The sequence below is a fragment of the Methylibium sp. genome (assembly GCF_013817345.1).
Taxonomy (GTDB): Bacteria; Pseudomonadota; Gammaproteobacteria; order Burkholderiales; family Burkholderiaceae_C; genus Methylibium.
Genome location: NZ_JACDCW010000024.1, coordinates 1 through 43,963 on the forward strand (window position 1 = coordinate 1; position 43,963 = coordinate 43,963).

The 43,963-nt window shown below is 64.0% G+C and carries 36 protein-coding genes; 20 read left to right on the forward strand and 16 right to left on the reverse strand.

Going from position 1 to position 43,963, the window contains the following annotated elements; translation table 11 throughout:
• A partial coding sequence (locus H0W40_RS06590) for a maltotransferase domain-containing protein (protein WP_292444504.1) occupies positions 1–979 on the reverse strand: 979 nt, incomplete at its 3' end.
• On the reverse strand, positions 966–2,837 hold the full coding sequence (glgB, locus tag H0W40_RS06595; protein WP_292444507.1) for a 1,4-alpha-glucan branching protein GlgB: 1,872 nt from the start codon (positions 2,835–2,837) through the stop codon (positions 966–968). The genes H0W40_RS06590 and glgB, both read right to left, overlap by 14 nt.
• Positions 2,838–2,989: 152 nt before the next feature.
• On the opposite strand from glgB, the gene H0W40_RS06600 reads away from it, so the two are divergent.
• From H0W40_RS06600 to H0W40_RS06620, 5 genes are all read left to right on the forward strand, one after another.
• Positions 2,990–3,976 (forward strand): tripartite tricarboxylate transporter substrate binding protein, encoded by a 987-nt coding sequence (locus H0W40_RS06600; RefSeq protein ID WP_292444510.1) that lies wholly within the window; start codon positions 2,990–2,992, stop codon positions 3,974–3,976.
• A gap of 124 nt (positions 3,977–4,100) precedes the next feature.
• Entirely contained in the window at positions 4,101–4,370 is a 270-nt protein-coding gene (locus H0W40_RS06605; protein WP_292444513.1) for a hypothetical protein, read from the forward strand.
• A gap of 192 nt (positions 4,371–4,562) precedes the next feature.
• Positions 4,563–5,855: a PQQ-dependent sugar dehydrogenase gene (locus H0W40_RS06610; RefSeq protein WP_292444516.1), complete on the forward strand. Its 1,293-nt coding sequence runs from the start codon at positions 4,563–4,565 to the stop codon at positions 5,853–5,855.
• Between the two features lie 321 nt (positions 5,856–6,176).
• The gene (locus tag H0W40_RS06615; protein ID WP_292444518.1) at positions 6,177–7,655 is read left to right on the forward strand and encodes a SulP family inorganic anion transporter; all 1,479 of its coding nucleotides are present in this window, start codon (positions 6,177–6,179) and stop codon (positions 7,653–7,655) included.
• A 12-nt stretch (positions 7,656–7,667) separates the two neighbouring features.
• Positions 7,668–8,525: a universal stress protein gene (locus H0W40_RS06620; RefSeq protein WP_292444520.1), complete on the forward strand. Its 858-nt coding sequence runs from the start codon at positions 7,668–7,670 to the stop codon at positions 8,523–8,525.
• Positions 8,526–8,620: 95 nt separating this feature from the next.
• Here H0W40_RS06620 and H0W40_RS06625 read toward each other — a convergent pair whose 3' ends face one another.
• The 3 genes from H0W40_RS06625 to H0W40_RS06635 all read right to left on the reverse strand — a co-directional run bounded on the left by H0W40_RS06625 (position 8,621) and on the right by H0W40_RS06635 (position 12,277).
• Complete coding sequence (locus H0W40_RS06625) at positions 8,621–10,222, reverse strand: gamma-glutamyltransferase family protein (protein ID WP_292444522.1); 1,602 nt, start codon at positions 10,220–10,222, stop codon at positions 8,621–8,623.
• Positions 10,223–10,262: 40 nt separating this feature from the next.
• Positions 10,263–11,315, reverse strand: a complete 1,053-nt coding sequence (locus tag H0W40_RS06630) for a tripartite tricarboxylate transporter substrate binding protein (RefSeq protein ID WP_292444524.1) — start codon at positions 11,313–11,315, stop codon at positions 10,263–10,265.
• Positions 11,316–11,497: 182 nt separating this feature from the next.
• Entirely contained in the window at positions 11,498–12,277 is a 780-nt protein-coding gene (locus tag H0W40_RS06635) for an IclR family transcriptional regulator (protein WP_292444527.1), read from the reverse strand.
• A 164-nt stretch (positions 12,278–12,441) separates the two neighbouring features.
• On the opposite strand from H0W40_RS06635, the gene H0W40_RS06640 reads away from it, so the two are divergent.
• The 4 genes from H0W40_RS06640 to H0W40_RS06655 all read left to right on the forward strand — a co-directional run bounded on the left by H0W40_RS06640 (position 12,442) and on the right by H0W40_RS06655 (position 17,253).
• On the forward strand, positions 12,442–14,064 hold the full coding sequence (locus H0W40_RS06640) for a choline dehydrogenase (RefSeq protein WP_292444529.1): 1,623 nt from the start codon (positions 12,442–12,444) through the stop codon (positions 14,062–14,064).
• 63 nt (positions 14,065–14,127) lie between these two features.
• Positions 14,128–15,261, forward strand: a complete 1,134-nt coding sequence (locus H0W40_RS06645; protein ID WP_292444531.1) for a TRAP transporter substrate-binding protein — start codon at positions 14,128–14,130, stop codon at positions 15,259–15,261.
• 83 nt (positions 15,262–15,344) lie between these two features.
• A complete protein-coding gene (locus H0W40_RS06650; protein ID WP_292444532.1) occupies positions 15,345–15,902 on the forward strand; it encodes a TRAP transporter small permease subunit in 558 nt (185 codons plus the stop codon).
• Between the two features lie 40 nt (positions 15,903–15,942).
• Positions 15,943–17,253 (forward strand): TRAP transporter large permease subunit, encoded by a 1,311-nt coding sequence (locus H0W40_RS06655; protein WP_292444533.1) that lies wholly within the window; start codon positions 15,943–15,945, stop codon positions 17,251–17,253.
• 28 nt (positions 17,254–17,281) lie between these two features.
• Here H0W40_RS06655 and H0W40_RS06660 read toward each other — a convergent pair whose 3' ends face one another.
• Both H0W40_RS06660 and H0W40_RS06665 read right to left on the reverse strand, forming a co-directional pair.
• The gene (locus H0W40_RS06660; RefSeq protein ID WP_292444535.1) at positions 17,282–18,058 is read right to left on the reverse strand and encodes a sulfite exporter TauE/SafE family protein; all 777 of its coding nucleotides are present in this window, start codon (positions 18,056–18,058) and stop codon (positions 17,282–17,284) included.
• Complete coding sequence (locus H0W40_RS06665) at positions 18,055–18,864, reverse strand: IclR family transcriptional regulator (protein ID WP_292444537.1); 810 nt, start codon at positions 18,862–18,864, stop codon at positions 18,055–18,057. The genes H0W40_RS06660 and H0W40_RS06665 overlap by 4 nt, the downstream gene beginning before the upstream one ends.
• A gap of 311 nt (positions 18,865–19,175) precedes the next feature.
• Between H0W40_RS06665 and H0W40_RS06670 the strand changes: the two genes are divergently transcribed.
• The gene (locus H0W40_RS06670) at positions 19,176–20,138 is read left to right on the forward strand and encodes an IS5 family transposase (RefSeq protein ID WP_292444540.1); all 963 of its coding nucleotides are present in this window, start codon (positions 19,176–19,178) and stop codon (positions 20,136–20,138) included.
• Between the two features lie 145 nt (positions 20,139–20,283).
• On the opposite strand, the gene H0W40_RS06675 is transcribed toward H0W40_RS06670, so the two are convergent.
• Positions 20,284–21,024, reverse strand: a complete 741-nt coding sequence (locus tag H0W40_RS06675) for a sulfite exporter TauE/SafE family protein (protein WP_292444541.1) — start codon at positions 21,022–21,024, stop codon at positions 20,284–20,286.
• A 407-nt stretch (positions 21,025–21,431) separates the two neighbouring features.
• Between H0W40_RS06675 and H0W40_RS06680 the strand changes: the two genes are divergently transcribed.
• The 3 genes from H0W40_RS06680 to H0W40_RS06690 all read left to right on the forward strand — a co-directional run bounded on the left by H0W40_RS06680 (position 21,432) and on the right by H0W40_RS06690 (position 25,712).
• Entirely contained in the window at positions 21,432–22,517 is a 1,086-nt protein-coding gene (locus H0W40_RS06680; protein WP_292444543.1) for a TAXI family TRAP transporter solute-binding subunit, read from the forward strand.
• A gap of 118 nt (positions 22,518–22,635) precedes the next feature.
• Positions 22,636–24,546: a TRAP transporter fused permease subunit gene (locus H0W40_RS06685; RefSeq protein WP_292444544.1), complete on the forward strand. Its 1,911-nt coding sequence runs from the start codon at positions 22,636–22,638 to the stop codon at positions 24,544–24,546.
• A gap of 98 nt (positions 24,547–24,644) precedes the next feature.
• Positions 24,645–25,712 carry a carbon-nitrogen hydrolase family protein gene (locus tag H0W40_RS06690; RefSeq protein ID WP_292444546.1) on the forward strand — a complete coding sequence of 356 codons (1,068 nt, stop codon included), beginning with the start codon at positions 24,645–24,647 and terminating at the stop codon, positions 25,710–25,712.
• 70 nt (positions 25,713–25,782) lie between these two features.
• Here H0W40_RS06690 and H0W40_RS06695 read toward each other — a convergent pair whose 3' ends face one another.
• The gene (locus H0W40_RS06695; protein WP_292444547.1) at positions 25,783–26,568 is read right to left on the reverse strand and encodes a Crp/Fnr family transcriptional regulator; all 786 of its coding nucleotides are present in this window, start codon (positions 26,566–26,568) and stop codon (positions 25,783–25,785) included.
• Positions 26,569–26,926: 358 nt separating this feature from the next.
• On the opposite strand from H0W40_RS06695, the gene H0W40_RS06700 reads away from it, so the two are divergent.
• From H0W40_RS06700 to H0W40_RS06715, 4 genes are all read left to right on the forward strand, one after another.
• Entirely contained in the window at positions 26,927–27,916 is a 990-nt protein-coding gene (locus H0W40_RS06700) for a hypothetical protein (protein ID WP_292444550.1), read from the forward strand.
• Positions 27,917–28,209: 293 nt separating this feature from the next.
• The gene (locus H0W40_RS06705; protein WP_292444551.1) at positions 28,210–28,920 is read left to right on the forward strand and encodes a haloacid dehalogenase type II; all 711 of its coding nucleotides are present in this window, start codon (positions 28,210–28,212) and stop codon (positions 28,918–28,920) included.
• A 291-nt stretch (positions 28,921–29,211) separates the two neighbouring features.
• A complete protein-coding gene (locus H0W40_RS06710) occupies positions 29,212–30,069 on the forward strand; it encodes an amidohydrolase family protein (RefSeq protein WP_292444553.1) in 858 nt (285 codons plus the stop codon).
• A gap of 114 nt (positions 30,070–30,183) precedes the next feature.
• Positions 30,184–30,429 (forward strand): hypothetical protein, encoded by a 246-nt coding sequence (locus tag H0W40_RS06715; protein ID WP_292444555.1) that lies wholly within the window; start codon positions 30,184–30,186, stop codon positions 30,427–30,429.
• Between the two features lie 150 nt (positions 30,430–30,579).
• Here the strand turns inward: H0W40_RS06715 and H0W40_RS06720 are convergent, their stop codons facing one another.
• From H0W40_RS06720 to H0W40_RS06745, 6 genes are all read right to left on the reverse strand, one after another.
• Entirely contained in the window at positions 30,580–31,809 is a 1,230-nt protein-coding gene (locus H0W40_RS06720) for a chromate transporter (RefSeq protein WP_292444556.1), read from the reverse strand.
• Between the two features lie 118 nt (positions 31,810–31,927).
• Positions 31,928–32,722 carry a sulfurtransferase/chromate resistance protein gene (locus H0W40_RS06725; protein WP_292444557.1) on the reverse strand — a complete coding sequence of 265 codons (795 nt, stop codon included), beginning with the start codon at positions 32,720–32,722 and terminating at the stop codon, positions 31,928–31,930.
• Positions 32,723–32,797: 75 nt separating this feature from the next.
• The gene (locus H0W40_RS06730) at positions 32,798–33,784 is read right to left on the reverse strand and encodes a chromate resistance protein ChrB domain-containing protein (protein WP_292444559.1); all 987 of its coding nucleotides are present in this window, start codon (positions 33,782–33,784) and stop codon (positions 32,798–32,800) included.
• A 101-nt stretch (positions 33,785–33,885) separates the two neighbouring features.
• A complete protein-coding gene (locus tag H0W40_RS06735; RefSeq protein WP_292444561.1) occupies positions 33,886–35,616 on the reverse strand; it encodes a cobalt chelatase in 1,731 nt (576 codons plus the stop codon).
• 456 nt (positions 35,617–36,072) lie between these two features.
• Complete coding sequence (locus H0W40_RS06740) at positions 36,073–37,056, reverse strand: AAA family ATPase (protein ID WP_292444562.1); 984 nt, start codon at positions 37,054–37,056, stop codon at positions 36,073–36,075.
• Positions 37,057–37,163: 107 nt separating this feature from the next.
• On the reverse strand, positions 37,164–38,015 hold the full coding sequence (locus H0W40_RS06745) for an IclR family transcriptional regulator (protein WP_292444564.1): 852 nt from the start codon (positions 38,013–38,015) through the stop codon (positions 37,164–37,166).
• 175 nt (positions 38,016–38,190) lie between these two features.
• On the opposite strand from H0W40_RS06745, the gene xsc reads away from it, so the two are divergent.
• The gene (xsc, locus tag H0W40_RS06750; protein ID WP_292444566.1) at positions 38,191–39,999 is read left to right on the forward strand and encodes a sulfoacetaldehyde acetyltransferase; all 1,809 of its coding nucleotides are present in this window, start codon (positions 38,191–38,193) and stop codon (positions 39,997–39,999) included.
• A 178-nt stretch (positions 40,000–40,177) separates the two neighbouring features.
• The gene (locus tag H0W40_RS06755; RefSeq protein WP_292444568.1) at positions 40,178–41,152 is read left to right on the forward strand and encodes a bifunctional enoyl-CoA hydratase/phosphate acetyltransferase; all 975 of its coding nucleotides are present in this window, start codon (positions 40,178–40,180) and stop codon (positions 41,150–41,152) included.
• Positions 41,153–41,276: 124 nt separating this feature from the next.
• Here H0W40_RS06755 and H0W40_RS06760 read toward each other — a convergent pair whose 3' ends face one another.
• A complete protein-coding gene (locus tag H0W40_RS06760; RefSeq protein ID WP_292444570.1) occupies positions 41,277–42,215 on the reverse strand; it encodes a LysR family transcriptional regulator in 939 nt (312 codons plus the stop codon).
• Between the two features lie 73 nt (positions 42,216–42,288).
• On the opposite strand from H0W40_RS06760, the gene H0W40_RS06765 reads away from it, so the two are divergent.
• Positions 42,289–43,963, forward strand: a 1,675-nt coding sequence (locus H0W40_RS06765; RefSeq protein WP_292444571.1) for a molybdopterin-dependent oxidoreductase, incomplete at its 3' end; no start/stop codon positions are given.

The following is a 43,963-nucleotide window of genomic DNA, read 5'->3' on the forward strand; positions in this document are numbered from 1 at the left end:
CGGGCGCGCACTGGAACGCGATGTCGAGCGCGATCTCGATGCCCAGTTCGCCCGCCTTCGCGACGAGGCGGCGGAAGTCCTCGGCCGTGCCCAGCTCGGGCAGGATCGCGGTGTGGCCGCCCTCGGCGGCGCCGATCGCCCACGGGCTGCCGACGTCGCCGTCGTCGGGCACCAGCGTGTTGTTCCTGCCCTTGCGCTTGACGCGGCCGATCGGATGGATCGGCGGGAAGTACAGGACGTCGAAGCCGAGTTCGGCCACGTAGGGCAGGCGGGCCTCGACGTCGCGCAGGGTGCCGTGACGCCCGGGTTCGGGCGAGGTCGAGCGCGGGAACAGCTCGTACCAGGTGCTGTGACGCGCACGTTCCCGGTCGGCCACTACCGGCAGCTCGAGTGCGAACACCGCCTGCAGGCTGCGATCGGGATGGCCGGCCGCAACAGTGGCCAGGGCCTCGTCCAGCGCCTGCGCCTTCAGCGACTCGGCGTCCTGCGCCGCATCGGCCGCACCCCGACGCAGCTTCACCGCCCAAGCGGCCAGTGCCTTGCGCTCGGCGCCGCGGGCGCGTGCGGCCGCGGCGTCGATCAGCCCGGCGCCGACCGCTGCCGCGAGGCGGATGTCTTCGGGGTCGACACGGCGCTGCAGCTCGTGGCGCCACGATTGGAAGTGATCGACCCACGCCGCCACGGTATAGACGTAGCGCCCGAGCGAAGCGAGCGGGAAGGCCGCGCGCCAGACGTCGTTGCCCTGCGGCGCCATCTCCACCTCGTTGAAGCGGACCTCGCCTTCGGCGCGCCAGCGCAGCATCACGCGCAGCGTGTCGTGGCCGTCGGCGAAGCAGTTCGCCTCGACCACCATCTCGTCGCCGATGACCCGCTTGACTGCGAAGCGCCCGCCATCGACCGAAGGCCGCACCGCCTCGACCACCGCGCGAACGCGGCCGTCGGCGCCGTCGCCGGGCTGCCGAGCGTCAGCGCGCTTCATGCCTGAGCACCAGAGTCGAGAGCGCCGGCAGCGTCAGCGACAGCGTGTGCGATCGCCCGCCCGCCGGCACCGGCGCCGACTGCACGCCGCCCAGGTTGCCCCAGCCCGAGCCGCCGTACAGCTTGGCGTCGCTGTTGAGGATCTCGCGCCAGATGCCGCTCTCGGGCGCGCCCACCACGTAGTTCGTGCGCGGCACCGGCGTGAAGTTGCAGGCCACGAGCAGCACGGCGCCGCCGGACGCCGGCCGGCGCAGGAAGACGAGGACGCTGTTGCCCGCGTCGTTGCCCTCGATCCACTCGAAACCGTCGGCTGAAAAATCCAACTGGTGCAGCGCCGGCTCGGTGCGGTACACGCGGTTGAGATCGGCGACGAAGCGCTGCACGCCTTCGTGCCCCGGCATGCCGGCCACTGCCCATTCGAGCTCGCCTTCGTGCGCCCATTCACGCCGCTGCGCGAACTCGCTGCCCATGAAGAGCAGCTTCTTGCCCGGGTGCCCCCACATCAGGCCGTACAGCGCGCGCAGGTTGGCGAACTGCTGCCAGTCGTCGCCCGGCATCTTGCCCATCAGCGAGCCCTTGCCGTACACCACCTCGTCGTGCGAGAGCGGCAGCACGAAGTTCTCGTTGAACGCATAGGCCAGCGAGAAGGTCAGCTGGTGGTGGTGGTGGCGGCGGTTGATCGGGTCCTGCCGCATGTAGGCCAGCGTGTCGTGCATCCAGCCCATGTTCCACTTCATGCCGAAGCCCAGGCCGCCCATCGAGGTGGGCCGCGAGACCATCGGCCAGGCGGTCGATTCCTCGGCAATCGTCAGCGTGTCGGGATGATCGCGATAGACGGCCTCGTTGAAGCGGCTCAGGAACTCGACCGCCTCCAGGTTCTCCCGGCCGCCATGGCGGTTGGGAATCCACTCGCCTTCGCCGCGACCGTAGTCGAGGTACAGCATCGACGCCACCGCATCGACGCGCAGGCCGTCGATGTGGTACTTGTCGAGCCAGAACAGCCCCGAAGACGCGAGGAAGCTGCGCACCTCGTGGCGGCCGTAGTTGAAGATGCTCGACTTCCACTCGGGGTGGAAGCCCTGGCGCGGATCGGCATGCTCGTACAGGTGCGTGCCGTCGAAGTACGACAGGCCGTGGCCGTCGGTCGGGAAGTGCGAGGGCACCCAGTCGAGGATCACGCCGATGCCGCGCTGGTGCAGGTGATCGACGAAGTACATGAAGTCCTGCGGCGTGCCGTAGCGCGCCGTTGGCGCGAAGTAGCCGGTGGTCTGGTAGCCCCACGATCCATAGAACGGATGCTCGGTGATCGGCATCAGCTCGACGTGCGTGAAACCGAGGTCACCGACGTAATCGGCCAGGGCGTGCGCGAGTTCGCGGTAGCCGAGGAAGCGCCCCTCGTGGCGGCGCCATGAACCCGCATGCACCTCGTATATCGACATCGGCGCGTCGAGCGCGTTCTTCGCGGCGCGCGTGGCCATCCACTGCGCGTCGCCCCAGTCGTAGTCGAGCGTCCAGGCGCGCGAGCCGGTGGCCGGCGGCAGCTCGGCGCAGAACGCGACCGGGTCGGCCTTGTCCGCGACGTGGGCGCCGTCCGGCGAGACGATGCGGTACTTGTACGCTTGGCCGCGTGTCACCCCGGCCACCTGGCCATGCCAGATGCCCGAGCCGTCTTCGCGCGGCTGCAGCGGCTGCGCGCGCGGGTCCCATCCGTTCCACTCGCCGATCACCGACACGGCGCCGGCGTTGGGCGCCCAGACCCCGAAGCGGGCGCCACCGTCGTTCAGGTGGCACCCCAGCTTGTCATGGATGCGAGAGTGCGAACCCTCGCGGAAAAGATAGACGTCGTGATCGCTCGGCATGTTGCTGGCCGCGAGGGCTCGTTTTGCGAAGACCGTAGCACAGCCCTCGGGCACGGACAACCGAGGTGCTCCGCGTTTTCCTGGGAACCCGTGCGCGTGCAGGTCGCGCACACTGTGTCGGGCCCCTCACTTCACACCCCTGGAAACCCTCGATGAACCGACTCCGATCGCTCCTGCCCTTGCTTTCTTGCGCCGCGGCCGCGGTCGCCGGCCTGACGCTCGCCTCGCCGGCGCTCGCGCAGGACTGGCCCAAACGGGAGCCGATCCGGCTGATCGCCGTCTTCCCGCCGGGTGGCTCGGTCGATCAGGTCGCGCGCATCCTGGCGCAGCCGTTGTCCAAGCAGCTCGGCCAAGACGTCATCGTGGAGAACCGCGGCGGCGCGTCGGGCTCGATCGGCACCGGTTCGGTGGCCACCGCGGCGCCGGACGGCTACACGTTCGCGGTGGTGTTCGACACGCACGGCGTCAACCCGAGCCTGAACCCGAACCTGCCGTTCGACACGGTCAAGGACTTGACCACCGTGTCGCTCCTGGGCACCGGCGCCATGGTGGTGACCACTCACGCCGACTCGCCCTACAAGACCTTCGCCGACGTGATGGCCGCAACCAAGGGCGGCAAGACCCTCAGCTACGGCAGCATCGGCTCGGGCAGCCTGGGCCACCTGGCAATCTCGCTGATGAGCAAGAGCGACTCGCTGGGCCTCGTGCACATCCCCTACCGCGGCGGCGGCCCGCTCATGAACGATGCCATCGCCGGCCATGTGCCGCTGGCCATCGGCTCGGTGTTCCTGTCCAAGCCGCACATCGACAGCAAGCGTTTGCGGGCCCTGGCCGTCACCACCAGCAAGCGCAGCGAGAACCTGCCCGACGTGCCCACGATCGCCGAGAGCGGCTTTGCCGGCTTCGACGCACCGGCCTGGTGGGCCGTGCTGGCCCCGGCGAAGACGCCGCAGAAGATCGTCAAGCGCATGAACGAGGAGATCAACAAGGCGCTGAAGTTGCCCGAGGTGGCGCAAAAGCTCGCGGCACAGGGCATCTCGGTGCGCACCGGCACGCCGCAGCAGGCACAGAGCTTCGTCGAGAACCAGATCGGCATCTGGTCCAAGGTGGTCAAGGACAACAACATCAAGGCCGAGTGAGGTGTCATCGGGCAACGCGGCGGCGGTGCTGACCGCAGCGGACCTTCGCGAACGCGTGCGCTCGACGGGCGGGGCGCCGCCCGACTGCGACTGCGCACGGCTGGTCTGCCCGGGGTGGGAGTCAGTGAGCAGCCCCGTAGGCGAGCCGTTGCTGGAGCGCCTGGGGTCGCTGCGAGCTCCAAGCGATGACGAGCCGACGCTGACCGAGCAGCACAGCGCGGGCAGCAGCTACTGGTCGCCGAACGCGCCGATCGCCACCGCGTTCTTCCCCTACAACCGATGCGAGGTCTGGCTGTGTCGGCGCTGCGCGCGCGGGTTCCTTCAGTACACGGAATACGGCGGCTACTACGTGGATCACCGGCTGCGCGAGATCGATCCTTCCCTGGTGGTTTGAAGCATTCCCGCCGCACGCATTGCCCGTGTCGTCTTGTCGGAGTGACAGGCCTGGCAGTCGCGCGCACCGGTCGCGCGGGCAGACTCGCGTCCTAACTCCTATAGTCGGCAAGCGTTCGCCATGAGCGATCGTTCGCGCGGTGTGCCGAGAGCCCACCGCATCGCACCAAAAGCAACATCGAGGAGACCCCGCATGAAAGAACCCGTCCGCTGGACGTTCACCAGCCTGGCCGCTGCAGCGCTGCTTGCCGCAGGCGTCGCTCAGGCACAGCCCAACAACATCGACAAGCTCAAGCAGTTCAAGGTTTCGGGCGTGGACCTGAACATCCCGCCGGTGCCGCAAGGCGGCAAGAACGCCGACGCCATCCGCAAGAACCTCGAGTTGATCAAACTGCCGCCGGGCTTCAAGATCGACCTGTTCGCGGTGGTGCCCGACGCGCGCCACATGGCGGTCGCGCCGAGCACGAACATGCTTTTCGTCGGCACCCGCAAGACCACCGTGTGGGCGGTGACCGACCGCAACTCCGACGGCGAGGCCGATGAGGTCAAGCCTTTCGCGCCCAGCCTGCAGTTCAAGGTGCCCAACGGCGTGTGCTGGACCAAAGACGGCTTCCTGATCGTCGCCGAGCACAACCGCATCCTCAACTTCCCCGCGGCCGAGTTCTTCTACGAAGGCCCCGACGTGGCGGTGATCGAGGTCGTGCCGCAGGGCAAGCTGATCCCGGTGGAGGAGGAATCGTTCAACCACGGCGCGCGGGTGTGCAAGGTGGGGCCGGACAACATGCTCTACGTCTCGCTCGGCCAGCCCTTCAACGTGCCGCCGCGCGACAAGCTCGACGTCTACAACGAGCACGGCATCGGTGGCATGGTGCGCATGAACGCCTTCGACGGCAGCAAGCGCGAGGTCTATGCCACCGGCATCCGCAACTCGGTGGGCCACGACTTCAATCCCAAGGACGGCACGCTCTGGTTCACCGACAACCAGACCGACGGCATGGGCGACGACATCCCGATGGGTGAGATCAACCGCATCACCAAGGCTGGACAGTTCTTCGGCTACCCGTGGATCCAGGGCAAGACGCGCATCACCGAGCACGGCTACGACAAGGACCCGCTGCCCGCCAACGTGACCGCCGCGCAGGTGCTCACCGAGGCGCATGCGGCCGACCTGGGCATGGCCTTCTACACCGGCAAGCAGTTCCCGGCGAAGTACCGGGGCGGTTTCTTCTCGGCGCAGCACGGCGCGTGGAATCGCACCAAGCCGAACGGCGGGCTCGTGCTGTTCACCTCGCTCAAGCCCGACGGCACCGCCGACAAGACCGAGGTGTTCGCCTCCGGCTGGCTCGACGGCGAGACCGGCCTGCTGCGCGGCCGCCCGGTCGACGTGGCGCCGATGAAGGACGGCTCGCTGCTGGTCTCGGACGACTACGCCGGCGCGATCTACCGCATCAGCTACGGTGGCGAAGCCAAGGCGGCGGCACGCTGAGTTCGCCTTGATTCACCGGCGCTGCTGCGCCACGGCCGGGGCCTTGCGCCCCGGCTTTTCTTTGTGCGAAATCCCCCGCCGCGTCGCGCTGCGAAGGCCACCTTCTAGAATGCTGCAGTGCAAAAACTCATTGCCCAGCGCTGCTGCCTCCCCGCGTCGTATCCGGGGTGCAGCCTGCCCCGCGGATTCTTCTGCAACGTGACGCCGCCCTAGGCGTTTACCGAGGCCCGCCCGGGCCTGCTGTCCTGCCGCGCCGATCGAGTGCGGCTTACTTCTCTCTCTTGAACTCGCGCCCGCGCCTCGCTGGGCGCTGCTGCATCCATGTCGACTTCCCATCTGCGCCGAGACTGGCTTTCCAACGTCCGCGGCGATCTGCTTGCCGGCCTGGTCGTGGCCCTGGCCCTCATCCCCGAGGCGATCGCCTTTTCCATCATCGCCGGCGTCGACCCCAAGGTCGGTCTCTACGCATCGTTCAGCATCGCCGTCATCATCGCCTTCACGGGCGGGCGTCCCGGCATGATCTCGGCGGCCACGGGCGCCATGGCGCTGCTCATGGTCACGCTCGTCAAGGAGCACGGCCTGCAGTACCTGCTGGCTGCCACCGTGCTTACCGGCGTGTTGCAGATGCTGGCCGGCGCGCTGCGAATGGGCTCGCTGATGCGCTTCGTCTCGCGCTCGGTGATCACCGGCTTCGTCAACGCGCTGGCGATCCTGATCTTCATGGCGCAATTGCCCGAGCTCACCGGCGTGAGCTGGGTCGTCTATGCAATGACGGCCGCGGGCCTTGCGCTCATCTACGGCATGCCCTACCTCACCCGGGCCGTACCGTCGCCGCTGGTCACGATCGTCGTGCTGACCGCCGTGGCCCTGGCGCTCGATCTCGACATCCGCACGGTCGGCGATATGGGCCAGTTGCCCGACAGCCTGCCCGTCTTCCTGCTGCCCGAGGTGCCGCTGAACTGGCAGACATTGCAGATCGTGCTGCCCTATTCGGTCACGCTGGCCGTGGTCGGCCTGCTCGAGTCGATGATGACGGCCTCCATCGTCGATGAGTTGACCGACACATCGAGCGACAAGAACCGCGAGTGCGTCGGCCAGGGCGTGGCGAACGTCGCCACCGGTTTCATCGGCGGCATGGCAGGCTGCGCCATGATCGGCCAGTCGGTCATCAACGTGAAGTCGGGCGGCCGCGGGCGCCTCTCGGCGTTGGCGGCGGGGGTCTTCCTGCTGGTGATGGTGGTCTTTCTCGGCGACTGGGTCGCGCGCATCCCGATGGCAGCGCTCGTGGCCGTGATGATCATGGTCGCGATCGGCACCTTCAACTGGGAGTCGATCCGCAAGCTGCGCGAGCACCCGCCGAGTTCTTCGGTCGTGATGATCGCCACCGTGATCGTGACCGTCTCGACGCACGATCTCGCCAAGGGCGTGTTCGTCGGCGTGCTGCTGTCGGGCCTGTTCTTCGCGCACAAGGTCGGCCACATCCTGCGCGTGGACCGCGGCATCAGCGAAGACGGCCGGCTGCGCACCTACGGCGTGGTGGGGCAGGTGTTCTTCGCTTCCTCCGAGCGGCTCATTGCCGCCTTCGACTTCAGGGAGGTGGTCGACCGCGTGCGCATCGACGTGAGCCGGGCGCACTTCTGGGACATCACCGCCGTCAGTGCGCTCGACAAGATCGTGCTCAAGTTCAAGCGCGAAGGCACCGAGGTGGAAGTCGTCGGACTAAACGAAGCGAGCGCCACGCTGATGGACCGCTTCGCGGTGCACGACAAGCCGGGCGCGGTCGAGCAACTGATGCATTGAGGAGTTCGACGAATGGACAAGGTCTACGGCTGCATCGACGGCCTCGCGAACACCGACGCCGTGATCCACTGGGCCGCCTGGTCGGCCTGCCGCCTGGAGGCGCCGCTGGAGTTCCTGCACGTGCTGGAGCGCCACCCCGAGCATGCCGAGGTCACCGACTTCAGCGGCGCGATCGGCCTGGGTGCGCAGGAGTCGTTGCTGCAGGCGCTGAGCGAGCAGGACGAACAGCGCAGCCGGCAGGCGCGTGAAGCCGGCCGGCGGCTTCTGGCGCACGCCCGCGAGCGGGCCGCCGCAGCGGGCGCGACCCGGCTCGATGCTCGCCTGCGGCACGGCGAGTTCGTTGAGACGGTGACGGAAATGCAGGGCGACGCCGGCCTCTTCGTGCTGGGCGAGCATTACCACGCCAGCGGCCCGGCCAGACTGCACGGCGAGCACCATGTGGAGCAGGTCATCCGTGCGGTACGCCGGCCGATCCTGGTCGCCACCGCCGAAGCCTTCGAGGCACCTCGAAGGGTGGTGGTCGCCTTCGACGGCAGCGTCATGGCGCGCCGGGCGGTGACGGCGCTCAGCAGGAACAAGCTCGCAGCCGGACTCCCCGTGCTGGTGGCAAGGGTTGGCGACGACACCGCCGCCGCGCGCCGGCAGCTCGAAGAGGCGCGCACGACGCTGAGCGCCGCCGGCCTTGTGGCCGAGACTGAACTGGTGCCCGGTGAACCTCAGCGGGTGCTGCCGACGCTCGTCAAGGCGCAGGGGCCGGCGCTGCTGGTCATGGGTGCCTACGGACACTCGCGGCTGCGCCAGCTTCTTCTGGGCAGCACCACCACCACGCTGCTGCGGCTGAGCGATGTGCCGGTGCTGATCTTGCGCTGACATCGGCTAGGGCGAGCGGTGCTTTGCGGGAAAGCGCCGCGTCGATCAAGCCGCCACCGAATCCGCGGAATCGGCGCGGAGGAGCAAGCCCTTCTTCAGCAGCCCACCGCCTGCCCGTCTCGCCGGTGGTCGGAGCCCGCCGCATAGGCGGCCTGCGGCCCACCCACGGTGTCGGCATCCAGCCGCACCACGAGCTGGGCACTGCCGAACTCCAGGTTATCCGGCGCCGCGATCTGCGGCGCATGGCCCATCGCGGTCAAGCCTTCGATCACGATGGCGTCCACGGTCGGCTCCAGCGTTAACGCCCCCACATCGTTGATCCGCCAGCGCGGCGCATCCGAGCAGGCCTGCGGATCGAGCCCTTCAGCCACCCGCCGCAGCACCATCTGCGTGTGCCCCTGCGCCTGCATGTTGCCGCCCATGACGCCGAAGGCCATGACCGGCGCGCCGTCCTTCGTCATGAAGGCCGGGATGATGCTGTGCAACGGCCGCTTGCCGCCATCGACCTCGTTGGGGTGGCCCGGCGTGGTGACGAAGCCCATGCCGCGGTTGTGCAGCGCAATGCCGGTGCCCGGGACCACCACGCCCGAGCCGAAGCCCTTGTAGTTGGACTGGATGAACGAGACCATGCGGCCCTCGGCGTCGGCCGTGCACAGGTACACCGTGCCGCCGCTCGGCGGCTGCCCCGGCGCGTAGCTGCCGCTGCGGCGCGGATCGATACCGCGCGCACGTTCGCGCAGGTAGGACGCATCGAGAAGTTGCGCTGCGCTCACGCGCATATGCGCGGGGTCGGCCACGTGCGCCTGGAGGTCGGCAAAGGCCATGCGCATGGCCTCGATCTCGAGGTGCATGCGTGCGGCCGAACCGGGCGCGGTGTCGGCATAGGGCAGGTGCTCGAGCAGGCCCAGCGCCATGAGCGCAGCGATGCCCTGCCCGTTGGGCGGGATCTCGTGGACGGTGTGGCCCTGGTAGTCGATGCCGATCGGCTCGACCCATTCACATCGGTGCGCGCGCAGATCATCGAAGCTCAGCGCCGCGCCATGCGAAGCCGCGAAGGCGGCAACTGCCTCCCCGAGCCGGCCTTCGTAGAACGCAGCACCGCGCGTGCGGGCGATTTCTTCCAGCGTGCGCGCCTGGTCGTCGAAGCGCCACATCTCGCCGACCCGCGGCGCACGGCCGCCCGGCATGAAAGCATCGAAGCCCGGCTGGCTGCCCAGGTCGACGACGGCCTGCGCCCACTGCCGGCCGATCACCGGGCTGACCCGAAAACCGTCGCGCGCGTGCCGCAAGGCATCCACGAACAAGTCTTCGAAAGGGAGTGCCCCGAAACGCTCGGACAGCGCCACCCAGCTCGAAACGACGCCCGGTACGGTGACGCTCTCCCAGCCGATCTTCGGCATCTCGGCCTGGCCCGCGAAACGCTGCGGATTCCAGGCCGCCGGCGCACGGCCGCAGGCGTTCAGGCCATGCAGCCCCTGCCCGTCCCACACCAGCGCGAAAGCATCGCCGCCGATGCCGTTCATGGTCGGCTCGACGACCGTCAGGGTGATGGCCGCGGCCAACGCCGCATCGATGGCGTTGCCGCCACGCGCGAACACCGCGGCACCAGCCTGCGCGGCCAGCGGCTGCGAAGTCGCCACGACGTTGCGCGCGAACACGGGCTGGCGCCCGCTGGTGGGAGGGAACTGACACTTCATGGGACGGGGCTTTCGGCTTGCCTGGGCGGGGCGTGATCGATCAACGGATGGTGACGTTGGCGGTCTTGATGACTTCGCCCCACTTGCTGCGCTCGGCCTTCGTCACGGCGGCCAGCTTGGCGGGATCGCCGTGCTGGATCGCATAGCCCTGCTGGACCAGCGCCTTGCCGAGCTCCGGGTCGGCCAGCACCTTGGTGAGGTCTGCGTTGAGCCGCTTGACGATGTCCGGCGGCGTGCCCTTGGGCACGAACAGGCCGAACCAGTTGTCCACGTCGTAGCCGGGCACACCGCCTTCGGCCACGGTGGGCAGGTCGGGGAAGGCCGGCACGCGCTGCGTGGCGGCCACGGCCAGCGCGCGCAGCTTGCCCGCCTTCACGTGCACCATCGAGGCGGCCACGCTGTCGAACATGAAGGACACGGTGCCCGCCAGCAGGTCGGGCAGCGCCTGCGAGCTGCCCTTGTACGGAATGTGCGTGAGCTTGAGGTTCAGGCGCTGCGCGAGGAGCTCGGTTTCCAGGTGCGACAGCGTGCCGTTGCCCTGCGAGGCGTAGGTCACCTTGCCGTCGTTGGCCTTGAGCCACTGGATGAATTCCGGCAGCGTCTTGGCCGGCACCGAGGGGTGCACGTTGAGCATGTGCGCGCCGTTGGCCAGAAGCGAGACCGGCTCGAAATCGCGCGTGATGTCGGAGGTCGCGTTCGGATAAAGATGGCCGGCGATGGCCTGGTTGGTGAGCGCGCACAGGAAAAGGTGGTAGCCGTCGGGCGCAGACTGCGCCGCGTTCTCCAGACCGATCATGCCGCCGGCGCCGGGCTTGTTTTCCACGACGACCTGCTGGCCGAGCGTATCGCCCAGTCGCTGCGCGACGGCGCGCGCCAGGATGTCGGTGGCGCCCGCTGGCGGAAAGGCGATGACCATGCGCACGGTCTTCGACGGATAGTCCTGCGCGCTGGCAAGCAATGGCCAGCCGGCAAGCACTCCCCCCGCCGACAAGGCGACACCGCCGGCCAGGCCCAACGCGCGGCGCCTCGAAAGCGCCGGTGCATCGTGGTCGCTCGGGCTGCTGATGTCGGAAGGGAAAGACTTGTCGTTCATGTCGGACCTTTGCTGGATGTGAGGTGGACGTCGGTCCTGGCGCGCAGGTAGTGCGGGCACAGAGTGCGACCCCTTGAAGCCGGCGCCGGTCGGCGCGAGCCACCCGGAAACTTACGCGACGCAGCCGCACCGGCAGTCCCGTTTTCCGCAAAAACGTTTTCAGCGGCCGCAGCCGGCGGCAGTCAAAGCAACGCGCTCATCTTCACGGCGGCTTCCCGCAACGCCGCCAGCTTCTTCAGCGCCGCATCGAGCGTCAACCGCGCCGAAGGCGCATGCACGGCAATGGCGGCGCGTGCGCGGCCTTGCGGGTCCAGCACCGGCACGGCCACGGCGATCAGGCCGAGGATGAACTCTTCGCGGTCGACCGAGCAGCCGCGCTCGGCAATCTGTTCGCATTCGGCGCGCAGGGCCTTGCGCGATGTCAGGGTGTTGGCGGTCAGGCGCTGCAGCGGCAGGTGCGCGAGCAAGGCCTCGCGCTGCTCGCGCGGCATCAGGGCGAGAAAGAGCTTGCCGCTGGCGGTGCAGTGCAGCGGCACGTGCACGCCCACGTCCAGCGTGAGGCGCCAGGGCCAGGGGGCTTCCACGCGATCGAGATAAAGCACGCTGGCGCCGTCGAGGGTCGTGAAGTTGCAGGTTTCGCCGATCTGCGCCACCAGCTCGGCCAGCACCACGTGGCGCAGGCCGCGCACGCTGTCGTGGTTGAGCGTGTCGAGCGCGAGCTGGCGCAGTGCGGGGCCGGCGACGAAGAAGCGCTCGTCGATCTCGCGGGCAAGGAACCCGCTTTCGAGTAGCTGCGCGCACAAGCGGTGCGCCGTGGCCTTGGGGAGCCCGAGATGCGTCGCCAGGTCGGCCAACGACAACGCACGGCCCGCACTCGCCAGCGCGGCCAGCAGGCGCAGGCTGCGCTCGGCAGAGGAGCCGGTGGCTGCCGTGGTTGGTCGGGTCTCTGGAGGTCGTTCCATGCGGGTAAACAGCTATCGCCGGAACATTGTGTTCCGTTTTCTTTGATCCTAGGATGGGGTTTATCGGAACCGGACGTTCCGATTTATCGGGCGAAGACCGCCCTCCCCGTCCAGCGATTCGGCCATCGCGCCGTGGTCGCCTGCTCGTTCGCGCGAAAGACGTGATGTCCGAAGACTTCGACTACATCGTGGTGGGTGCGGGCTCGGCGGGTTGCGTGCTGGCCGCGCGGCTGAGCGAAGACCCGGCCACGCGCGTGCTGTTGCTGGAAGCCGGACCGCGCGACCGCTCGCCGTGGATCCACCTGCCCATCGGCTATGGCAAGACCATGTGGAACGCCAAGTACAACTGGTGCTTCCACACCGATCCCGACCCCGGCATGAACGGGCGGCGCATCTACTGGCCGCGCGGCAAGACGCTCGGTGGCTCGAGCTCGATCAACGGCCTGATCTACATCCGCGGCCAGCGCGAGGACTACGACCACTGGGCCGCGCTCGGTAACACCGGCTGGGGCTTTGAGGACGTGCTGCCGTACTTCATCCGCTCCGAAGGCAACCAGCGCGGCGCCAGCAGCTACCACGGCGGCAGCGGCCCGTTGCGCGTGTCCGACATCGGCGCGAAGCACGAACTGATCGAGGCCTTCATCGGCGGCGCCAACGAGATCGGCGTGCCCCGGACTGACGACTTCAACGGCGCGAGCCAGGAAGGCGCCGGCTACTTCCAGCTCAACACCTGGAAGGGCTGGCGCTGCAGCACGGCCAAGGCCTATCTCGGCCCGGCCCGGCGCCGCCCGAACCTGCGCATCGCCACCGAAGCGCAGGCCACCAGCGTGGTGTTCGAGGGCCGGCGCGCGGTCGGCGTGCGCTACCGGCAAGGCGGCATGTCCCGGCAGGCGCGCGGCCGCGCCGAAGTGCTGCTGGCGGCCGGCGCGCTGCAGTCGCCGCAGCTCCTGCAGTTGTCGGGCGTCGGCCCGAGGCCGCTGCTCGAACGGCATGGCATCCCGGTCGTCCATGCCTTGCCCGGCGTCGGCGAGAACCTGCAGGACCACCTTCAGATCCGCCTGAACTACGAGTGCACGCGTCCGGTCACCACCAACGACCAGCTCAATTCATGGCTTGGGCAGATGCGCATCGGCCTGCAGTGGCTGCTCTTTCGCACCGGGCCGCTGGCGATCGGCATCAACCAGGCCGGCTGCTTCATGCATGCGCTGCACCGCGCCGACGGCACGCGCGAGGCCGCCACGCCCGACATCCAGTTCCACGTCGCCACGCTTTCGGCGGACATGGCCGGCGGCGCGGTGCACCCGTTCTCGGGCTTCACGCTGTCGGTGTGCCAGTTGCGGCCCGAAGCGCGCGGGCATGTGCGCCTGCGCAGCACCGACCCGTTCGAGCCGCCGGAGATGCAGCCCTACTACCTTTCGACCGAGCTCGATCGCCGCACCAACGTGGCCGCCGTGCGAGCCGCGCGGGCGATCGCCGCCGCGCCGGCGATGCGCCCGTACGTGAAACGCGAAGTCAAGCCGGGGCCCGAGGCCTCGACCGACGCAGAACTCCTGGAGTTCTGCCGCAACCACGGCGCCACGATCTTCCACCCGAGCGGCACCTGCAAGATGGGCAGCGATGCGCTCGCGGTCGTCGACGTGCGGCTGCGCGTGCACGGCCTGGCCGGCTTGCGCGTGATCGACTGTTCGGTGATGCCGACGCTCGTGTCCGGCAACACCAACGCGCCGGCCGTGATGCTGGCCGAGAAGGCGGTGGACATGATCCGCGAGGACGCCATGCACGGGTAGACAAGCGCAAGGGTGAAGGCCTGTTCGGGCCTTCGGTGTTCGGGTGACAACAGGAGAAATGAAATGGCTGGAGAGACGACGAGACTGACACGACGGCGGGCGCTCGGCGCCGGCGCGGCGGCACTGGCATCGGCCGGCGCGCTGGCGACCGGCCCGGCCAGGGCGCAAGGCGTCACAAGCATGAAGATCCAGACGGCGGTGCCGACGTCGAGCATCTATTTCGATCTGATGAAACGCTTCGGCGAGCGCTGCGACAAGATGTCCAACGGGCGCCTGAAGATGGAAATGCTGCCCGACGGCGCCGTGGTCAACGCCTTCGAGATGCTCGACGCCGTGGACAAGGGCGTGGTCGACGGCGGCTATTCCTGGGCCCACTACTGGTCGGGCAAGAACAGCGCCGCGGGGCTGTTCTCCAACCCGGCCGCCGGCGGAGGCACCGGCATGGACCAGCTCTCGCACGTGGCCTGGCTGATGCAGGGCGGCGGCAATGCGCTCTACAAGCGGTTCTACGCCGACGTGCTCAAGGTCAACGTCGAGCCCTTCATGCTGCAGCCCATGGGGCCCGACCCGCTCGGCTGGTTCAAGACGCCGATCTCGTCGCTCGAGGACATGAGGAAGCTCAAGTACCGCGCGCCACCGGGGCTGGTGGGCGAAATCTTCAAGGAGATGGGCATCAACGCGGTGGCCATGCCGGGCGGCGAAATCGTTCCCGCCGCGCAGCGCGGCGTGATCGACGCGGCCGAGTGGATCGGGCCGGCCGACGACGTGGCGCTGGGCTTTCACACCGTGTTCAAGCACTACTACCTGCAGGGCCTGCACCAGTCCACCGACGTGGGCGAAGTGCTGATCAACAAGGCGGTGTGGAACAAGCTGCCTGCCGACCTGAAAGCCGTGGTCGAGGGTTCGGCGATGGCCACGATGATGGAAACCTACAGCTACAACGTCCACCGCAACGCGCAGGCGCTGCAGCGGCTGAAGACGGAGTTCAAGATCACCGTGCACGACACGCCGAAGGACATCTTCCCCGCCTTCATCAAGGCGACCAACCTTGTCTACGACCGCGAGGCCGGCAAGAACCCGTTCTTCAAGGAAGTGCTCGAGTCGCAGCGCGCGTTCGCGAAGATCGTGGTGCCGTACTGGAACAAGATCAACGGCCTGTATTTCAACCTGGGCATGGAGTCGCCCAACGCCGTCTGAGCGTTGCGGCTTTCAGCGCAGCGATGTCCGTGCATCGCTGCGCGTTCTTTCTTTTCATTCCGGCCGATCCGTGAAAGCTGAACATGAACCACCGGGATAGCGGATTCGCGCGCACGGCGCGCCGCCTCGACCAGATTGCGCTGGCTTCCGGGCACATCACCGCCTGGCTCATCCTGCCGATGGTGCTGTCGCTGACCTACGAAGTGGTGTCGCGCTACGTGTTCAACGCACCCACCGAATGGGCCTACGACATGACCTTCATGCTGTACGGGAGCTTCTTCATGCTCGGCGCGGCCTACACGCTGCAGCGCAAAGGCCACGTGCGCACCGATCTGCTCTACACGGGGTGGTCGCCGCGCCGGCAGGCCGTGACCGATCTCGCCTGCTACCTCGTCATGTTCCTGCCCTTCGTCGGCGTCTTCGTGTTCACCGGCTGGGGCTACTTCGAGAAGGCCTGGACCAACAACGAAACCTTCGTCAGCAGTTCCTGGCGACCGATCACCTGGCCGTTCCGCCTGGCCATGCCGCTGGCCGGCGTGCTGCTGCTGATCCAGGGACTGAGCGAGTGCCTCAAGTGCATTCACACGCTGCGCGCCGGCGAATGGCCCGACCCGGCCCCCGTGCCCGAGGTGGACGCATGAACCGCCTGTCTGCAGTGAAGACCGAAGCCGGAGCCCCCCGATGAGCAATGAAATCCTGGGCATCGCGGCGCTCTGTGTGCTGTTCGGCGTCATCTTCATCGGCTTTCCGATTTCCTTCACCCTCGGCGCCGTCTCGCTGGCCACCGGCTTCATCGCGCTGGGGCCGGTGGTGTTCGACCTGGCCGTCCTGCAGACCTACTCGGTCATGCGCGACACGGTGCTCGCGTCGATCCCCTTCTTCCTGTTCATGGGCTTCCTGCTCGAACAGTCGGGGTTGGTCGAGCGCCTGTTCAAAGGCATCCAGCAGCTGCTGGCCGGCGTGCGCGGCTCGCTCTACATCGCCGTGCTCGTCACCGCCACCATCTTCGCGGCGGCGACCGGCATCGTCGGCTCCGCCGTCACGCTGCTCGGCGTGATGGCCGGGCCTTCGATGATCAAGAGCGGCTACGACGCGAAGATGAGCGCCGGCGCCATCGCCGCCGGCGGCACGCTGGGCATCCTGATCCCGCCCAGCGTGATGCTGATCGTGATGGGGCCGGTGGTGGGCGTGCCCGCCACCGACCTCTTCGCCGCGGCCGTGCTGCCCGGGCTGCTGCTCTCCACTTTGTTCACGCTGTGGTGCCTGGTGCGCTGCTGGATCAACCCGTCGCTCGGCCCGGCGCTGCCGATGGAGATGCGCGCCCCGTCGCTCGGGCCGGTGGTGATGGATCTGGTGCTGGGAGTGCTGCCGGTCGTCGTGGTCATCATGGCCACGCTCGGCGTGATCCTGTTCGGCATCGCCACGCCGACCGACGCAGGCGCCGTCGGTTGCTTCGCCACCTTCGTGCTCACGGTGGGCTCGGGCCGCATGACGTTCGCGAAGATCCGCAAGTCGGCCTACCAGACGCTCGAAGTCTCCAGCATGATCCTGCTGCTGGTGGCGGCGTCGAACCTGTTCGGCTCGGTGTTCTCTCGCCTGGGCAGCCCGCAGTACATGGCCGAATGGCTGCTCAGCCTGTCGCTGCCGCCGACGATGATGCTGGTGCTCATCCTCGCGCTGATCTTCGTGCTGGGCTGGCCGCTCGAATGGGTGCCGATCGTGCTGATCGTCATACCGGTCGTGCTGCCGATCGTGCAGGCGGCGGGCATCGACCTGATCTGGTTCTGCACGCTGGTCGCGGTGACGCTGCAGACGGCCTGGCTCTCACCGCCGGTCGCCTTGTCGGCGTATTTCCTGAAGGGCGTGGTGCCGCAGTGGGAGCTCAAGCAGATCTACGCCGGCATGGTGCAGTTCATGATCCTGCAGGTGATCGCGGTCGGGTTGCTGCTGCTGTTCCCGAAGCTCGCCACGTGGTTGCCGGGGGTCAACTGACGGCGCGGATCGATCCCCGCTCGCTCGATCAGTTGCCAGCGAGATCGAACGCCGCACGCGCCACGCCGAGACCGGAGATGAAGATCAGCAGGTTCAGCACGAAGCCGTGAAAGCGGGCCGGGTCCGCGCCTTCGAACAGGTGCCGGCCGATGCGGATGCCGGCCAGCATGCCGGTGCCGAGCACCAGGCCCCATAGCATTGTTTCAGAGCCCAGTAGCCCCGCCGCTGGCGCCGCCCCGGTCGATGCAACGGCGGCGCAAAGCAACGTGTAACCGGCTCCAAACACCAAAAATGTAATCATCGTGCCGCGTAGGGCCGCTGGCGGCATGCCGGAAGCAGTCATTAGCATCGCCGCAACGACGCCGCCACTCGCCGCTACGCCATTCAAGAGTCCGGATATCACGCCGGTCGCTATGAGCAACGTCCGGCTTCGCACGATGCGGTGTCGGGCGCTGATACGCAGCCCGGCCGCAGTCACCATCAGCACTATGCCAACCACCAAACGTAGCAGCGTGTCGGGAAGCACGGCCAGCAACGCCACACCCACCGGAACAAACAAGGCATGGCCCGCGACCAGCCATCGCAGCCAGTCGCGATCTGCGTGCTGAGCGGTGCTACGCAGAAGACTAATGCTCGCGAGCATTTCGAGAGCGAGAGCGGCAGGAACCACGGTCGATGGAGCAACGAACAGCGACATACCTGCGACGGTAAGTGCCGAGAAGCCGAAGCCTGCGAAGCCCCGAACGGCACCGGCCGCCGCTGCGACGAGCAGTCCGACCAGCAGCACGGTAGGCGCGATCGTCACCGTCGCTTCACGCTGGCAGCGGAATCTAGAGCGGGTGCCTGGCCAACGCTTCCGTAGCCCAGCGTGGCGCGCGCGTCCCGGGCGCAGGCCAGCAGTCGGTCGGCGAGCTGACGCACGCGCGGGCGTGCAAAGCGGATCGACGGCACGGTGACGCCGACGGCGGCAACCGGCTCGTTGAGTGCGTTGAATACCGGCGCGCCGAGCCCGCAGACGCCGACGCGCCACTCCTCGCGGTTCTCGGCATAGCCACGCGCTCGCGTGCGCTCGAGGTCAGCCCACAAGGCATCGAAGTCAGTCAGCGTGTTGGGCGTCTGCGGCCGCAGCACGCCCAGGCCCTCGCGCAATGATTCGCGTGCCAGGGCGCCGGCCGCAAGCAGTGCCTTGCCGGAGGCCACGCAGTAAGCCGGAGCCCGCCCTCCTACGCGGGAATACGCGATCACCGGCAACGGGCTGCCGAACTTGTCGAGATAGACGATCTCGGTGCCGTCTAGCGCGGCCAAGTGGATCGTCTCGCCTGTCTCGCGCGCCAGCAGGGCCAGATGCGAGCGCAGCAGCCATCGCACACCGGCGGCCGATTCAATCAGCGCGCCCAACTCAAAGACACGCAGGCTCGCCCGGTAAGCACTAGTTCTTTCGTCTTGCCGGGCCCAACCGCACTCCGCGAGCGTGTGCAATATCCGATGCGCGTTGCTGCGCGCCATACCGAACGCCAGCGCCACGTCGGCCACACGACAACCGCGCTGCTGCCGGATCAGCCAATCGAGCACCGCTAGTCCTTTCACAAGAGTCGAGTGCACATGCGACATGTTAAGTAGCCCACTATTTGGAACGTCGTCCAAAATAATGAAATGACTCTAAGGGTCGATATGGTGCATGTCAATGTCTCCTCTCTAAGGAACACCGAAGCGCGCCGCCATCAGAACGTCTACCCCGCGGCTATCGCGCGATGACCCTGTCGAACCGCCTCATCAGCAGCACGCCACGGACAGACTCACCTCTTTGCGCGCTCGTTGCTCTGTGCAGCGCCGGCCACGCTTGCCGTAGGCTGACCACCAGGCCCGTTTAAGGCAATGCTGATCAAGTCCGCTGCCGGCATGCCGCGTGCATTGACTTTCGCATGAAGCAACACACCCTTGCCATGGCAGCCGATCAGAACGCGCAGTACGAGCGGTACCGCAGGCCGACGAAGCGCGATGCGTTCCTTGCGACGATGGAGCAGATCGTGCCGTGGGAGCAGCTTTGCAGCGTGATCGAGCCGCATTACCCCAAGGCGGGCAACGGACGCCCGCCGGTGGGCTTGGAGCGCATGCTGCGGATGTACTTCGTGCAGCACTGGTTCAATCTGGCCGACGCGGCGTGTGAAGACGCGTTGCTCGATAGCACAGCGCTGCGCCGCTTCGTGGGCATCGACCTGGGGCGCGAGCGGGTGCCCGACGCGACCACGCTGTTGAAGTTTCGCCGCCTGCTGGAGAAGCACAAGCTGGGCGAGGCCTTGTTCGCCAAGGTGGGCGAAGTGCTGCAGGCCAGCGGCCTGAAGGTCGGCACCGGCACCATCGTGGACGCCACGATCATCGGTGCGCCCAGCTCGACGAAGAACGTGGACAAGCAGCGCGACCCTGAGATGCACCAAACCAGCAAGGGCCAGCAGTGGTTCTTCGGGATGAAGCTGCACATCGGCGTGGACAGCAAGACGGGCCTGGCGCACAGCGCCGTGGTGACGGCCGCCAACGTTCACGACAAGCACCCGCTGCCCGAGCTGCTGCACGGGCAGGAGGAGCGCGTCTATGGCGACTGCGCGTACGCCGCACAACATACGTCGATCCAGGCCAAGGCACCGGGCGCACGAGACTTCACCAACAAGACGGTGCGCAACGGCAGCGCCACCGAGGCGCTCGAGCGAATGGTCAACCGTGCGAAGTCCCGCGTGCGTGCTCGTGTCGAGCACGTGTTCGGCGTCGTCAAGCGCCTGTGGGGATTCGGCAAGGTGCGCTACCGCGGGCTGGCCAAGAACGCCACGCGCGCGTTCGTGGCGACGAGCCTGGCCAATATCTTCCTGGCGCGCAGGCACCTCACGGCATGAGTGCGCCCGCATGGCGCGCGGCATGCGCGCGAGCACGGCAAAGCGGACAAATTCGCTGCGAATTGCGCCTACCTGCATCACGAATTCCGCATTCGGCCGAACTCACCGCAGCAGTTCTCAATGCGGTGGCTTGATCAGCATTGCCTTAAAGCATGCAGATCAGCAACCCCGCTCCCACGGCGACGCAAAGCATGCCCACGGCGCGGCGCAAGGACCGCGCATGGACGGCATGCGCCAGATGAACCCCTAGGCTTACGCCGATGAGTTCGAACACAGTCAAGATGCCGGCGAGCTGAAAATCGATTTGACCATGGAGCAGATTGCCGGCGCTACCGGAGACGGCGGCGAAGATCTGCACGACCTGACTGGCGCCTACCGTAGCCAGGGGAGAAAAGCCGAACATCACCATCATCGGCACCGACAAAGCCGGTCCGCCAACGCCGGTGAGCCCAGAGCCGAAGCCGGTCAACGCCCCGACCATGAACAGCAGGTTACGCCGGGCGTGCGGCCGGCCCTCGAACGCGGCGCGCCGCGCGCCAGCGTTGCTCGACAAGGTGTAGATCCCCGCGAGCACGATCAGCACGGCGAGGACCAGCGCCAACGCGAAAGCATCTAGCAAAGAGTTGGCCCAGGCGCCGACAAAGCCGAACAACGCACTTCCTATGCAAAGCGGCACGGTCAGCGACCAGTCGATGCTTCCGCGGCGCTGGAACAGCCATGTGGCGGCTACACCGGTGAAGATGAAAGTGAACAGCGTCGTCGCCATTGCCGTCTGGACGGATAGCGGTGTCAGGAAGTCGAGGGCCGGAATAAGCAGGACACCGCCGACGCCGACCGCGCCGATCAGCAGACCGACCACAACGGCGACAAGTCCGAGCGAGATCATTTGTCGCAGAGCCCTTCGCCAAACCCCTTCTCCGTGCATGGGTCCAGGGAGCAACTGAGCTTGGCGCGCCCCTGCGCGTTCAAGGGCTCGTGCTTTCGATGAGTCGTACTTTAATGTGGCAAACGTTGAACTGTCGCCTTCAAACCGCTTGAATTATGCGTCCAGGGTTAACGCGGCAGGGTTTCTACGAAAACGTTGCCCTCGCTCTCAATCTCTATGGCGATTGATTGTCAACAACTTGACAGATCTTATCGGGTAGACGCAGGAATATTGTAGCGCTACACGGCGGTCGGTTTAGAAGAGGCCACGACTTCTAACCCTGAAAAACATAAGGTGGCTCCATTAAATGCTCGTCTTTAATTGCGAACCGATAGCTACGTGACTCTGTAATCATTTAGGAGAAAAAAATGACTTCGAGCATCAAAACCAGCAACACAAGTACATGGAAAACAGGGAAGCCGCAGTTTCTTGCCAAACTGAGCACAACGTTCGCTATGGGTTTATTTTGTGCACCGGCGCTGTTATTTTCGACGCCCACGGAGGCGCAGCAGGAAAAAAAGGTTTCCATTCTCGTATCACCCGCTGGTTCCGGTCCATACGAAGCATTCGCAGTCATGCAAACGCGTGCAGCGGAAAATCACCCGTGGCTCCGGCCAATCGCGGTGGAGACTCCAGGTTTCAATTACAACGTTAAGTTTCTCGCAGAAAGTCCCAATCTTTGGAACAAAGCCGTAATTGGATCTGGTTCAGTTCTTGAGGTGGCCGCAAAGAAGGGCCTTAAACCATACTATCCGGAACCGCTAAAGGCTGCCGCGGATTACCGAATCATCGGCGTTCTAGCGTTGACTGGAATAGTCTTTGTAACGACCGACCCCACGATCAAGACATTAGAAGATTTCGCTGGTAAACGTGTTGCCACAGGTCTTATTACCCAAAATGAATGGGGAATGTATCCACGCATGATTCTGGAAGGCACGGGAATGCGTAAAAAGCTCAAGGCTTTGAATATGCTTGGGACTGACCCTAACGTGGAAGCACTTCTAGATGGGCGAGCCGATGTGTCGACCATCGCCATGTTCTCTTCCGACGGTCTTAAGGAAAATATCACCCCGAGTCCGTTTATGCTTCTAGAGGCCTCGAACCGCCCATTTCACTACATTAGCATTTCTCCGTCAATAATCGAAGAATACAACAAAAAAACCGGAATGAATTTTCACGTTCGCAAATATCCACCAAACACGTTTTCAAATCAACCCCAAGAACTAACTACATTTGGGAATTTTCTACTACTGACTGCTCACAAATCATTTCCAGATGATTTGGCGTACGAGTTAACAAAGTTCTGGATAAAAATGGGACCGACGGTTGCCGAATATAACGCCATGGGAAAAATTTGGGACGCAAAAAGCATTTCCGCGGCGGCGCGACTTACCCCAGAGGCGGTTCATCCCGGCGCAATGCGGGCATATAAGGAACTGGGTCTAGTTAACTAAATAGGTTTCTCAACGCTGCAATCCTAAAGACAAATGCCGCAGACTTGCACTAAAACCAAGTGCAATTTTACGGCATTTTGCAATATTCTTCTAGCTGCAAGCTTAGATAGGAAACGAAATGGATAGCTCAACCAGGCTATTGAAGACGCTCGAATCGGTATATATGATCGCCGCACTTGCTGCGATCGCATACCATGGACTTTCCGTGTTTTGGACGTTTCATGGTGCGATGGAGCATTATACAGTCCACCTGGGCGCCATTCTGTTGCTTATCGCCCTGCACATTGCTGTTACAAAAGGACAAACGACCATTGGAACCAACAGAATTGCATGGCTCGTTTTTGCTTGCTTAATGTTCATTCTAACTTTAGTTTCCACCGCCTATCTTTATATCTTTGCAGAAGCGCTAGAGTTAAGTCAACCGTTCATCACCGACTTCCAGTATCTGATCGGGTTTGTCCTTATTTTCACGGTGTTCGCACTCAACTGGGTAGTATGGGGCACCGCACTCACTATAGTTTGCGTTCTCGCCGCGCTTTACTTTGGTCTGGGCCATTTGATACCCAGCCCGGTAGCGGATCTTCAATTTTCCCCTTCTGTCGTCATGAGCTATCTTGCCGGGATGGGCGGCCCTCGAGGGGTTTACAGTTTCATTCCTTTATCTGCAGATACGATTTTTCTTTTGCTGGTATATGGGGGCTTGATGACCAGTACGCGGGTGCTGGATATGTTCGAAGAAATAGGGAAAGCAATTGGCAATTTAGTTCGAGGTGGCGTCGGCTACTCGTGCATCGTCGCAAGTTCGCTCGTCGGTATGGTCTCAGGTCAAACCGTTAGCTGCATTGCCCTTAGCGGCTCTATGACTATTCCAACAATGATCCGTGGCGGCTATACAAGGGAACAAGCCGGTGCCGTCGAAGTCATGGCCGCAAACGGTTCCCAAATAATTCCGCCGGTTATGGGACTAGGTGCTTTTCTCATGGCGGTGCTTCTTGGAATTTCATACGTGGAGGTGGTGGCCGCTGCGCTTCTACCGGCATTCTTGTACATGTTTGCTTTGGCGCTCGCGGTTTATTCCCTCATTCAGGCCTCACCAAAAATCCCCTACGAACGTTTGACGGTTGACTGGAAAAAGGTTTCATGGATTCTTCCGTCATTCTTGCCGTCTATTATGCTTATTGTCGTCCTACTTTCGCTCCGTTACTCGGGCGGAATGGCAGCATTAGCGGGAAGTGCAACTTTAGTGGGACTAAGTATTCTGCGACCAAAAATTTATAGACCATCGTTTAAAGGTTTGCTGTCCGGTTTGGCTAATGGTGCGCTCGCTGGAGCTCAGCTTGCAATAATATTAGCCGCTATTGGAGTGGTGGTACAGATGCTCGTTACCACTGGTCTCGGAACACTGTTTGCGCAGCTGATGATTGGCGTGTCTGGCGGGAGCGTTGGAATCGCTCTGCTACTCGGCATGGGAATTGTACTAATTATAGGAATGGGCTTACCCACTCCTGCCGCTTATTCGCTGGCCGCGATTGTGGTTATTCCTTCGTTGATCGACGTTGGCGTCAATCCGCTTGCAGCGCACTTCTTCGGATTCTATTTTGCTGTCTTTTCGGCATTCACACCGCCGGTGGCAGTTGGCGTATTGATGGCCGTAAAGATCTCGCACGGCTCCTTTACAAAGACTTGCCTGGAATCTTTCAAACTCGGTGCTATTTGTTTGTTGTTACCATTTTTCTTGGTAGCGTTTCCGAACATCTTGGAGTTTCCAAACCTAACGACCGAAACACTAGTGGCAGTTTTTCTATTTTGTATCAGTACACTGATGCTTTCCGCTGCGATATACGGTGGTTTTATGGGACGATTGGTAACCTGGGAAAGACTATATATGACAACAGGCCCCGTTCTTACTGTGATGTATTTCCAATGGCAGGACGCTTGGCTGGCTGCGATTCCAGTGTTGTTGCTGATTGGTTTCGCGATATATAAAAAGAGCGAGCGCCGGAAAGCACCGCAGTCCGTAGCCGTTTAATAAATACCGTTGTACAGAAATTAAAGCGGAAAAATCAACAATGCCGCGCATTAATTAACTCACCTGCAAGTTTTTTCAGACCAACGTAGGGTAGTCATATGAACGAATATCCAAGCTTTAAAGTTGCCGCCATGCACGTATCACCCGTGTTCATGGACACGGCGAAAACAATTGAGAAAGTGTGTTCACTTATTCGAGAAGCAGCACAGAGTGGAGCTAGTCTTATCGCATTTCCTGAGACGTTCGTCCCCGCATTCCCGCTGTGGTCTGCCCTCCGTGCCCCTATCCACAATCACGGCTGGTTTCGTCGGCTTGCGGCGCAAGCGGTCCGTGTGCCAGGACCTGAGATTAGTCAGGTGGCCGCCACCGCAAAAAAGTACGGTGTTATCGTTTCACTGGGTATCAATGAGCTTAGCGACACCAGCGATGGCTGTATCTGGAACGCAAATCTGCTGATTGGTGAGGACGGAACCATCCTTAATCATCACAGAAAACTGGTTCCGACATTTTGGGAAAAGCTTGTTTGGGCCAACGGCGACGGCGCTGGTTTACGCGTAAATCAAACCGCGCTTGGTCGTATTGGTATGCTAATTTGTGGAGAAAACACAAACCCACTGGCTCGCTTTGCCCTGATGGCGCAGGGTGAGCAGCTCCACGTCTCCTCGTTTCCTCCCATTTGGCCAGCACATGACCCGCGCGAAGCTGGCGCCTATGACGTATCCGACGCGATTCGCATTCGTGTCCGCAATCACGCTTTTGAAGGGAAGCTTTTCAACGTAGTGGCATCGGCATTTCTCGACAAAGTAACGCTCGATGGACTTTCTCAGGCAGACACCGATTTGGCAAGAATCCTTAGCGACAGTCCCCGAGGAATATCAATGGTAGTCGGACCCACTGGTGTGCCTATAGGGCACGAATTTCAGCAGGCTGAAGGCATTCTCTACGCCGACGTTGATCTCGCTGCGACAATCGAGCCACGACAGTTACAGGATGTCGCCGGTTACTATAATCGCTTTGATGTTTTTAATCTGGTGATTAATAGAGCAAGAAATCGCCCGGCAATGTTTTTAGAACCGAATGCGGTCTCAGGAGCCGACTGCAAACCCTTAAGTGCCCATGACAGCGAGGAGTGGCAGTCTAACAATAAAAAAACCAAGCAACGCTAAACGGAACGCAAACGCCTATTTTTGGGGAGGGGATCCGATAAGCATTGCACCGCACCTAGCCTTCAGAAATTTATCGCGCCACTTTGCTTAAAAGCTCCTTATCTAATATTATCAGTTGTCGCTTTCGAATTAAGATTATTTTGTCCCGCTGAAAACTTCCCAATGTGATGCTTACCCATTGTCGAGTTGCACCGACCATGTTTGCTAAATCTTCCTGGGTAAAATTATGTCGGAGGAGAGTTCCGTCTTCTATTTCTACACCGTACATCTCGGCAAGCTGCAGGAGCAATCGTGCAAGTCGGACACATACTGACTGCGTTCCTAGGGTCTGCAAAAGCATAGAAACCCAATTTAGCTTTAGCGATACAGTTTCTATTACAAATTTTGCGATCCCTGGATTTTCCGTGCAAAGTCTTTCTAAATCGGCACTACGAAAAACCAGCGCAGAAGTCAATTCAATCGCTTTAGCCGACCAGACGTGTTTAAAAGATCCGCTCAAAAAATGCGGACCTCCAATAAGGTCGCCGTTCGACCAGTAAGCTAAAGTGATTTCCTTACCGAGCGGGGAGGAGTAGAAAGTTCGCACAAGACCGTTAAGCACCAAAAAGCTCGAGACGTTCGTGTCCCCCTGCCTAAAGATCGCCGCTTCCGGCGCAAAGCGCGTCTCTCTTCCTTGCGCAAGCAGGAGCGCGAAATCAGACTTTCCTAAGCGAACGGATGGACCACCTCTGGGCGAGTGCTCATCTAGTTCAGCCGGCGAAGCGGCGCTACGGCCATTTTTCCCATGGTTTTGCGCACAATCTCGCCCCGAAATTATTGGGTCCTTCTTTGAAGCTTTTCTCGCTTGCGCATTCATCGGAGATTCCTCTGCTGGCAGTCTCGCAGCACGCTGTTTATAGGACAGCCACTAATTTTGTGTTGCGGTTGAACTTCGCGCGGTTCTCTAGTTTAGGTAACTTCATTCCGTGAGCTGACATTTAACGACTAGAGCCACAAAGATCCGCATACAGAAGCAAGACGGTCTTTGTAGTGGCTTTGTCTGATGCAGTGAACTTGGCGGCCACCTAGATTGTCAAGCAATTGACTGATGATGACGAACCGCGCTCTTAGACTAAACAGTCGAAGAGGTGCGGGCGTTAACGGCGACAAACATCACGAAACGGCCCTAACCACCTAAAGATCTTCATCGGTTTATCGACGACTATGTGCGAAAAATGCGACTCCAACATCCAATTCTTAATATTCCAATCGGTGTTTTCCCAATTACCTTTGGATTCGCAGGCTTGTCGAGCGCTACGATGAAGGCTGAGGAAACTCTTGGGGCGCCCTACTTCGTAAGTACAGTGTTGTCTGTCTTTACCGTGATTTTACTTATTTGTTTTATTATTCTGTTAGGTATGAAGACGCGGCATAACCCAAGTAACTTAATCAAAGATTTTTTGCACTTACCCGGCAAGGCGTTGCTTTCCTCAATATCGTGTACCGTCATTATTATTAGCGGACTGCCGGCAATTGCAGAAGGGTTGCAGTTTTCATTATGGCTCACTGCCAGTGCAGTGCACCTTGCAATTACCGGTTGTTTTATTGGGCAGTGGTTGCGTAGCAAGAAGTTCACCAATGACGGTTTTGATCTCCGGTTTTTTATACCTATTACCGGCTGCATGATGGTGACAGTACAAGGAAGTCAGTTTCTTCACGTACAGCTTTTTTGGTTCTTACTAAGTGTCAGCATTTTGTTTTGGCTTCTTTTATCTGGACAGTTCCTTTTTTCTCTTAAGTCGCCAAAGCTATTCTCAAACGAAAAGCTTCCGATGCTTTTTATTTTGATTTCTCCACCGTCGATTGCTTTTATCGCACACGCTACCGTTGTTGGAACGACCACTTTAGTAAGTGAAACGTTATTTTATCTCGCGACATCTCTGTCAATTCTTGTTATTTTTATTCATTCTAGAAAGTTTAGAGGTCACTTCTCGCTCTGTTGCTGGTCGGCGCCGTTTCCCTTGGCAGCATTAACGCTTGCAAGCTTTGAAATGTCCGGACACAAGCAAACCGCCTCGTTCTTTTACGCTTCTCTTGGCCTGTTTTTTTTGTTGACGATGTTGATAGTCGCTCTCACAATAATAACTGGTTTAAAGTTTAAAAATAAATATATCTGTCAATCAAACGTATTTCAACCCGACTTCGCGGTGAGGGAAATCAACTAAGTCTTCTGCTTAATTAGCTTATCAGTCTCTCTGTGCAAATTGTTGAATTAGCACTGGTCTCGTCTGAGAAGTGTGCGGCAGAGACGCCCGGCGCGCGTCGATCCCTGTGCTGCTGCTTCCTTAACCAATAATTTCGAACAGCCGTGATCTGACACCCCGTATTGCCTTTTGTTCGGTCCGCAGCCGATCTTTTTAATGGTGTCAATCAATTGACAGACGGCCCCAGCCCTCTAGCTAACAATAACATTGCAGATTCAATTTCTGCATTGATATCTTCCCCCTAACCAAATCTGATGGAGAAATTCATGGCAAAAACTCTTATTTTCGACACATGGGGCACTTTGGTCGATAACTACTCAATCTCAGACGTACTTGAACCGTATGTGAACGAAGCAAATACAGCGCATATTGTTGCGCATGATTGGCGTTTCCATCAAAAATGGGCGATGTTTTACACGACTTTGGCTGAGAGCTTCGTTCCGCACCCGGATTTGACCGAGGCGTGCCTCAGATGGGCGCTAGAAAAAAATCACATTGCTCTTTCCGAGTCAGCCATAAAGGAAATCGTTTCGCAGTATCACAAGTTGCGAGCGTACCCGGATGTCATCAATGCCTTGAAAGACCTCAAGAAGCAGGGACATAAGCTGATGATAGTGGCAAACCCAACCAAAAAGATGATTGAGGACCATAGTAAGTATGCCGGCACGTACCCCTATTTGGACGAAATTATCAGCAACGGCGAAGAAGTAAACGCATTTAAGCCGTCGCCTAAAGTGTTCAACCTTGGCATCGAGCGGGCTGGATGCGAGAAGTCCGATATTCTGTGGGTAACCGGACATTTCTGGGAAATTGTCGGTGCGACGAAGCAAGGGTTGAAAACGGCGTGGACTAATCGTGCACGTCAACCTATGCTCAAAATCGGCGTGACCCCAACCTATACCACTAATAATTTGCAAGAGCTCGCTAACATTCTTTCTACAGAGCGGGAACGCGCGGAAGCTTGATTTGGTGTAACGCGGCTTATCGCATCTGGCCTTCACGGACTCGGCGCGATGTCCGCCGCGCTTTACGTTGAAGAGTTTGGCAGTTCCAAGCTTCAGCACTGTCTGCGCGGGAACTGTCGCTGTACTCAACGGACGAATCTTTCGGGGCGGAAGTCCAGTCGCCGTGGATTCAACCGAGAGTGACTGGAAGCGGCCGTCAGTCTTGGTCGGCCGACAAGCGCTTAGCCGCGGTACATCTCGTCCTTCGCCGTTGAAACGAAGTAACCCTGAATTTCACAAGGAGAATTCCACGTGGCACAGCAAGTGATCGACATGCGCAGTCGCCCCGCGTTCCTGCATGATTTCTATGGCAAGACGCCCGGCACCAAGGACTATGAAGTCGTCAAATGGCTCAATGGCCGGGTCGGCTCGAAGGAGCCGGAACACTTCACGCGCTCGAAGGACGCCGCCTCCTTCGCCGACGAGATCAAGGCCGCGGGCATCACCACCTCCGTGGTCGTCGGCCGCGACACGCCGTCCATCAAGCATTCGAACGACGAGATCGCCGCGCTCGTGAAGGGCCGCAAGGAGATGGTCGGCATCGGCTCGATCGATCCGCACCGCTGGGGCGTGCGGGCCGCGGTGCAGGAGGTCGAGCGGGCCGTGAAGAAGCTCGGCGTGCGTGGCATCAACGTCGAGCCGGGCTTCGGCGCGCCGCCGCGCAACTGCGACGACCCGATGCTGTTTCCCATCTACGACGCCTGCGATCAGCTGGGCGTGCCGGTGTCGATCATGTCGGGCCCCACGGCGCCGAGCCTGGATATGGTGAATCCGTCGGCGGTCGGCCATGTCGCAAAAGCCTTCCCCAATCTCTCGATCATCTGCTACCACGGCTTCTACCCGTACGTGAACGAGATCATCGGCGTGGCCCTGCGCTGGGAGAACGTGTTCATCGTGCCCGACATGTACATCTTCGTGCCGGGCGGCGGGCTGTACGTGGAAGCGGCAAACGGCTGCATGAAGAACCAGATCCTCTTCGGCAGCTCCTATCCCTTCCGGCCGATGAAGCAGTCGATCGACGACTACCGCACGCTGGGCTTCAAGGACGACGTGATCGACAGCGTGATGTACGGCAATGCCGCGCGCGTGCTGAAGCTCGGCGGCGCCTGACCCCAATCGGCGGAATGGGCCGCTGCTCGATGCCGCGGCCATCGCTAGGTGGACCGCGCGGTTCTCATCGTGCCGGTGGATGGTTTCGAGCTGGCTTAGCGGAAAGGCGCAGCGATGGACGCACTGAAGGAAAGATCAGGCGAGTACTGGATCGACGTGAACGCCGTGGCAGACCCGGATTGCGACAGCTATGTCGCCAAGGTCGTCGTTACCAGGCTGCCGGAGATGCTCGAGATCTTTCGCGGCGAGTTCCCGGCCGGGGGCCTGCCTCGCGCGCGGCGCAAGGACGTGCTGGCCGCGGCCTTGGCCAGCGGCCAGCACGCCGTGCGCATGGAGCAGTGCCGTTTGAGCCGCAGTTGAGCCGTAGGCCGAGCAACAAGGCTTCGCCGGCCCTCCTCTATCGCGTCGCCGGCGCAGCCAGGTGATCGTTGTGATGATCGCCAACGGCTGCCGCGACATGCAGGCGCTGCTCGAGCGCCGTCTGCTCGGCGCCTGACACCGCTCCGAAGCTCAACCACCGCCTCGAAACAGCAGCCACCCCGCCGCTCCCGCCCCGACGATCACCACCACGACGTTGAGCTTGTTCTTCCAGGCATACAGAAACGCCAGAGCCGCTGCAAAGATCAGCACGCCGACGCCGAGCGACGGCACGCGCTCCGCCGTGACGCGGCCGAGGTCGACGGTCGTCGCAGCGATCAGGCCGACGACCGCCGCCGCAACGCCGTCCAGGAAAGCGTGGAGCTGCTTGATCTCGAGCACGGCCTCCAGCCGGTCGTAGAAGATCAGCGAGAAGGCGAACGCCGGCAGGAAGACACCGGCGGTCATGGCGACCGCCCCGAGCGGCCCGCCGCCGACATAGCCGACGAAGGTGGCGAAGATGATCAGCGGCGCGGGCAGCACGCCGGACAAGGCCAGGCCGTCGAGGAACTGCCCGTCGGTCATCCAGCCGCGGCCGACAGCGTCGTTGCGGATGAAGGGAATGGCCGTGTAGGCGCCACCGAAGGTGAGCAGGCCTGCCTTCAGGCCGGAGACGAAGAGCAGCAGCACCGAGGCTTCGCCTTGAACAACCGCGGCAACTTGCGTCGCTGCCTGCGGCGCCCAGAACGCCAGGCCGGCCGCCAGGGCGATCGCGCCGGCCGCTGCCAGGAAGGCCGACCACCGGCGCTTCAGCACCAGCAGCGCGTAGACCGCTCCGGCCGCCGGAAGGGTGATCCAGAAGGCGACCCCGGCGAAGGACGCCAGCCCACAAACGATGGCGATCGCCCACAGCCAGCGGTCGATCAGGATGTGCTCGCCGATGCGGTGCACGGCGCGCGCGATCAGGGCAATGACGGCCGCCTGCACACCCAGGAAGGCCGCGCCGAGCGCAGTGCCGGCGATGTCGATGCGGAAGTACAGCCACGACAAGGCCAGCATCAACAAGAAGCCGGGGAGCATGAACCCGAGGCCCGCCAGCAGGCCGCCGATCCGCCCCCTTGCCCGCATGCCCAGATGAACGCAGAGCTCGTGCGCTTCGGGTCCCGGCAGCACCTGCATCACCGCCAGCAGCTTGTTGAAACGAGCGCTGGAAATCCAGCGTTCCTCGTCCACGAGCTCGCGCCGCAACATGGCGATCTGGGCCACCGGCCCGCCCCAGGCGAGCAGGCCGAACTTGAGAAAGCGCACGAAGAGCTGAGCATGGCTGAGGCTCGGCGGGATTGCTTCGCGCTCGCTAGCGGCGGCGGCGATGGTGGTGCTCATCAGGTCACCTTTGCAGTCATTGAACGATGTGCATCGGGCCAGGCACCGGCACCGGCACCGGCACGGGCACGGGCACGGGCACGGGCACGGGCGCAGCCCTCGAAGTTCGGCGAACGCTTCAGCACGACGCTTGCGGATTCCATGTGTGGCTCTCGTGCTGCCCTTCCCTGCACCAGAGGTACAGCGCGTCGTAGAGCACCATGCCGTGTTCGAGCATTTCGTGGTCGTCGGCGAATAGGCGAGACAGCCCGAGCGACACCGCCGCGAGCCCGGCGGCCTGCGATGCGAGATCGAGCTGGCCCGTGTCGGCTGCACGCACGATCACCGCGAGCCGCTCCAGCGCAGGATCGCTGCCCAGGCGGTAGTGCCCGATGAAAGCGTCGAAGCTGCAGCGCTCCCCCTCGTGCGTGAAATGCACGTCTGCCACGTCGTAGGGCACCGCATCCTGCGCCTGCGCGACTTCGCGCACCTGCGACGCGGGCACATACAGGAACTCCGCGTCGCAGTCGATGAAGCGCGCAACCAACCAGGGGCAGGCAATGCGGTCGATCTTCGGCCGCTCGCGGGTCACCCACCGCGTGCCGCTGCCTGGAGGCTTGGCGTCGAGCGGCCCCTGCGCCGCCTTCCACGCGTCCATGCCGCCTTCCAGATAGCGAGCACGGATGCCATGTTCGGAGAGGCGCTTCACCACGTTCCGGCTGACCTCATGACCGTGCACGCAATACGCGACCACGGTGCTCGCCCGTGGCAGCGTCTTGACCCAATCCTCGACCGCATCGGGATCGCGCCGCAGCGCGCCCGACACCGTCTCGCCCGCTTCGCGCCAGGCCGGCCGGCGCCTGACATCCAGCACGATGGGAGCGCCGGGTTCGCCGAACGCGGACTGCAGTTCGAAAACGGAAATTTCGTCCATGCCTGCCTCACTCGAAAACAGCATCGAAAAACGCGGCGCACCGCGGCCGCAGCGATTGCCGAACGCAGCGCCGCCTCATCGCGCCGCTCCCTTGAGCTTCGTGCGCTGGCCTTCGCGCTGGAAGTGCACGTACAGGGAGTCGAGCACCGCGCTCATCTCCGCCAGCAGCGCATCGTCGTCCGCGACGCGCTCACGCGCGCCGGCCAGCACCGCCTCGAAACCGCCGGCCTCGGGCACCGGTTCGCCGCCCACGTCGAGCACGTGCACCAGCGCACCGAGGCGAACGAGTGCCGCATCGTCGTCGAGGCCAAAGCTCGCCATCAGCACCTCGAAACTCACGCGCTCGCCGACGTGGGTGAAGCGGGCGCCGTCGAAGTCGAAGCCGAGGGCCTTGCGCGGGCAGTCGGAGGGCTTGGCAAGCCATTCAAAGCGCGCGTCGCGGTCGATGAAGCGCCGGATGAGCCAGGCGCTGGCCACGCGATCGACCCACAGCCGGCGGCGCGTGGCCCACAGTCGCCCCTGGTAGTCGCCCGGGTCGAGTCGCGGCACCTCGCCGTCGCTGCCTTGCGGCTCGTCGGGCGACAGGAAGCGAGCGAGACGTTGAGTGAATTCGCCCCAGGCGGCCTCGGCTTCCACGCTGGCTTCGTTCGGAAAGAAGTCGATGGCGCGCAGCGCGTCGTAGTCGCGGCGCAGCTTCTTCTGCAAACGCGCCAGTTCGGCAGCGCCTAGGCTGGCGAGCGTCTTGCCCGCCTCTTTCCAGGTGCTTACGAGACCGGCGTAGTCCTCGCTGCGATCGAAGAGCACCGGGTAGGCCTCGGCCTCAGCGGACGTCGTCGGTGTGGCCGCCATGACCCAGGCGCTGCCGCCTTCGCGCAAGCACTCGTCGGCGAGGTCCCGCAAGGCCGCCTGGTGTTCTGCACTCGCGGGGAGCAGGTAGGCACCGTCTCTCAGCGCAGCGCATCCCTGGGCCTTGAGCGACCGCCAGATCCGCATCCGCGCCGTCGCCCCTTGCGTGGGCAGCGAAAGGATCAGAAGGAGCCAGGCGGCAGGAGGCGAACTCATGTCGCCAACATTACATCAATGTAGACGTAATTACAAGACCGTCGCACGGCTACCCGTGCGGGCATACCGTCTCCCGTGGTCGGCATACCCGCGTGAGCGGCCTACCGCCTCCCGCGTCCGGCCAGCATTTCAAGGACTTCCCGGAACACCTGGTTGCCCGTCGAGCCGCTCAGGTCGAGCGCCTGGCTGCGGCCGTAGTAGGGGCTGAGGTCGAGCCCCACGCCCACGCCGTAGATCGCCACGCCGCCGGTCTGCTCGCGGCGCTCGACGATCTGGCGCAAGTGGTGATCGAGGTAGTGGCGGTCGTTGGCGAGGTTGGTGGCGGTGTCCATCGGGCAGCCGTCGGAGACGACGAGCAGCAGCCGGCGCTCCTCGCTGCGGCCCTCCATGCGCCGGCACGCCCACTCCACCGCCTCGCCGTCGATGCCTTCGCGGAACAGGTCGGCCTTGAGCAGGGCCGCGATGCCGGTGCGCGCCTGCCGCCACGGCGTGTCGGCGTCCTTGAAGACGAGGTGGCAGACCTCGTTCAGGCGGCCCGGGTGCGCGGGGCGCCCGGCACGCTGCCAGTCGCGCTGCGCGCGGCCGCCGTTCCAGGTGTTGGTGGTAAAGCCGAGGATCTCGCTGCTCACGCCCGCCTGTTCGAGCGCTCGCACGAAGATGTCGATCAGCATCGCCACCGATTCGATGTGTTCCTTCATGGAGCCCGAGCAGTCGATGAGGAAGCTCACGAGGCAGTTCGCCACGGGCTCTTGCCGCTCGCTGCGGAACAGCCGACGCTCGGTCGGCGAGGTGATGAGCTGGGCGAGCCGGCGGCCGTCGATGTGGCCCTCTTCCTGGCCGGCGTCCCAGCCGTCGCGCGTGGGTGCGGCGAGCAGGGCCTTGAGTTCGCGCGCGAGCCGCGGCAGGTTGACGCCCTGGCCGGCGATGCGGCGGTCGAGCCGCTCGCGGTATTCGATCAGCAGCGGCTTGCGCACCAGCGTGGCGGCATCGACCTGGCGGTCGTAGGCGGTGGTGAAGACGCGGTAGCCGCCCTCGGCGGCTTCGAGGACGCGGCTGTTGCCGGCGACTGGCGTGACGAAGGCTGCGGAGTCGTCGCCTTCCAGGTCCATCAGCAGGCTGAAGGCGGCGCGCTCCTCGTCTTCTTCGCCTTCGCCGCGCTGAGCGGTCCCGCCGTCTTGCTCGTCGCTCGCACGCACCGCCGCGCCGACGAGGCGGGCGATGGCCAGTGCATGTTCTGCATAGGCGGCCTGGTCCCCCCGATCGCGGCGCAAGCCGAAGAGGTGCATGCCGAGCACCGGCGCAAGCCCGGCCCGCGTGTGTTCGATGACGCCCTCGATCTGCTCGAGGACGGGTTGGGCCGTCACACGCGCGCGACAGACCTGCGCGACCGTGTAGAGCAGGACGCCGCGCGCGCTATCCGTAAGTCCGGCATGGTGGAAGGCCAGCGACCACTGCTCGAAGCGGTGGCGCAGATTGCGCACCACACCGGGCATGTCCTCGGGCGCCAGTGACTCGACGCGCAGTTGCTCGAGCAGCTCGAACACCAGCCGATCGACCGGCTCCTGCGGGCACAGCCGCCGATGCAGATCGGCGTCGGAGCCGGCGAGCCGCAACGCGAGGCCATCGGCCGCACCACGAAAGGAGCCGAAGTCGTCATCGTCGAGCGAAGGATGCAGGTGCGGCGCGAACAGAGGCAATGCGCGCATACCGCGGTGCAGGCGACGGCCGCGGAAGTGCAGGTCGCTCTCGCCGCTAAGGGCACGGATGGCCGCGGCGCAGAGCTCCTCGACCTTCTGTTGATGCCGAGCGCGGGCTTGAGCCTGGCCGGTCATGTCAATGGCCCGCTCGGGCTGCCCGGTCCGGGCAATCGATTAGCCATGGGCGGACGCCTGACAGCGGAGCCGTGCAGCAAGCTTCGTCCGACGGTCTGCGCGCCCAGGCCATCGGGCGGCCGACTCCGCTCATGTCCCCCGCGCCGGCCTGCGGCCGCCGCTCCTCCTTCACTTCGCTGCGTCGGCCACCCGACGCCCTGGGCTGAAGCAGGGCATTGTTGGCCGCCGAAGAGGCACATCGGTGCCTGATCGAGCCGGCGGGGCGTTCTGCGCAGCGAAGTAAAGGAGGAGGCAGCGGCCCCAGGCCGCTGCCGGGGGACATGAGCGGAGCAGAGCGCCCCGTCGGCTCGATCCAACGCAGCAGAAACGACGAGGCCGCCACACGGGGTACATAAGGACGGAGCGTGCCGTCGTCACGATCGCATGCAGCCTCGAAGCCCAAGCGCCCGCCGAGGCTCATGTCGCCCGCCGGTCCTGCCCCGCGTAGGACTCGTCCAACTCCCGATCGAAGCAGCGCTGGAAGTACTCCGCCACCACCGGCCGCTCGGCCTCGTCGCACTTGTTCAAGAAGGACAGCCGGAAGGCCACCGCGACGTCACGAAAGATCTCGCAGTTCTCGGCCCAGGTGATCACGGTGCGCGGCGACATGAGCGTCGAGAGGTCGCCCGCCGCGAAACCCTTGCGCGTGAGGTCGGCCACCGCCACCATCGATTCGATGAGCTTGCGGCCTTTCTCCGTGTCCTTGTGCGGCACGCGCGCCAGCACGATGGCGACCTCCTCGTCGCGCGGCAGGTAGTTGAGCGAGGCGACGATGTTCCAGCGGTCGATCTGCGCATGGTTCAGGCGCTGCGCGCCGTGGTACATGCCGTTGAGGTTGCCCTGCCCGACCGTGTTGGCCGTTGCAAACAAGCGGAAGTAAGGGTGCGGCGTGATGACGCGGTTCTGATCCATCAGCGTGAACTTGCCGCCCTGTTCGAGCACGCGCTGGATCACGAACATCACGTCGGGGCGGCCGGCGTCGTACTCGTCGAAGATGAGCGCCACCGGCCGCTGCAGCGCCCAGGGCACGATGCCTTCCTGGAACTCGGTGACCTGCTGGCCGTCGCGCAGCACCACGGCGTCCTTGCCGACGAGATCGAGCCGGCTGATGTGGCCGTCGAGATTCACTCTCACGCAGGGCCAGTTCAGGCGCGCGGCCACCTGCTCGATGTGTGTCGATTTGCCGGTGCCATGCAGGCCCTGCACCAGCACGCGCCGGTCTCGCGTGAAGCCGGCCAGCAGCGCCAGCGTCACGTCGCGGTTGAAGCGGTAGGCGGTGTCGATGTCCGGCACGTGTTCGTCGCGCTCGCTGAACGCAGGCACCGACAGGTCGGAGTCGATGCCGAACACATCGCGCACCGAGAGGTGGCGGTCGGGCTGGAGCGCGGAGATCTCGGTCAAGGCAGTGTCCGGTGCGGGTTGCGGGATGGCTGCGGTGCGGTGCGATTGCGATAACCGATTGCGATGGCGATTTCGGTCGTCGTTGCAGGCTTCGGATGCGCCGACGTTCAGGCGCTGGCGCCAGCGCTGGCCGTGGCGTCATCGGGGCCGTCGCTGTCCTGCAAGGGCGACTGCGCGTCGATGCTGCTCAGCGCCTGCGCCGCGCGCTGCAGCGCCGGCAGCAACTGCAGCGCCTTGTCGGGCGTGAGCCGCATGATGGGCGCCTGCGCGGCCACGCACAGGTTCGATCGCCCGCTCGACGCCGGCACCAGCACGGCCACGCACACCAGACCCGGCAGGAACTCCTCGTCGTCGATCGCGAAGCCGTCGCGCCGCACGCGCTTGAGTTCGAGTTCGAGCTTGTCGAGGTCGGTGATCGTCTTGGCGGTGTAGTTCGACAGCGGAGCGTGCGCCAGCAGGCGGCGGCGCTGCACAGGGCTCATCTGCGCCAGAAAAATCTTGCCGCTGGCCGAGCAATGGGCTGGCACGCGCGAGCCGGGGTGCAGGTAGAAACGCAGGGGCGCGGCCGTTTCGACGCGGTCGAGATAGACCACCTCGCTGCCCGACAGCGCGGTGATGTTGCAGCTCTCGCCGATCTCCTCGACCAGATGCCGCAGCACCCGGTGGCGCGCGCCATGGTGCGTGTTGTTGAGCAGCAGGTTCTCGGCCAGGCGGCGCAGGCGCACGCCGCTGCTGTAGTGGCGGCCGTCGACTTCGCGCTGCAACAGGCCGGCGGTTTCCAACTGCTGGAGCATGCGGTGCAAGGTGGGCTTGGGCAGCCCGGTTTCCTCGACCAGGCCCTGCAGCGACACGTGCTGGTCCTTCGCGGCGATCACCTCCAACAAGGCAAACAGCCGCAAGGCCGGCGTGTCGCCGTTCGGCTCGGCCGATTCGGACTTCAGGCTTTTGACGATTTCCATGGCACCGATCTTAGTCATTTCCATTATTCAGTACAACACGTATCGTTTTTTGTGAAATCGGTTGACTTAGACCAGGCTGCCGCCTAAAGTCCCATCACGGTTCCGGTTTTCGGAACGTCTTGTCCCGTCTTTTTACCCCGTTCGGCCGCCGCCCGAGCGCACAGGAGCCTCTCACATGAGCAAGCAACAGCCCATCACCAGCCGCACCGTCGCCAGCGGCGTCCAGAAGATGACCCCTTCCGAGGCTTTTGTCGAAACGCTGGTCGCCAATGGCGTGACCGACATGTTCGGCATCATGGGCTCGGCCTTCATGGACGCGATGGACATCTTCGCGCCAGCCGGCATCCGCCTGATCCCGGTGGTGCACGAGCAGGGCGCCGGCCACATGGCCGACGGCTACGCCCGCGTGAGCGGCCGCCACGGCGTGGTGATCGGCCAGAACGGCCCCGGCATCAGCAACTGCGTGACCGCCATCGCCGCCGCCTACTGGGCGCACAGCCCGGTGGTCATGATCACCCCCGAGACCGGCACCATGGGCATGGGCCTGGGCGGCTTCCAGGAGGCCAACCAACTGCCGATGTTCCAGGAGTTCACCAAGTACCAGGGCCATGTCGTCAACCCGAAGCGCATGGCCGAGTTCACCGGCCGCTGCTTCGACCGCGCCATCTCCGAGATGGGCCCGACCCAGCTCAACATCCCGCGCGACTACTTCTACGGCGAGATCACCTGCGAGATCCCCAAGCCGATGCGCGTCGAACTCGGCGCCGGCGGCGAGAAGAGCCTGGACGCCGCGGCGGAGCTGCTGGCGAATGCCAAATTCCCGGTCATCCTCTCGGGCGGCGGCGTGGTGATGGGCGATGCGGTCGAGGAGTGCAAGGCCCTGGCCGAGCGCCTGGGCGCCCCCGTGGTCAACGGCTACCTACGCAACGATTCCTTCCCGGCCAGCCACCCGCTGTGGGCCGGCCCGCTCGGCTACCAGGGCTCGAAGGCCGCGATGAAGCTCATCGCACAGGCCGACGTTGTGGTCGCACTCGGCTCGCGCATGGGCCCCTTCGGCACTCTGCCGCAGCACGGCATGGACTACTGGCCCAAGGACGCCAAGATCATCCAGATCGAGGCCGATCACACCAACCTCGGGCTGGTGAAGAAGATCTCGGTCGGCATCTGCGGCGACGCGAAGGCCGCCGCCATCGCGCTGACCAAGCGCCTCGAAGGCCGCAAGCTGGCCTGCGACGCCACCAAGACGGAACGCGCTGAAAAAATCAAGGCCGAGAAGGCCGCGTGGGAAAAAGAGCTCGACGAGTGGACCCACGAGCGCGATCCGTTCAGCCTTGACGCGATCGAGGAAGCCAGCAAGGAAGAAGGCAACTGGCTGCACCCCCGCCAGGTGCTGCGTGAGCTGGAGAAAGCAATGCCGCCGCGCGCCATGGTCTCCACGGACATCGGCAACATCAACTCGGTCGCCAACAGCTATTTGCGCTTCGAGGAGCCGCGCAGCTTCTTCGCGCCGATGAGCTTCGGCAACTGCGGCTACGCGCTGCCCACCATCATTGGCGCCAAGTGCGCCGCGATGGACCGCCCCGCGATTGCCTATGCCGGCGACGGCGCCTGGGGCATGAGCATGGTCGAGCTCATGACCTGCGTGCGCCACGACATCCCGGTCACCGCGGTGGTGTTCCACAACCGCCAGTGGGGTGCGGAGAAGAAGAACCAGGTCGACTTCTACAACCGCCGCTTCGTCGCGGGCGAGCTGGAGAGCGAGAGCTTCGCCGGCATCGCCAAGGCGATGGGCGCCGAAGGCGTGGTGGTCGACAAGCTCGAAGACGTGGGCCCGGCGCTCCAGCAGGCCGTCGAGCGCCAGATGAAGGAAGGCAAGACCACCGTCATCGAAATCATGTGCACCCGCGAGCTCGGCGACCCGTTCCGCCGCGATGCGCTGGCCAAGCCGGTTCGCCTGCTCGAGAAGTACAAGGACTACGTTTAAGTCTGACTCCCTCTCCTGCTTGCGAGAGGGTGAATGGAACGGCTCATCGAAAGCACCGGACTGCTCCCTCTCCCGCACGCGGGAGAGGGTTGGGGTGAGGGTGCTGGCATGAGCCCGTTCTGCTTACTCACGCGAATGGGAAAGGCGAGTTGATCCCCTCATCCCGAGCCGAACGACCATGACCTCCGCGCACCCGAGATTGGAAGCGCTGATCGCGCAAGCACGCGACGCGCAGCGGCAGACAGCGCCCACGATCGGCATCGTGTATCCCTGCGACTCCGCGGCGCTCGATGCAGCCCGACGCATCGCCGACTCAGGCATCGCACGCCCCGTGCTCATCGGCCCCGCCGACGCCATCGCGCGCGCCGCCGATGCGAGCGAGATCGACCTCTCGTCATTCGAGATCGTCGCCACCGGCACCGACCCGCGCGACGCCGCGCAGCAGGCCACCATCCTCGCCCGCGACGGCGCCATCGCCGCCCTCATGAAAGGCTCGCTGCACACCGACGAGCTGATGTCGGCCGTCGTCAACAAGACCACCGGTCTGCGCGGCGACACCCGCATCAGCCACGCCTTCGTGTTCGATCTGCCGCGCTATCCCAAGCTGCTGGCGCTGGCCGACTGCGTGGTCAACATCTCGCCCGACCTCAAGACCAAGCGCGACATCCTCGGCAATGCCGTGCGGCTGCTGCAGGCGCTGGGCATCGCGCAGCCCAAGGTCGGCATCGTCGCAGCGGTCGAGACCGTGAACCCCGCCATCCCGGCGACGGTGGACGCGCAGGCGCTGGTCGAGCTTTCGCTTCAGGGCGAGTGGCCCGGCGCCATCGTCGAAGGCCCCTTCGGCTTCGACAATGCCATTTCGGCCGAGGCGGCGCGAATCAAGAAGATCGAGTCGAGCGTGGCGGGCGATGCCGACCTGCTGCTCATGCCCGACCTCAACGCCGGCAACATGCTCTACAAGAGCTTCAACTACATCGGCGGCGGCGACTGCGCCGGGCTCGTGCTCGGCGCCCGTGTGCCGATCGTGCTGACCTCGCGGGCCGACTCGCTGCAGTCGCGCCTGGCCTCCGTCGCGCTGGCGGTGCTGGCGGCGAGCAGGCCTGGTGCGAATCCGGGTCCTGCGCCCTCTCCCTCGGGGAGAGGGTTGGGTTGAGGGCCCGGCCCGGGTGTCAATGGTTGCGAACCACGCAGGCCGGGCCGGCCCTCACCCTGACCCTCTCCCAGAGGCAGAGGGAACAACTCACTCACCGCGCTGCCTTGGAGGAAGGACAACGCGCTCACCGCGCCGCCTTCGCCGCCCCTTGCACCGCCGCGCAGTGGCGAACGAAATTCTCCGTGCCGCGCCCCAGCCGCTTGTCCCGGTGCAACACCATCGCCAGCCGGCGCACCGCGGGCGGCAGGCGCGTGCGCAGTTCCACAAGCAGGCCCTGGGCCAGCGCCTGCGCAACCGCATGGCGCGACAGGCAGCCGAGCGCGGTGCCGGCAGCCACCAGGCGCTTGATGGCTTCGGGGCTGCCCAGTTCGAACTCCACCTTCAGCTCCCCCAAGTGCTCAGTGAGCCAGCGGTCGGCCGCTTCCCGCGTGCCCGAGCCGTGCTCGCGCAGCGCCCACGGCGCCTCACGCAATTGCCTCACGCCCACGCTGCCGCGAACCTGGGCCAGCGGATGACCCGGCGCCGCCACGATGACCATCTGGTCGCTGAGCCACGGCCGCACGATGAGATCCGGATGCGTCTGCGGGCCTTCGATGAAACCGACATCGACATCGAAACCAACCACCGCTTCGATCACTTCGCTGGTGTTGCCGATGATCAGCTGCACCGGACTGGCCGGGTGCGCGAGCTTCCACTTCGCGACCAGCTCCGGCAGCAGCACCTCGCCGATCGTGAGGCTTGCCGCCACGCGCAGCGGAGTAGCGTGTTCGCCGGAAAACAGGTGCTGCAGTTCGGACGCCTGGTCGAGCAGCGAAGCCGCCCTGGGCAGCATCGCGCGGCCGTTCTCGTTGAGCACCAGGCGCCGGCCCACGCGATCGAACAGTGCCGCACCGAGCGAAGCCTCCAGGTCGGCCAGCGCGGTGCTGGCAGCCGACTGCGAGCGCGCGATGCGATCGGCGGCCGCCCGCGTGGACCCCCCGCGCGCCGTGGCCACGAACACCTCGAGTTGCCGCAGGTTCACGCGCAGCCGCGGCTCGCTGCGCTGATCTGTTTTTCCGTTCATCGTGAGCGAGATTGTCCGCTTTTTCTTTTGAGCGCCACTGCCTAAGATCGACCTTGCCTCAAGGAGACCACCGGTGTTCAAGCTGCTTTCGAGCGAACCGCTGCACGACCCGCTCGCCCCGCCGCTGCCGGGTGCCGCGACCGAGATCAAGTGCACCACCTGCTACATGTGCGCCTGCCGCTGCGGCATTCGCGTGCACCTGCGCGAGGGCGAAAACGGCCCCGAGGTGCGCTACATCGACGGCAACCCGAAGCACCCCATCAACCAGGGCGTGATCTGCGCCAAGGGCGCCTCCGGGATCATGAAGCAGGTGTCGCCGGCGCGGCTCACCCAGCCGCTGCTGCGCAAGCCCGGCAGCGAGCGCGGGGCCGGCGAGTTCGAGCCGATCTCCTGGGAGCGCACATTGGAGATCCTGACCGAGCGGCTCTCGAAGATCCGCGCCACCGATCCGAAGAAGTTCGCGCTCTTCACCGGGCGCGACCAGATGCAGGCCCTCACGGGCCTCTTCGCGCGGCAGTTCGGCACGCCGAACTACGCCGCGCACGGGGGCTTTTGCTCCGTGAACATGGCTGCCGGCATGATCTACACGATCGGCGGGAGCTTCTGGGAATTCGGCGGGCCCGACCTCGACCACGCCAAGCTGTTCGTGATGATCGGCACCGCCGAGGACCACCACAGCAACCCGATGAAGATCGCGCTGGGCAAGTTCAAGCGCAACGGCGGACGCTTCATCTCGATCAACCCGGTGCGCACCGGCTACTCGGCCATCGCCGACGAGTGGATTCCCATCAAGCCGGGCACCGACGGGGCGCTGTTCATGGCGCTGCTGCACGAGCTGATCGCCAGCGACCTGATCGACAAGCCCTTCCTCAAGCGCTTCACCAATGCACCGCAACTCGTGGTGCTGGAAGACGGCGAGCGCGAAGGCCTGTTCGCCTTCGATCCCGACCCGGCCAAGGGCCCGCCGGGCGACGGCCGCAACCCGCACAACAAGCTCGTGTGGGACCGCACCAGCGGCAGTGTCAAGGCCGCTTATCCAGAAGGCATCGCCGAGGGTTGCGACCCGGCCCTCGAGGGCCACTACACGCTTGCGGACGGCACCAAGGTCGCGCCCTCGTTCGAGCTGCTGCGAGAGCGTGTCGCGACCTGCACGCCCGAGTGGGCGGCGCAGATCACCGGCATCCCGGCCGAGCGCATCCGCAAACTCGCGCGCGAGATGGGCGAAACCGCGCTCAAGCAGGCCTTCGAGCTGCCCATCCCCTGGACCGACTCCTGGGGCAAGCGGCATGAGACGACGAGCGCGCGGCCGGTCGCGTTCCACGCGATGCGCGGCTTGGCGGCGCATTCCAACGGCTTCCAGACCGTGCGCTCGCTGGCCGTGCTGATGAGCGTGCTCGGCACGATCGACGCGCCGGGCGGCTTTCGCCACAAGGCGCCCTACCCCCGCCACATCGTGCCGAACTACCTGGCCTTCAATTCGCCCGAGATGATCAAGCCCAACACGCCGCTCAATGCCGCGCCGCTGGGCTTTCCGGCCAACCCGGACGAACTGGCGATCAACGGCGACGGCTCGCCGATCCGCATCGACCACGCGTTCTCGTGGGAGCACCCGCTCTCGGCGCACGGGCTGATGCACAACGTGATCACCAACGCGACCAAGGGCGACCCCTACCGCATCGACACGCTGCTCATCTTCATGGCCAACATGGCCTGGAACTCGACGATGAACACGATGGCGGTGCGCGAGA

Bases quoted from the DNA above. Each gene is read 5' to 3' on its own strand.
- glgB (WP_292444507.1), bottom strand. From the start codon at position 2,837: ATGCCGAGCGATCACGACGTCTATCTTTTCCGCGAGGGTTCGCACTCT.
- H0W40_RS06600 (WP_292444510.1), top strand. From the start codon at position 2,990: ATGAACCGACTCCGATCGCTCCTGCCCTTGCTTTCTTGCGCCGCGGCC.
- H0W40_RS06610 (WP_292444516.1), top strand. From the start codon at position 4,563: ATGAAAGAACCCGTCCGCTGGACGTTCACCAGCCTGGCCGCTGCAGCG.
- H0W40_RS06615 (WP_292444518.1), top strand. From the start codon at position 6,177: ATGTCGACTTCCCATCTGCGCCGAGACTGGCTTTCCAACGTCCGCGGC.
- H0W40_RS06620 (WP_292444520.1), top strand. From the start codon at position 7,668: ATGGACAAGGTCTACGGCTGCATCGACGGCCTCGCGAACACCGACGCC.
- H0W40_RS06625 (WP_292444522.1), bottom strand. From the start codon at position 10,222: ATGAAGTGTCAGTTCCCTCCCACCAGCGGGCGCCAGCCCGTGTTCGCG.
- H0W40_RS06630 (WP_292444524.1), bottom strand. From the start codon at position 11,315: ATGAACGACAAGTCTTTCCCTTCCGACATCAGCAGCCCGAGCGACCAC.
- H0W40_RS06635 (WP_292444527.1), bottom strand. From the start codon at position 12,277: ATGGAACGACCTCCAGAGACCCGACCAACCACGGCAGCCACCGGCTCC.
- H0W40_RS06640 (WP_292444529.1), top strand. From the start codon at position 12,442: ATGTCCGAAGACTTCGACTACATCGTGGTGGGTGCGGGCTCGGCGGGT.
- H0W40_RS06645 (WP_292444531.1), top strand. From the start codon at position 14,128: ATGGCTGGAGAGACGACGAGACTGACACGACGGCGGGCGCTCGGCGCC.
- H0W40_RS06650 (WP_292444532.1), top strand. From the start codon at position 15,345: ATGAACCACCGGGATAGCGGATTCGCGCGCACGGCGCGCCGCCTCGAC.
- H0W40_RS06655 (WP_292444533.1), top strand. From the start codon at position 15,943: ATGAGCAATGAAATCCTGGGCATCGCGGCGCTCTGTGTGCTGTTCGGC.
- H0W40_RS06665 (WP_292444537.1), bottom strand. From the start codon at position 18,864: ATGTCGCATGTGCACTCGACTCTTGTGAAAGGACTAGCGGTGCTCGAT.
- H0W40_RS06670 (WP_292444540.1), top strand. From the start codon at position 19,176: ATGAAGCAACACACCCTTGCCATGGCAGCCGATCAGAACGCGCAGTAC.
- H0W40_RS06675 (WP_292444541.1), bottom strand. From the start codon at position 21,024: ATGATCTCGCTCGGACTTGTCGCCGTTGTGGTCGGTCTGCTGATCGGC.
- H0W40_RS06680 (WP_292444543.1), top strand. From the start codon at position 21,432: ATGACTTCGAGCATCAAAACCAGCAACACAAGTACATGGAAAACAGGG.
- H0W40_RS06685 (WP_292444544.1), top strand. From the start codon at position 22,636: ATGGATAGCTCAACCAGGCTATTGAAGACGCTCGAATCGGTATATATG.
- H0W40_RS06690 (WP_292444546.1), top strand. From the start codon at position 24,645: ATGAACGAATATCCAAGCTTTAAAGTTGCCGCCATGCACGTATCACCC.
- H0W40_RS06695 (WP_292444547.1), bottom strand. From the start codon at position 26,568: ATGAATGCGCAAGCGAGAAAAGCTTCAAAGAAGGACCCAATAATTTCG.
- H0W40_RS06700 (WP_292444550.1), top strand. From the start codon at position 26,927: ATGCGACTCCAACATCCAATTCTTAATATTCCAATCGGTGTTTTCCCA.
- H0W40_RS06705 (WP_292444551.1), top strand. From the start codon at position 28,210: ATGGAGAAATTCATGGCAAAAACTCTTATTTTCGACACATGGGGCACT.
- H0W40_RS06715 (WP_292444555.1), top strand. From the start codon at position 30,184: ATGGACGCACTGAAGGAAAGATCAGGCGAGTACTGGATCGACGTGAAC.
- H0W40_RS06720 (WP_292444556.1), bottom strand. From the start codon at position 31,809: ATGAGCACCACCATCGCCGCCGCCGCTAGCGAGCGCGAAGCAATCCCG.
- H0W40_RS06725 (WP_292444557.1), bottom strand. From the start codon at position 32,722: ATGGACGAAATTTCCGTTTTCGAACTGCAGTCCGCGTTCGGCGAACCC.
- H0W40_RS06730 (WP_292444559.1), bottom strand. From the start codon at position 33,784: ATGAGTTCGCCTCCTGCCGCCTGGCTCCTTCTGATCCTTTCGCTGCCC.
- H0W40_RS06735 (WP_292444561.1), bottom strand. From the start codon at position 35,616: ATGACCGGCCAGGCTCAAGCCCGCGCTCGGCATCAACAGAAGGTCGAG.
- H0W40_RS06745 (WP_292444564.1), bottom strand. From the start codon at position 38,015: ATGGAAATCGTCAAAAGCCTGAAGTCCGAATCGGCCGAGCCGAACGGC.
- xsc (WP_292444566.1), top strand. From the start codon at position 38,191: ATGAGCAAGCAACAGCCCATCACCAGCCGCACCGTCGCCAGCGGCGTC.
- H0W40_RS06755 (WP_292444568.1), top strand. From the start codon at position 40,178: ATGACCTCCGCGCACCCGAGATTGGAAGCGCTGATCGCGCAAGCACGC.
- H0W40_RS06760 (WP_292444570.1), bottom strand. From the start codon at position 42,215: ATGAACGGAAAAACAGATCAGCGCAGCGAGCCGCGGCTGCGCGTGAAC.